This window comes from Salipaludibacillus daqingensis, from assembly GCF_029891575.1.
Lineage (GTDB): Bacteria > Bacillota > Bacilli > Bacillales > Salisediminibacteriaceae > Salipaludibacillus > Salipaludibacillus daqingensis.
Genome location: NZ_JARZHF010000002.1, coordinates 346030 through 403700 on the forward strand (window position 1 = coordinate 346030; position 57671 = coordinate 403700).

At 36.6% G+C, this 57671-nt stretch carries 59 protein-coding genes, 1 tRNA gene, 1 pseudogene and 1 riboswitch (2 of these 62 only partly in view); of the genes and pseudogenes, 23 read left to right on the top strand and 38 right to left on the bottom strand.

What is annotated here, in order from left to right; translation table 11 throughout:
• Window positions 1-546, top strand: the 3' portion of a protein-coding gene (locus tag QDN89_RS05780) for a DUF4349 domain-containing protein (RefSeq protein WP_280769146.1). It extends 384 nt beyond the left edge of the window; only the last 546 of its 930 coding nucleotides appear in the window; the start codon falls outside the window, past its left edge; it ends in the stop codon at window positions 544-546.
• Between the two features lie 375 nt (window positions 547-921).
• Here the strand turns inward: QDN89_RS05780 and QDN89_RS05785 are convergent, their stop codons facing one another.
• Window positions 922-1593, bottom strand: coding sequence for a potassium channel family protein (locus QDN89_RS05785; RefSeq protein ID WP_280769147.1), 672 nt, complete (start codon window positions 1591-1593; stop codon window positions 922-924).
• 231 nt (window positions 1594-1824) lie between these two features.
• Complete coding sequence (locus QDN89_RS05790) at window positions 1825-2376, bottom strand: peroxiredoxin (protein ID WP_280769148.1); 552 nt, start codon at window positions 2374-2376, stop codon at window positions 1825-1827.
• 213 nt (window positions 2377-2589) lie between these two features.
• Here QDN89_RS05790 and QDN89_RS05795 point away from each other — a divergent pair, with 213 nt between their 5' ends.
• A complete protein-coding gene (locus QDN89_RS05795; RefSeq protein ID WP_280769149.1) occupies window positions 2590-3426 on the top strand; it encodes a mechanosensitive ion channel family protein in 837 nt (278 codons plus the stop codon).
• A 41-nt stretch (window positions 3427-3467) separates the two neighbouring features.
• Here QDN89_RS05795 and QDN89_RS05800 read toward each other — a convergent pair whose 3' ends face one another.
• The 7 genes from QDN89_RS05800 to QDN89_RS05830 all read right to left on the bottom strand — a co-directional run bounded on the left by QDN89_RS05800 (window position 3468) and on the right by QDN89_RS05830 (window position 9668).
• Window positions 3468-3716 carry a YkuS family protein gene (locus tag QDN89_RS05800; protein ID WP_280769150.1) on the bottom strand — a complete coding sequence of 83 codons (249 nt, stop codon included), beginning with the start codon at window positions 3714-3716 and terminating at the stop codon, window positions 3468-3470.
• Window positions 3717-3966: 250 nt separating this feature from the next.
• Window positions 3967-5097, bottom strand: a complete 1131-nt coding sequence (locus tag QDN89_RS05805; protein ID WP_280769151.1) for an N-acetyldiaminopimelate deacetylase — start codon at window positions 5095-5097, stop codon at window positions 3967-3969.
• A complete protein-coding gene (gene dapD / locus QDN89_RS05810; protein ID WP_280769152.1) occupies window positions 5097-5813 on the bottom strand; it encodes a 2,3,4,5-tetrahydropyridine-2,6-dicarboxylate N-acetyltransferase in 717 nt (238 codons plus the stop codon). The genes QDN89_RS05805 and dapD overlap by 1 nt, the downstream gene beginning before the upstream one ends.
• Window positions 5814-6029: 216 nt before the next feature.
• On the bottom strand, window positions 6030-6623 hold the full coding sequence (locus QDN89_RS05815; protein WP_280769153.1) for a hypothetical protein: 594 nt from the start codon (window positions 6621-6623) through the stop codon (window positions 6030-6032).
• A gap of 309 nt (window positions 6624-6932) precedes the next feature.
• On the bottom strand, window positions 6933-7985 hold the full coding sequence (locus QDN89_RS05820; RefSeq protein WP_280769154.1) for an HD-GYP domain-containing protein: 1053 nt from the start codon (window positions 7983-7985) through the stop codon (window positions 6933-6935).
• A 27-nt stretch (window positions 7986-8012) separates the two neighbouring features.
• The gene (locus QDN89_RS05825) at window positions 8013-8258 is read right to left on the bottom strand and encodes a glutaredoxin family protein (protein WP_280769155.1); all 246 of its coding nucleotides are present in this window, start codon (window positions 8256-8258) and stop codon (window positions 8013-8015) included.
• A gap of 327 nt (window positions 8259-8585) precedes the next feature.
• Window positions 8586-9668, bottom strand: coding sequence for a mechanosensitive ion channel family protein (locus tag QDN89_RS05830; RefSeq protein ID WP_280769156.1), 1083 nt, complete (start codon window positions 9666-9668; stop codon window positions 8586-8588).
• A 267-nt stretch (window positions 9669-9935) separates the two neighbouring features.
• Between QDN89_RS05830 and QDN89_RS05835 the strand changes: the two genes are divergently transcribed.
• Both QDN89_RS05835 and QDN89_RS05840 read left to right on the top strand, forming a co-directional pair.
• Window positions 9936-10592, top strand: coding sequence for a potassium channel family protein (locus QDN89_RS05835; protein ID WP_280769157.1), 657 nt, complete (start codon window positions 9936-9938; stop codon window positions 10590-10592).
• Window positions 10593-10778: 186 nt separating this feature from the next.
• A complete protein-coding gene (locus QDN89_RS05840; RefSeq protein WP_280769158.1) occupies window positions 10779-11465 on the top strand; it encodes an ABC transporter ATP-binding protein in 687 nt (228 codons plus the stop codon).
• Between the two features lie 520 nt (window positions 11466-11985).
• Here QDN89_RS05840 and QDN89_RS05845 read toward each other — a convergent pair.
• Both QDN89_RS05845 and QDN89_RS05850 read right to left on the bottom strand, forming a co-directional pair.
• Window positions 11986-12246 (bottom strand): hypothetical protein, encoded by a 261-nt coding sequence (locus tag QDN89_RS05845; RefSeq protein WP_280769159.1) that lies wholly within the window; start codon window positions 12244-12246, stop codon window positions 11986-11988.
• Window positions 12243-12410 carry a hypothetical protein gene (locus QDN89_RS05850; RefSeq protein WP_280769160.1) on the bottom strand — a complete coding sequence of 56 codons (168 nt, stop codon included), beginning with the start codon at window positions 12408-12410 and terminating at the stop codon, window positions 12243-12245. Before QDN89_RS05850 ends, QDN89_RS05845 begins: the two co-directional genes overlap by 4 nt.
• A 103-nt stretch (window positions 12411-12513) precedes the next feature.
• Between QDN89_RS05850 and QDN89_RS05855 the strand changes: the two genes are divergently transcribed.
• Together QDN89_RS05855 and QDN89_RS05860 are read left to right on the top strand one after the other, a co-directional pair.
• A complete protein-coding gene (locus QDN89_RS05855; protein WP_280769161.1) occupies window positions 12514-12942 on the top strand; it encodes an Hsp20/alpha crystallin family protein in 429 nt (142 codons plus the stop codon).
• A 14-nt stretch (window positions 12943-12956) separates the two neighbouring features.
• Window positions 12957-13280, top strand: coding sequence for a YppG family protein (locus tag QDN89_RS05860; protein ID WP_280769162.1), 324 nt, complete (start codon window positions 12957-12959; stop codon window positions 13278-13280).
• A gap of 46 nt (window positions 13281-13326) precedes the next feature.
• Here QDN89_RS05860 and QDN89_RS05865 read toward each other — a convergent pair whose 3' ends face one another.
• The gene (locus QDN89_RS05865; RefSeq protein WP_280769163.1) at window positions 13327-13962 is read right to left on the bottom strand and encodes a hypothetical protein; all 636 of its coding nucleotides are present in this window, start codon (window positions 13960-13962) and stop codon (window positions 13327-13329) included.
• A 51-nt stretch (window positions 13963-14013) separates the two neighbouring features.
• Between QDN89_RS05865 and nfsA the strand changes: the two genes are divergently transcribed.
• The gene (gene nfsA, locus QDN89_RS05870; protein ID WP_280769164.1) at window positions 14014-14763 is read left to right on the top strand and encodes an oxygen-insensitive NADPH nitroreductase; all 750 of its coding nucleotides are present in this window, start codon (window positions 14014-14016) and stop codon (window positions 14761-14763) included.
• Between the two features lie 77 nt (window positions 14764-14840).
• Window positions 14841-15305: an S-ribosylhomocysteine lyase gene (locus QDN89_RS05875; protein WP_280769165.1), complete on the top strand. Its 465-nt coding sequence runs from the start codon at window positions 14841-14843 to the stop codon at window positions 15303-15305.
• A 218-nt stretch (window positions 15306-15523) separates the two neighbouring features.
• On the opposite strand, the gene QDN89_RS05880 is transcribed toward QDN89_RS05875, so the two are convergent.
• Window positions 15524-15946 carry a GNAT family N-acetyltransferase gene (locus tag QDN89_RS05880; protein WP_280769372.1) on the bottom strand — a complete coding sequence of 141 codons (423 nt, stop codon included), beginning with the start codon at window positions 15944-15946 and terminating at the stop codon, window positions 15524-15526.
• Entirely contained in the window at window positions 15946-16461 is a 516-nt protein-coding gene (locus tag QDN89_RS05885; RefSeq protein ID WP_280769166.1) for a YjcG family protein, read from the bottom strand. The genes QDN89_RS05880 and QDN89_RS05885 overlap by 1 nt, the downstream gene beginning before the upstream one ends.
• 232 nt (window positions 16462-16693) lie before the next feature.
• Here QDN89_RS05885 and QDN89_RS05890 point away from each other — a divergent pair, with 232 nt between their 5' ends.
• From QDN89_RS05890 to QDN89_RS05900, 3 genes are all read left to right on the top strand, one after another.
• The gene (locus QDN89_RS05890) at window positions 16694-17254 is read left to right on the top strand and encodes a phosphatidylglycerophosphatase A family protein (RefSeq protein ID WP_280769167.1); all 561 of its coding nucleotides are present in this window, start codon (window positions 16694-16696) and stop codon (window positions 17252-17254) included.
• Between the two features lie 129 nt (window positions 17255-17383).
• Window positions 17384-17566, top strand: a complete 183-nt coding sequence (locus tag QDN89_RS05895) for a hypothetical protein (RefSeq protein ID WP_280769168.1) — start codon at window positions 17384-17386, stop codon at window positions 17564-17566.
• Window positions 17567-17707: 141 nt separating this feature from the next.
• A tRNA-Val gene (locus QDN89_RS05900) sits at window positions 17708-17782 on the top strand.
• Between the two features lie 43 nt (window positions 17783-17825).
• Here QDN89_RS05900 and QDN89_RS05905 read toward each other — a convergent pair.
• From QDN89_RS05905 to QDN89_RS05930, 6 genes are all read right to left on the bottom strand, one after another.
• The gene (locus tag QDN89_RS05905) at window positions 17826-18254 is read right to left on the bottom strand and encodes a hypothetical protein (protein ID WP_280769169.1); all 429 of its coding nucleotides are present in this window, start codon (window positions 18252-18254) and stop codon (window positions 17826-17828) included.
• Window positions 18255-18409: 155 nt separating this feature from the next.
• On the bottom strand, window positions 18410-20083 hold the full coding sequence (locus QDN89_RS05910) for a ribonuclease J (RefSeq protein WP_280769170.1): 1674 nt from the start codon (window positions 20081-20083) through the stop codon (window positions 18410-18412).
• A 166-nt stretch (window positions 20084-20249) separates the two neighbouring features.
• Entirely contained in the window at window positions 20250-20636 is a 387-nt protein-coding gene (locus QDN89_RS05915) for a hypothetical protein (protein ID WP_280769171.1), read from the bottom strand.
• A 301-nt stretch (window positions 20637-20937) separates the two neighbouring features.
• Window positions 20938-21678: a DUF2161 domain-containing phosphodiesterase gene (locus tag QDN89_RS05920; protein WP_280769172.1), complete on the bottom strand. Its 741-nt coding sequence runs from the start codon at window positions 21676-21678 to the stop codon at window positions 20938-20940.
• A 168-nt stretch (window positions 21679-21846) separates the two neighbouring features.
• The gene (locus QDN89_RS05925; RefSeq protein ID WP_280769173.1) at window positions 21847-22488 is read right to left on the bottom strand and encodes a hypothetical protein; all 642 of its coding nucleotides are present in this window, start codon (window positions 22486-22488) and stop codon (window positions 21847-21849) included.
• 107 nt (window positions 22489-22595) lie between these two features.
• Window positions 22596-22730: a hypothetical protein gene (locus QDN89_RS05930; protein WP_280769174.1), complete on the bottom strand. Its 135-nt coding sequence runs from the start codon at window positions 22728-22730 to the stop codon at window positions 22596-22598.
• Window positions 22731-23390: 660 nt separating this feature from the next.
• Between QDN89_RS05930 and QDN89_RS05935 the strand changes: the two genes are divergently transcribed.
• Window positions 23391-25283 carry an LTA synthase family protein gene (locus tag QDN89_RS05935; protein ID WP_280769175.1) on the top strand — a complete coding sequence of 631 codons (1893 nt, stop codon included), beginning with the start codon at window positions 23391-23393 and terminating at the stop codon, window positions 25281-25283.
• A 53-nt stretch (window positions 25284-25336) separates the two neighbouring features.
• Here the strand turns inward: QDN89_RS05935 and QDN89_RS05940 are convergent, their stop codons facing one another.
• Window positions 25337-25999, bottom strand: coding sequence for a reverse transcriptase-like protein (locus QDN89_RS05940; RefSeq protein ID WP_280769176.1), 663 nt, complete (start codon window positions 25997-25999; stop codon window positions 25337-25339).
• Window positions 26000-26361: 362 nt separating this feature from the next.
• On the opposite strand from QDN89_RS05940, the gene QDN89_RS05945 reads away from it, so the two are divergent.
• The gene (locus QDN89_RS05945; RefSeq protein ID WP_280769177.1) at window positions 26362-27138 is read left to right on the top strand and encodes an acetoin reductase; all 777 of its coding nucleotides are present in this window, start codon (window positions 26362-26364) and stop codon (window positions 27136-27138) included.
• Between the two features lie 350 nt (window positions 27139-27488).
• Here QDN89_RS05945 and QDN89_RS05950 read toward each other — a convergent pair whose 3' ends face one another.
• From QDN89_RS05950 to QDN89_RS05970, 5 genes and pseudogenes are all read right to left on the bottom strand, one after another.
• A complete protein-coding gene (locus QDN89_RS05950) occupies window positions 27489-28082 on the bottom strand; it encodes a class I SAM-dependent methyltransferase (protein WP_280769178.1) in 594 nt (197 codons plus the stop codon).
• Between the two features lie 68 nt (window positions 28083-28150).
• Window positions 28151-28318: pseudogene (locus QDN89_RS22045) on the bottom strand (PC4/YdbC family ssDNA-binding protein); the annotation flags it as partial.
• Window positions 28319-28323: 5 nt separating this feature from the next.
• Entirely contained in the window at window positions 28324-29460 is a 1137-nt protein-coding gene (locus QDN89_RS05960) for a baeRF3 domain-containing protein (RefSeq protein ID WP_280769179.1), read from the bottom strand.
• Window positions 29461-29820: 360 nt separating this feature from the next.
• Window positions 29821-31422 carry an ABC transporter permease gene (locus tag QDN89_RS05965; RefSeq protein ID WP_280769180.1) on the bottom strand — a complete coding sequence of 534 codons (1602 nt, stop codon included), beginning with the start codon at window positions 31420-31422 and terminating at the stop codon, window positions 29821-29823.
• Entirely contained in the window at window positions 31422-32339 is a 918-nt protein-coding gene (locus QDN89_RS05970; RefSeq protein ID WP_280769181.1) for an ABC transporter ATP-binding protein, read from the bottom strand. Before QDN89_RS05970 ends, QDN89_RS05965 begins: the two co-directional genes overlap by 1 nt.
• Before the next feature lie 156 nt (window positions 32340-32495).
• Here QDN89_RS05970 and QDN89_RS05975 point away from each other — a divergent pair, with 156 nt between their 5' ends.
• Window positions 32496-33083 carry a TetR/AcrR family transcriptional regulator gene (locus QDN89_RS05975; RefSeq protein ID WP_280769182.1) on the top strand — a complete coding sequence of 196 codons (588 nt, stop codon included), beginning with the start codon at window positions 32496-32498 and terminating at the stop codon, window positions 33081-33083.
• 90 nt (window positions 33084-33173) lie between these two features.
• Here the strand turns inward: QDN89_RS05975 and QDN89_RS05980 are convergent, their stop codons facing one another.
• The 6 genes from QDN89_RS05980 to QDN89_RS06005 form a co-directional block, all read right to left on the bottom strand.
• A complete protein-coding gene (locus QDN89_RS05980; RefSeq protein ID WP_280769183.1) occupies window positions 33174-34313 on the bottom strand; it encodes a glycerate kinase in 1140 nt (379 codons plus the stop codon).
• Between the two features lie 524 nt (window positions 34314-34837).
• On the bottom strand, window positions 34838-35833 hold the full coding sequence (locus tag QDN89_RS05985) for an ABC transporter substrate-binding protein (RefSeq protein ID WP_280769184.1): 996 nt from the start codon (window positions 35831-35833) through the stop codon (window positions 34838-34840).
• Window positions 35833-36594, bottom strand: a complete 762-nt coding sequence (locus tag QDN89_RS05990) for an ABC transporter permease (RefSeq protein ID WP_280769185.1) — start codon at window positions 36592-36594, stop codon at window positions 35833-35835. Before QDN89_RS05990 ends, QDN89_RS05985 begins: the two co-directional genes overlap by 1 nt.
• A complete protein-coding gene (locus tag QDN89_RS05995) occupies window positions 36591-37388 on the bottom strand; it encodes an ABC transporter ATP-binding protein (protein WP_280769186.1) in 798 nt (265 codons plus the stop codon). Before QDN89_RS05995 ends, QDN89_RS05990 begins: the two co-directional genes overlap by 4 nt.
• A complete protein-coding gene (tenA, locus tag QDN89_RS06000; protein ID WP_280769187.1) occupies window positions 37388-38056 on the bottom strand; it encodes a thiaminase II in 669 nt (222 codons plus the stop codon). Before tenA ends, QDN89_RS05995 begins: the two co-directional genes overlap by 1 nt.
• Complete coding sequence (locus QDN89_RS06005; RefSeq protein WP_280769188.1) at window positions 38046-39344, bottom strand: acetylornithine deacetylase; 1299 nt, start codon at window positions 39342-39344, stop codon at window positions 38046-38048. Before QDN89_RS06005 ends, tenA begins: the two co-directional genes overlap by 11 nt.
• A gap of 180 nt (window positions 39345-39524) precedes the next feature.
• A riboswitch (TPP riboswitch) is annotated at window positions 39525-39625 on the bottom strand.
• Window positions 39626-39991: 366 nt separating this feature from the next.
• Here QDN89_RS06005 and QDN89_RS06010 point away from each other — a divergent pair.
• Both QDN89_RS06010 and QDN89_RS06015 read left to right on the top strand, forming a co-directional pair.
• Entirely contained in the window at window positions 39992-40759 is a 768-nt protein-coding gene (locus QDN89_RS06010; protein WP_280769189.1) for a hypothetical protein, read from the top strand.
• Between the two features lie 22 nt (window positions 40760-40781).
• Complete coding sequence (locus QDN89_RS06015) at window positions 40782-41237, top strand: hypothetical protein (protein ID WP_280769190.1); 456 nt, start codon at window positions 40782-40784, stop codon at window positions 41235-41237.
• 136 nt (window positions 41238-41373) lie between these two features.
• On the opposite strand, the gene QDN89_RS06020 is transcribed toward QDN89_RS06015, so the two are convergent.
• Entirely contained in the window at window positions 41374-41577 is a 204-nt protein-coding gene (locus tag QDN89_RS06020; RefSeq protein ID WP_280769191.1) for a methionine aminopeptidase, read from the bottom strand.
• A gap of 168 nt (window positions 41578-41745) precedes the next feature.
• Between QDN89_RS06020 and QDN89_RS06025 the strand changes: the two genes are divergently transcribed.
• On the top strand, window positions 41746-42198 hold the full coding sequence (locus QDN89_RS06025) for a hypothetical protein (RefSeq protein ID WP_280769192.1): 453 nt from the start codon (window positions 41746-41748) through the stop codon (window positions 42196-42198).
• A 49-nt stretch (window positions 42199-42247) separates the two neighbouring features.
• Here the strand turns inward: QDN89_RS06025 and QDN89_RS06030 are convergent, their stop codons facing one another.
• Window positions 42248-43243 carry a zinc-binding dehydrogenase gene (locus QDN89_RS06030; protein ID WP_280769193.1) on the bottom strand — a complete coding sequence of 332 codons (996 nt, stop codon included), beginning with the start codon at window positions 43241-43243 and terminating at the stop codon, window positions 42248-42250.
• A gap of 116 nt (window positions 43244-43359) precedes the next feature.
• On the opposite strand from QDN89_RS06030, the gene QDN89_RS06035 reads away from it, so the two are divergent.
• The 3 genes from QDN89_RS06035 (at window position 43360) to QDN89_RS06045 (ending at window position 44971) form a co-directional block, all read left to right on the top strand.
• Complete coding sequence (locus tag QDN89_RS06035) at window positions 43360-43647, top strand: hypothetical protein (protein ID WP_280769194.1); 288 nt, start codon at window positions 43360-43362, stop codon at window positions 43645-43647.
• Window positions 43648-43763: 116 nt separating this feature from the next.
• The gene (locus QDN89_RS06040) at window positions 43764-44063 is read left to right on the top strand and encodes an MTH1187 family thiamine-binding protein (RefSeq protein ID WP_280769195.1); all 300 of its coding nucleotides are present in this window, start codon (window positions 43764-43766) and stop codon (window positions 44061-44063) included.
• A gap of 161 nt (window positions 44064-44224) precedes the next feature.
• Entirely contained in the window at window positions 44225-44971 is a 747-nt protein-coding gene (locus tag QDN89_RS06045; RefSeq protein ID WP_342394366.1) for a sulfite exporter TauE/SafE family protein, read from the top strand.
• Window positions 44972-45172: 201 nt separating this feature from the next.
• On the opposite strand, the gene QDN89_RS06050 is transcribed toward QDN89_RS06045, so the two are convergent.
• Window positions 45173-46660, bottom strand: coding sequence for a glutamate synthase subunit beta (locus QDN89_RS06050; protein ID WP_280769197.1), 1488 nt, complete (start codon window positions 46658-46660; stop codon window positions 45173-45175).
• Between the two features lie 18 nt (window positions 46661-46678).
• Window positions 46679-51274 (bottom strand): glutamate synthase large subunit, encoded by a 4596-nt coding sequence (gene gltB / locus QDN89_RS06055; RefSeq protein ID WP_280769198.1) that lies wholly within the window; start codon window positions 51272-51274, stop codon window positions 46679-46681.
• A gap of 415 nt (window positions 51275-51689) precedes the next feature.
• Between gltB and QDN89_RS06060 the strand changes: the two genes are divergently transcribed.
• Together QDN89_RS06060 and QDN89_RS06065 are read left to right on the top strand one after the other, a co-directional pair.
• Complete coding sequence (locus QDN89_RS06060) at window positions 51690-52178, top strand: DUF456 domain-containing protein (RefSeq protein WP_280769199.1); 489 nt, start codon at window positions 51690-51692, stop codon at window positions 52176-52178.
• Window positions 52179-52455: 277 nt separating this feature from the next.
• Window positions 52456-52908, top strand: a complete 453-nt coding sequence (locus QDN89_RS06065) for a hypothetical protein (RefSeq protein WP_280769200.1) — start codon at window positions 52456-52458, stop codon at window positions 52906-52908.
• A gap of 84 nt (window positions 52909-52992) precedes the next feature.
• On the opposite strand, the gene QDN89_RS06070 is transcribed toward QDN89_RS06065, so the two are convergent.
• Complete coding sequence (locus tag QDN89_RS06070) at window positions 52993-55236, bottom strand: alpha/beta hydrolase (RefSeq protein WP_280769201.1); 2244 nt, start codon at window positions 55234-55236, stop codon at window positions 52993-52995.
• A 219-nt stretch (window positions 55237-55455) separates the two neighbouring features.
• Entirely contained in the window at window positions 55456-56745 is a 1290-nt protein-coding gene (locus QDN89_RS06075) for a glycosyl hydrolase family 18 protein (RefSeq protein WP_280769202.1), read from the bottom strand.
• Window positions 56746-57080: 335 nt separating this feature from the next.
• Here QDN89_RS06075 and QDN89_RS06080 point away from each other — a divergent pair, with 335 nt between their 5' ends.
• Window positions 57081-57671, top strand: the 5' portion of a protein-coding gene (locus QDN89_RS06080; protein WP_280769373.1) for a polysaccharide deacetylase family protein. Its footprint extends 498 nt past the window's final position; the window shows 591 of its 1089 coding nt (coding positions 1-591); it begins with the start codon at window positions 57081-57083; its stop codon lies beyond the right edge, outside the window.

Here is a 57671-nt window from a genome sequence, read left to right on the forward strand (position 1 = left end):
CTCACAGTGAGGGTGCCGAAAGAGTATTTTCAGTCGTTTTTGAACGATTTAGAAACAACAAGCTCGAAAGTATTAGAAAAATCAACCACTGGAAATGACGTCACAGAAGAATATGTGGACTTGGAGTCATCTCTTCGCTCTAAAGAAACCGTTGAAGAAAGATTACTAACTTTTTTAGAAGAAGCAGAAAGTACAGAAGACCTTTTATCCATTTCAAATGATTTATCAGATGTCCAAGAAGACATTGAACGAATAAAAGGTAGAATCGCATATTTAGAAAATCATGTTGCATTTTCAACCATAACAATAGATATTCAAGAACGAAAAGTAAATGTATCTAGTCTTCAAGATCGTGAAGCACTCAACACTTTTCAACATGCACAAAGTTTATTTATGGATACTGTAAACGTAATCATTTCTGTATTTTCTCATGGACTTGTGTTAATAATCGGCCTTTCCCCTGTGCTCGTTCCTCTAGCTATAATCGGAGTAGGGATCTATTTAATCCAAAAACGACGAAGAAAATCAGATACTAAACAAACGTAATGACAAGCTACTAGCAACCGCAGACCTGTCATTCGATTGCATATTTCCTATCTATCTTTTAAAGCTAAGCTATCCTTAAAATAGAAAGTTACCGATGACCTCCATTCGCTTTTCTGCGGACGATCCGTGAGCTTCCACGGGCTCACTTGGCTCGTTCTTTCGCAGGAAAGAGTGGGTTACTTCACGTGTAACCTTCGAATTACATTCGAAGGACAAGATGTCCATGTACTGGCTTATCTTAGTATGCGACGTTTTGACAATGGATACAGCTCGCAACAAAGAAAACTGACTGAGAAAAAAACAGTTACACTACGATAACAAAGACAAGAAAAAATGCCCTCAAAATCGAGGACAACTTTCTCTCATTCTCTTTCCTTAATCTTCATCGTCGAATAAGTCATTTTCCATTCGAGTAATATCTTTATCTGCACCTATGACAATGATAATGTCACCTCTCATAAGCTCTTCCGTTGCTGCTGGCGATACGTTAATATTTTCATCTCGTTTTATCGCCATAATATTACATCCATATTTTGCACGAACATCTAAATCAATAAGCGTTCGTTTGTGCACTGACTTCCCAGCAACAAGCTCCACAATACTGTATTCATCTGAGAGCTCCAAATAATCCAATACGTTTTTAGAGACAATATTATGAGCAATACGAATTCCCATATCCCTCTCAGGGTGAACGACTTTATGTGCTCCGATTTTATTTAAAACTTTTTCATGATAATCATTTTGTGCTTTAACCGTTATGTGCTTCACTCCTTGCTCTACAAGCATCAACGTTGTTAAAATACTAGATTGAATATTGTCCCCTATCGCCACAATAACATGATCAAAATTACGGATTCCTAAACTTTTAAGTGTGTTCTCATCTGTTGTATCTGCGACAACAGCATGTGTAGCAATCGAAGCAAATTTATTAACTTTATCTTCATCTGTATCGATGGCGAGTACTTCCATCCCTTGCTCACTTAATGCACTGCATATACTCCCACCAAATCTGCCTAAGCCGATGACTGCAAATTGTTTTTTCATCATGATCCCCCGGTCTTATCGATTTACCTTTTCTTCTATCATACATACAAAAACAGACATATTCAATTAGTATTAACCAGCAACGGAATAAATACAAAAATACCGAAATACTCATTTGCTAATTTCATGTGCTTTTCCAAGAATTTATCTCTCTTACTATTATCAAACATTACCGATGAAAAAAACGTTTAGCGGGCTAACCGCTAAACGTTTCCTTTTCATCCGTTGTAACTATTACACTTTAAGTGTTTCTTGTCCTGGCTTCCAGTTTGCTGGACAAAGTCCACCAGTTTGAAGAGCTTGAAGGACACGTAATGTTTCCTCAACATCACGACCAATGTTGTTATGATTCACTACAGAGTACATTAGTTCACCTTCTGGGCTAATAATAAATAGTCCACGAAGCGCAACACCCTCTTCTTCAATTAAAACACCATAATCACGTGATATTTGGTGATTTGTATCCGCTGCAAGAGGATACTCTAATTTTCCAAGACCATTGTCATCGCGGTCTGTATTAATCCATGCAAGGTGAGTATGAATTGTATCTGTAGATACTCCAATAACTTCAGCATCTAAATCTTCAAATTCATCATAACGGTCACTTAGTGACGTAATTTCCGTTGGACATACAAAAGTGAAATCCATAGGATAAAAGAAAAGAACGGTCCACTTTTCTTGCTTCATGTTCTCCTCTAAGCTTACTTTTCCAAATTCTTTATCTGCTAATACAGCATCCATTTCAAATCTTGGTGCTTGTTTTGCTACCATACGCTTATCTGACATGTCCGAATCCCTCCACAATTATTGTTACTTTTCTTACACAACAGTCATTATTATATGATACTCATTTCACTCGGTCAACTAATAATATCAACTCTTACCTTTTAGTCCTATGTTATCCATTTATCCCATTCGTAAACCGATTTGTTTAACCACTTGTCGAATTATGTTAAACTTTCACTAAACATAATTTCATATTTGGAAGGAGACATACATATGCAAACATGGATCGAAGCTATTAATTGGACAGAAATTGGTACAAAAGCATTGACCATCACTCTTCAATTAATCGCAATTTTAATTGTGTTTTTCATTATCCGAGCCATCGGCAGAAAATTTATCTCTAGCAGTTTTACTAAAATGAGCCAACAGAAAAATTTCTCAGAAAGCCGAGCCCGAACGTTGGAAAAGTTAGTTAATAACTTATTCTCATATGTTTTGTTGTTCGTTTTAATTACATTTATAGTTGGTATTTTTGAGTATGATGTCACTGCCCTTATAGCAGGTGCTGGTATTATAGGACTAGCGGTCGGTTTTGGGGCACAAGGTCTCGTAAGTGATATTGTTACTGGCTTTTTCATTTTATTAGAAAAACAAATTGAAGTAGATGAATACGTTACAGTTGCAGGATTAGATGGGATCGTAGAAGAGGTAGGTTTACGAACAACAAAAGTCAGAGGGTTTGATGGTACGGTTCATTTCATACCAAACCGAGAAATTGGTAGTCTCAGTAACCACTCTCGCTCCAATATGAGAGCGTTAGTTGATATGAGTATCAGTTATGGTGACAATATCGACGAAGCAATGCGTGTCCTTCAACTGGCATGTGATCAGGTTGCTCAAGATGATGAAATGATTAAAGATGGTCCTCACGTTGTAGGAGTGCAGAACCTTGGTGATAGTGACGTCGTTATTCGTGTTATCGCTCAAACAACGAATATGGAACAATGGGCTGTTGAGAGAAGATTACGTAAAGCAATGAAAGAAGCACTAGATGCTAATAATATTGAAATTCCATTTCCACATCAAGTTTACATTAATAAAGAAGCTTAATCATACACAAAGCCTGACAGAACTCTGTCAGGCTTTGTACATTATTGTGCCCCTACGGATTGATCCACCCTCTGACAAACTTCTTCAGCCGTTAACCCTTGAGCTGAAACGACGGCAGCATTTGTCGTTGTGTCTTCAATCCCCATTACATTTTCCTGTTGTCCAGATACTACGCAACAGTCACATCCGGATGCATCTTCCTCATTTTCTAATTGAATTACTTCATGGCCATGGGCTAATAATGCCTGTTCCACGTCAGTTAAGGTAGATTCAACACCGACTTTTGCCACTGAGATCGCCTCCTTTTATCATTCCATACTAGTATCACCAGATTGATAAAAGCTATGCAAAAGTAGTAAATATTCATAAAACATGAAAGGGTGCCAACCGTCCAAATAAATTGTCGCACTATCACCGACGAAAATGATATTCCTATTTGAAGAGAGTGGAAACATTGTCCCGATACTTCTTGAAAATGAATTCCTCTTTTGTTCGTGTGGTAAAAAACGCTAAGTCAATGGTCCAGTTCGTTTATTATCTTTATCGACTTTCAATAAAATCCGTCAAGTAATTTACTGCTACAGATAAAGCTTTTTCATCAGCATTTAGTTTATTAGAGTGAAGTCCATGTTCACTATCAACCCCTAACCAAAACATCACGCCTGGAATCTCTTCAAGGAAATAACCAAAGTCTTCTCCAGTCATAGCCTTATCACATCGTTTGAAATCGACGTGAGTGGATGATTCAGCAAACTGAATAAACGACTCTGTTAGCTGCTCATTATTATAAACTTGGCAATAATTTGATCCGTAATCAATGCCGCATTGGCATTGAAAACTTTCTTCTATACCGCGAACCATGCCTTCAATTCTTGCTTTGATCTTTTCCATGGAATCAATGGATAATGTGCGAATCGTCCCCTCTATACGGGCGTGATCAGCAATGATATTTTGTTTTGTACCCGCTTCAATTTTCCCAATCGTCACGACTGCTGAATCAAGCGGCGAGATGTTTCGGGCAACAATCGACTGTAGTTGCGTCACATAATGGCTAGCTGCCACAACCATATCTTCCGTCATATGGGGATACGCGGCATGACCGCCTTTCCCTACAAAATCAATGAAAAGCTCACTCGTATTAGCAAATAGAATACCCGGTTTGGTGGCAATTGTGCCGACCGGGTGCTCAGGAGCAATGTGCAAAGCATACATTTCATCTGGTTTCCAAGACTTAAATTCCTCCGATGCTAGGAGAGGTTCTGCTCCACCAGGTCCTTCTTCTGCTGGTTGAAAAACAAACACAATGTTTTGTTTCGGACGATTTGCTGCAAAATGTTCCACTAGGGCTAAACCAATTGTCATGTGGAAATCATGACCACACGCGTGCATCATTCCTTCATGAGTAGAAGAAAAAGGGAGTGACGTCGCCTCTTCTACAGGAAGACCATCCATATCAGCACGGTATCCAATCGTTCTCAAGGGAGCACTTCCATTCACTTTAACGAGGACACCTGTTTTCCAAGTCTTTACCTCTAAAAAATCTTCGGCACATTTATGAATAACATCAAGAATAAACTGCTGAGTCTTCTCCTCTTTGAAACCAAGCTCTGGAATTTGATGAAGCGCTCGGCGTCGTTCCACCAAGCGCTCCTGTAATTGATTCTTATTCATTAGTTATTTAACTTTCTAAGTTCTTGCTTGATTTCCGTCTTACCTCTTGTCTGATCATCAATTTCTTTAATGACTTTCGCAGGCGTTCCTGCAACAACCGTGTTTGGTGGTACATCTTCGGTAACGATAGCACCTGCCGCTACGACAGATCCTTTCCCAACTGTTACACCTTCTAATACAACAGCATTTGCCCCAACAACAACTCCGTCTTCTACAATAACTGGCTTTGCAGATGGTGGTTCAATCACACCAGCCAATACAGCACCCGCTCCGATATGACAGTTCTTACCTACAGTTGCTCGTCCTCCAAGAACTGCGTTCATATCAATCATTGTCCCTTCACCGACAACAGAGCCAATGTTGATAGAAGCTCCCATCATGATCACGGCAGAATCACCAATACTGACTTGTTCACGAATAAACGCACCTGGCTCAATACGAGCGTGAATATTTTTCATATCTAATAACGGAATTGCTGAATTTCGACGATCATTTTCGACAACAAAGTCTTCTATTTTTGATTCATTCACCTTGATTGCTTCTTGAATATCTTTCCACTCTCCAAAAAGCACACCTGTACTTCCTTGAATAAACGATTTCGTATTAGCACCGAAATCAATGCCCTCAACGTCACCTTTAATATGTACTTTTACTGGTGTTGATTTTTCTGCATTCGAGATAAAACTAATAATTTCATTTGCATCCATTTGTTTCATGAAAAATTCCTCCTTAAATTAGATCACAACTCCTATTTATCATAGTCATTTCAACAAAAAAATGCAATCGTTGTGTTTTCATTTGTTCAAAACCTTTTATGTTTCTGTTATTTTTATCTGACTATCTGATCATCTAGCACTAACCGTTTTACTTCCGCTTCACATCACTCACCTTCCATGACTTAAATTATCCAGTTTCGTATCAATATAATACAGTTATTCGGAAAACAACTGTTTCTCAGTCAGCCACACAAAACTCGGTTCAGCATTTTCTTCCTCTCTCTCAATCATCACTTCTACGTCATTTACAACATAGATCTCTACCCAATAATTGTCTATTTCATTTTCCCCTTTGAGAATGGCTTCATCATGATTGAATCCTTCCAAAGCTTTATCTTCATCACTTGTTAATTCCGCTCCTGAAAATGCCATTGCAACAATGGTATCAGACTCTGGTGCTGTAAAAAATGTCACGTCATCAAAATGATAATATGGGCCACCTCCATAATAGCCTGTTTCGAAAGGATCCCCTCTTTGTTCAATGATTTGAGTGATCGAATCACCTATATCCGCCTGCACCCGCTCCGTAAGTAAGTCAACAATAAGCGTTCTATCTAATGTTACCTCAGAAAAATTATCTTCGAAATCATTCGCAGCTAATGCCACTTCACTTTTATCCTCTAATTCTGTACCACTAAATTTATCCACTTCTAACCTTTCCTCTACAGAGACATTTATATATAAAAGAAAACCGATAAAAATCATAATTACAACAATAGACGGAACGAATAATCGCTTATGTATATTCATTGCGAATTCCTCCTTTGTCTTCATACATATTCCCGAAAAACAACGAAATCAATCTTAATATCAGTTAAACCTCGTTTTTCTTTCTAATATAGCCTCATTTTTTTTAGGTAGAACCAAAATTTGATCAAAGATCTACTTAGCACTCATTCAGATCATTTTGTTCATGAAAAATTTTTATCTAAAAATCCTGTTAAGATCAAAAAAAGAGTCAGGCTTAAAATCCTGACTCTTTTTTTTGATATTACTTTTACTAACGACCGAACTATTTATTTCTTTGAAAGATATTCTTACTCATAGTTGTATTTGTTTTTAAGCAAATACTTTTGTAATAAAAATGGTTGTCTCTTTCGCCAGATCGACTTCATTATAAATGAAATTATCCCCATCTGATTGAAACGTTCTTACGATTGGCCTTTGAGGTAAACCTTTGTGCTGACCCGTTACCACTCCTATAGAGCCATCACTAAGTTTCACTTGTACTCCTGACGGATAAAAAGCAATACAGCGGAGAAATTTCCAGACAACATTGTGGTCATATCGAAGGTTCGTCAAACCCATGATTCGTTCACATGCTTCATGAGGAAATAGTACGTTTTCACTCCCACCTTCAGTAACTAAATGATCATAATCGTTTGCTACCGCTACAATCTTAGCTAAATAATGAATATCATCCCCATACATCCCTCGAGGATTTCCTGTTCCATCAACATTTTCATGGTGAGCAAGAGCAATATGCGCTGATAACGTACTCACTTCTTGTGATTTTCTTAGTAGATTAAATCCTTTCCAAGAATGGTCTTTCATCAATTCATCATCGCGGTCATAACCTACAGGAATATCACTTTGACGAACTTCTCCAACCAGCTTTCCGATATCATGTAACAAAGCCCCTACTGCCAACTCTTGAATCTTAGTTTTAGCTAAACCGACTTGCACACCAACCATAACGGACATGATACAAACATTGACTGAATGAACAAACATTTCATTATCTTTAGTCCTTATATCTGTGAGATGAAACAAAACATCAGGGTTCGACAAAACTTCTTCAATCATTTGGTCAACAATGCCACTAATCGACTTTCCATCTACATATTTATCTTGCTGAATAAATTGAATGGAATTTGCTAATGTGGATATAGCTTTTCTTTTTGTTGTTTCGGAAACAACTTCTTCTATCTCCAGATCCTTAAATCGATCATCTTTCACAAAAATAGAGGAAACGCCCATTTGCCTTAACTTTGATAGAAGTCCAATCGTTAAGGTCACACCCTCATTTAATAAAATGCGACCATCACTAGCAAAAATATGTTTCCCCAATTGTTCACCTTGATCTACATTATCTATGGATACATACCTCATAGGCATCCCTCAATCTTTTCTATATATTTATGAACTGTGATACAGATCGACAATTGCTTGAAGGTTTTTTTTATGAAAACCGACGACAATATGATCTTTATAACAAGTGAGCGGTGTTCCTATTGGATTAATCTCTTTCCATTCTTTGAAACTTTCCTCACTTTCTGAAATATTACGTTGATCTACATTTATTCTTTCTTTTCGAAAAAAATCAACCACCTGTTCACAATAAGTGCAACCTTTGCTCGTATACACAATCACATTCGAATTCATTTTTATCCCCCATCTTTCTTTTTGATTCCAACACACATACTTCATCGAGTGTTCCCCTGCTGGAATGTTGAGTAGGAAGTTTTTACTCATCTCCCACTTTCCACTTTAATATATAACAACGGTGCAGATACTTAATTAACGAATAAACACTTCTTTACAGTACTTCTCTCTATTGTACTGAAAAAGTGATGTTAACATAATGAATATTACGATGAAATTTTATAAGTATAAATACCTAATAATAAACTGTTTCTAATTACATTTTACTACAAATGACTTTATTTCATCACCATTTCTTGAAAGTTTTAAATTAAAAAAAGATCCCAATCATTCGGGATCTTTTTTCTGCTCTATATCTTTACTTTTGTCTTCCAAATGAATACTCCTAGTAGGATAAGCAATAGAAACTCCTTCTTCTTCAAGTATATTCATTATTTGCAAATTAACATCTTGCTTCACTTCCATGTATTCCACCCAGATCGTGGACTTCGTGAAAAAATATAAGAAGATATCTAAACTACTATCATTAAATTCACTGAACCTAACAATAATAAGTTCTTGATCAATATCATCTCGTTTCCGAAGCATCTCATCGATACGTTCTACACACGTTTGAATTTTATTTCTGGGCGTAGAATATAACACACCTAAATTAAATGATATTTGTCGCTTCCCCATTTTTGTCCAATTTTCTACCGGTTCATTTGCTAATGTGGAGTTTGGTACCACCACTAACGAATCAGCAAAAGTACGTATTTTTGTACTACGAAACGAAATGTCTTCTACAAACCCTTCTACAGATGGTGTACTCACCCAGTCGCCTAGTGTAAACGGCTTTTCCGTAATGATAATGACACCGCCGAAGAAATTACTAATAGAGTCTTGTGCCGCTAACGCAAAGGCTAGTCCGCCTAAACCTAGTCCAGCAACAAAACCACTAACGTTATAATCCCACTCACTAGCAATAATACTAAGAACCATTGCAACTAATGCAAATCGAATCAATTTAGATAGAAATGGAACAACAATCTCATCAAACTGAATGTCTAATCTTTCACCCACTTTTGTAAAAATGACCGAAGAAGATGCTGATAAATGAAATAGCCCCCACCCAATATGAACAATGAGTAACGTACGGAAAATATGATATGCCGTATCATCAAATCGTTCTGGAAAAGGTAAATACAAAAATACGACATAGAATCCAATAACGACAAAAAACGAACGCAGAGGTTTTTCGAAAGCTAACAGAATATTGGTAACTAATTCTGTTGGCGCTTTTCTAGAAAAATATAAAATTGTTTTAAATACATATGTCGTGAAGATCTTTCGAAAAACTAAAAATAGGAAAAATATCCCTGTAGCAATCATAGCTTCTTGCCATGTTATTAGTGTAATCCAGCGATTCATTTTTTTCTCCTTCTATACCTAATTATTTATTTAAAAATATGCTGTTATCCTTCCAGGTTGATTTTGAAAAACAGCTCTATAGTTTAACATATCACATAAATCAAGCAGGAATATGTAACCAAGTGAACAAAACTTTCAATTTTAAGAATATCTAGATTCCGTCTTTTGATTAAATAGATATCGGATCTTTTTTCATATTAACTTGAAAACTAACAACTGTAAATGATATACTTTGTCATCATATTACATTAAAGAAGGTAGCCATTTATGAAAAAACAATTTGCCATCATCGGTCTTGGTCGTTTTGGGACAAGTATTTGCAAAGAACTATTTCACATGGGGCATGAAGTACTTGCCATTGATAAAAGTGAAAAAAGGATTGAAGAAGTAACTGAATTTGCGACACATACGCTTCTTGCTGATGCAACAGATGAGGCGTCCTTAACGAAAATTGGTATCCGAAATTTTGAACACGTGATTGTTGCCATTGGTGATGATATTCAAGCAAGTATTCTAGCTACCCTTCATTTAAAAGATTTAAATGTTCCTAGGGTTTGGGTAAAAGCACAAAATGATTATCATCATAAAGTACTTGAAAAAATCGGTGCAGATCGCATTTTCCACCCTGAAAAAGACATGGGTAATCGAATTGCAGAGTTTCTCACTTCAGAAAAAGTTATTGATTATATTGACTTGTCGGAAAGGTACAGCATTATTGAGGTTCTTGCTACAAAAAAAGTGAACGGAAAAACACTAATTGACATGGATGTCCGAGCTCGCTACGGCTGCACTATTTTAGCGATAAAACAACAAGGCAAGGTCGATGTTACACCTGATCCAAGTGATCAATTACATGCCGGTGACATTTTTATTATTATTGGAGATAAGCAAGACTTAAGACGTTTTCAACAAGAAGCTTTATAAAAATATTTAATCCTTTGACTTTTTACTATTAATACAGTAGAAAGTTTTTTTATTTTACAAAATTGTCAAACTTTTATGTATGATAGCGGTTTCATTTATTGTTTTTCCATGGTTTAATATATATAAGAGTTAATTAATTATTTCGATGAACACTGATGTTAATCATACTTTGGGGGTGCAAATCTTATGAATGCTATTGAATTAAGCAATGTTTTAAAACGTTTTTCTAACGGTTCTGAAATGACATTGTTATTTGAAGATATGAACTTTACTGTGCGCGAGGGGGAACTCGTTGTCATATCTGGAGAAGAAGGAACTGGCAAATCAACTTTATTACGAATGATTGCAGCAATGACGCCAGCAAATAGAGGAACCGTTGAAGTATTTGGAAAAGATTTAATCAGTATCCGAAAACGAACAGAGTGGCGCTTACAAAACATCGGTTATATTAATGATGAAGGATGTTTGATGCCTTATTTAACCGCAAAACAAAATCTATTACTAGGTATGACCGCAGAAGACCCTCAGTATGAAGAGACTGAGAAAAAAGCACTTCATATTCTAGAAGATTTAGGATTTTCAGCAGAGAAACTCGATGATTCTATTGAAGGACTTGATGATAAACATCAAATGCTAGCTACAATTGCCCGTATTCTCATGACGAACCCTAAAATAATTTTAGCTGATGAACCAACGAAAGAATTAGAAGGGGATGACGGTGCTGCTGTCTTAGACAAACTACTATCCTTTGCTAGAAAACAGCATTCAACAGTTATTATTGTTACAAATGATGAATGTATTCTTAATAAAGCTGATCGCCATTTCACTGTTGAAAACCATCAGTTAGTAGAAAAAGAAGAACAAGTTCACTAATCACTCTTTTAGCCCACATCATTCGATGTGGGCTTTTTAAAATTCAAAAGTGTACTCTACACCGAAAATAGAATGGAGAGTGTTAACTAATTATCTATGAACCATTTGACCCGCTGTATATGATAGCTAGTAATGTAAGAACGGTGTATATTACCACAACAGCACCAGAACCCACAAGCAAAAACAGAATCACAGCTTTTTGTAATTTCCCCATTAGAACCACACCTTCGCTATTCGCCTCATCTCCATATCATTTCTTAGAGTTAGCGATGAAATATTCTAGTAATACATACGATTAATTATGCCAATTAAATTAAGAAAAGAAAAGTATAGAGCAGCGGTGTGGAGAAATTAATATCCAGCCTTGGAATCTTACCCTTGTTGAGAAACCTAAACCTACTCTGGACTTCCTAATCTCTTCTTTTGAAGCAGTTAATGCTTCATTTAAATAACTTGCTTCTCCTTTTTTCTTAATGTGTAAATGAATCGTGTCATCCACCAGCCCTGCTTCATTAAAAAACTAAGATAAACCTACCTTCAACTTAATTTTTTCATTCGTATCTAGTAATAAATAGTTGTAGACATCCGTATTATTATCATCATCTTCTTTCAAAAATGGTATGTCATTATATTTTAAATGATACTCTAATATTTTTTCTACTTCTCTTCTTGACCGATTATATATAATGATATACTCGCGATTTTTTCCAACAAACATCATAATAGGAACGAGAGCTAACAAGTAAATCCAAAAACTCGAAAGAATATATTCTAAAATCATACGATCCCATATAAAATAATAGCAAATCCAATCATCGTTAACAGTGATCTTTCCCAACTATTATTATAAAAAACACCTTTTTTTCTTTTCAACCGAAACCAATCGATAACACCTGTGAAGTACAGAATGAATAATGGAATAATCACGCTTATGTAATTTTGCAAATTGGTCACCTACTTTTTTTATTTTTAGTTCAATCGCCCACTCATGTTCTCCTTATGAATCATATGGTAATACAGAAACAATGGTAAAAAGAGGTGAGAAATTATGGGTGAACAAAAAAAACGAGAAATGAAACCGATACACGAGCAACCCTTTGGTGATATTTTACAATCTATGGATGGTTTTTTCAATCAAGCTATGAAACACCTTCAAACCCCAAAACCCATTCCAGTCTACCAATTTGAAACAAAAAATGAATACATTATTGAAGCAGAATTACCCGGAGTAAAGAAAGACCAAGTCACGTTAGATATTTTTCAAAACTACATTAAGATCGGCATTCAAGAAGAATCAATGACAGAAAAAAAAGATGATCTTCAACAATCATTTGAACGATCCTTTCGTTATCAACGATCCGATCGAGTTATTACTTTGCCGTTTGCCGTTAATCAATCGGACGTCAAGGCGTCGCTATCTCAAGGTTTGTTAAAAATTCGGATTCCAAATAAACGAAAAAGAATTCCGATCGATTAAAGGAGGTATTAGAAGTGTTTTTCAATGAACCGCCAAGGCAACAGCATCACCCTTACTATTATCCTTATCCACCGCAAGCTCATAGACCAGCTCATCTTTATCATCAACAAGTCCCGTATCAAGGGTACGCTCCACCTCAACCTCCTAATGGACCCTATCAACAACAGCATTACCCACCACAGCAGAAACCTAGCCCGAAATTTATGAGCGCTTTTCAAACCAGTGATGGGAAATTTGACTTCCAGAAAACGATGACAACGATGGATCAAGTAGTGAAAACCGCTAACCAAGTGAGTCCCATCGTGAAGCAAATGGGCAGTTATTTTTTGAAGAAATAAAGAAGGAAGAGCAAATGCTCTTCCTTCTTTATGGAATAAAACTAAATCAGAGTAACAAACCAAAAATAACATACAAAAAAGCTAAGTGGACTCCAATAAACACACTGCCACTCCAGAATAAACGCTTTTTATGGCTTTTTTGTTGGCCAATTTCTCTTAGTTTTTCCTTCAAATCAATCCATAGCTCATCCATTTCAGATGGGGGATTTGTCTTAATAGACAAGTTGACCGTGTGATTAAAATCATCGTTTAGTGGAGAAACATCCCAATGTAGTTCTATTTTTTCGTTCGTATCTTTAACTAATAGCCGAATTTTTTTATTATAACTATCTTCTCTTTTTTCTACCATGATTTCTCTATTTTCAATTATTTCGTCTACGACTTCTTCCACTTCTAATATTGACGTATTGTAAACAGATAGTTTCCTAATGCGAGAAAATAAAGAGAAGACTAACAAAAGGAAAATGATTGCTATAACGATAATGGCAAAGAATAGAGCACTCGTCTCAAAATAATACGGATATGTAAACAATACTGCGGACAAAAAAGCAGCTAGGTTAACCATTCTTTCTAATCCCATATGTCTAGAAAACACGCCACTTTTTTTAACTTGAAAGAAATGTTCAAAACTCACAACATAAACAGCTGTCATCGGAATGAAAATCGACAGAAGTATATACACTAAAATCACCTCTTCAGTTATGATAGAATGAAAACAAAGGAGTTGATGGCTTTGAACGAAACGATAGAAACATTACTTAATCATCGATCCATTCGAAAGTTTAAAGAACAAGCATTATCAGAACAGCAAGTAACTCTAATAGTCCAAGCCGCTCAAATGGCTTCAACCTCTAGTTTTATTCAAGCTTATTCGATTATCGGTGTAGAAAACAAAGAAACGAAAGTAACACTTGCTAGGTTGGCAGGAAATCAACCTTACGTGGAAAAAAACGGACATTTCTTTGTTTTTTGTGCCGATCTTCATCGTCACACTGTCGCTGCAAAGATGGAAAAAGCAGACATCACACCTGCAATCGAAACGACAGAAAAATTTATGGTAGCTGTCATTGATGCATCACTTGCTGCACAAAATGCAGCGATCGCCGCTGAATCAATGGGTCTTGGAATGTGCTACATAGGTGGATTACGAAATGAAAGCGAAGAAGTTTCAGCCCTTCTTCAACTTCCAGACAACGTTATCCCTCTTTTCGGGATGGCCGTTGGTGTTCCTGATTCGGTTACGGACCAAAAACCAAGATTACCGGTGAATCAGATTTATTATAAGGAAACATACCCTTCTGAACAAAAAACGATTGAAAAAGGACTCGAAAGTTACAATCAAATCATTTCTTCTTATTATTCCGATCGAACTAAAGGCGAGCGAAATGACCGGTGGACCGACCAGATGACGCAAATGCTTGGCACTCCTCGTCGTATTCACATGAAAGACTTCGTTCAACAAAAAGGATTTATGAAATCGTAGAATCAAAGGAAGTCACCTGATATACTACGACTATGAACCCTTCCAATCGAATCACTAATCTAAAGGAGGAATTACTCATGACGAAAAAAATGAACGTAGAGAGCTTTAATTTAGACCACACGAAAGTCAAGGCGCCATATATTCGCTTAGCGGGTAAAACAGAAGGAGCGAAAGGTGATACGATATATAAATATGACCTTCGTTTTTGCCAGCCAAATCAAGATCATATGAATATGCCTGGTCTTCATTCATTAGAACATATGATGGCAGAGTTCAGTCGTGACCACCACGCTCAAATTGTCGATATCAGTCCAATGGGATGTCAAACAGGTTTTTACCTTTCCATTATTAATGATGAAAGTTACGATAATGTCGTAGATTTAGTTGATAAGACATTACATGACGTTTTAAAAGCAACGGAAGTTCCTGCTTGTAACGAATTTCAGTGTGGTTGGGCTGCTTCCCACTCTTTAGAAGGAGCAAAAGAAATTGCGCAAGGTATGCTCGATAAAAAAGATGAATGGACAGAAGTGTTTGCGTGAAGCTAAATATGAAATCAACTTATGATTCAAACGCCATCAGGTTCAAAGGACCGAGATGGCGTTTTGTTTTCAATGACACTATACCCTTGGTGGTCTCTTCTTATATTATCTTATATCTACGATGATTATACTTCCAGTCAGTTTACTGTAGAAGTTTAAAAAAGCTTTAGAAGGAGTACTTTTTCCCTCTAAAGCTTCCACTATTTTTGACATTCCTTTTAAAAATTTTTATTCATCGTAACATGAAGAATATTGGCATCATAAAATGTGTCAGACACTGTTTCATAACCTAGTCGTTTGTAAAACTCCTCTGCTTGGATTTGAGCATTCAGCTTCAAAGAAAGTAACCGATTTTCTCGTGAATAATGTTCCATCGCTACCATAATTTTAGCACCAATGCCTTTCCCACGTTTATCGGCTAAAACACAAACTCTTTCTGCCTTAGCAGAAGAACCGTCGATGCGAATTCTTCCAGCACCTACTGGAGTTTTTTCTTCATATGCAATAAAATGTATAGATTGTTCTTCTTTATCATCGACTTCTATATCTTCCGGAACTCGTTGTTCGATAATAAACACTTGCCTTCGAACACTGTAAACATCTTTTTTTTCTTGATTTGTCCCGGCCACCTTAACTTCGATCATTTTCCATTACCTAACAAGAATGTTTCGTATACTGTCCATGTCCCATTATCAAGCTTGTAAAGCAATGAAAACCTGTCAACTGTTTCCTCATGATTCATCGTTTCAAGTTTTAACCGGCCAAAAACATCGGATAATTCATCGTAATTCATTTCTTGGCCAATTGTTATGTGTGGAACAAACGCATGCTCCGATTTATTTTCCAACAATCCTGAATTTAATTTATCATGCAATGAAAGTAATTCTTCATTTTCGCGAACTTTCATGTAAATCGTATTTGTTACAGGATAAAAAGAACTATATTTGTATACATTTAATGTAAAAGGGTTAGCAACTTGAGCTACTTCTCTAAGATGGTTTACTAATTTATCTACTCGATCTTCATCCATTTCAAAAGGGTCTTTCAATGTTAAATGAGGTGGAACTTTTGCATACTTCGTGTCATACCTTTTCCGATATGAATTGGCAACATCTTGTAACTGTTTTGATGGAAAAACGGCAACTCCGTATCTCATGTCAATTCCTCCTTCTATACTCATAACTCATTTTTTATTATATTTTTTATAAGAATATTATTTCTTCTAAAACATATGTCTTCATCATAATATATTTCTACACGCAATACAAAAATCCTTTATTTTTTTGAGACGCTTTCATGGTCATCAAACCAGATAGACGGATTTTTTCCACAAATATGCTAGAATAGTAGGATAGTAGTATTAACACAAGTCAGAGGAGTGTTGTCATATGTCTAACAAACAGCCAATTAAAAGCCATGTAGTAGAAAAAGCTGTGCGTGACTTACTAAAAGAACGAGGTGTCGAAATCGAGGCTATTGCACAAATTGTCTACGATATGCAAATCCAATATAATGATTCACTCTCCATGGAAGATTGCACTGAGAGTGTCAATGCTGTATTAGAAAAGCGAGAAATTCAGCACGCCATTCTAGTTGGCGTCGAGCTAGATAAATTAGCGGAACAAAAGAAACTTTCTGAACCACTTCAATCCATTGTTGAAATGGACGAAGGGCTCTTTGGAGTAGATGAGACAATTGCCATAGGATCTGTTTTTGGTTATGGAAGTATCGCTGTCACCACGTTCGGATATTTGGACAAAGAAAAAGTTGGCATTATCAAAGAGCTTGATACAAAACCAGGCAATAAAGTTCACACATTTTTAGATGATCTCGTTTGTAGCGTAGCTGCAAATGCCTCAAGTCGACTTGCCCATCGTATTCGCGATAGACAGGAAGCATTAAATGAAGAAGAAATCGATCGTCGTGATAAAGAAGAACGAATCGGTTAAAAAGATGAAGAGGTTAACTTCTTAATGTTAACTTCTTCTTTCTCTTTACCGTCGGTCACACAACTTGATTCTTTCTTACGTCAGTGGTATTCTTTCTAGCAATGAAAGAAATTATTTGAGGTGAAGAGGATGAGTTATCATAAACCACGATGGATATATTGGAAACAAGTCTTCACATCTAAATTCCAAGCTAGTTGTCTTAAAGCTAAATTAGAAGATAACTGGATGAACGGGTATGAAGTTGGTCCATTAGTAGAAGTACGGAAACTAAAAAACGATCGTTACGTCGTTCGTTATACATACGACGAATAAAATTAATTTTCTACCTTTTTTCTTTATAGCTATTGACATGATTTCACTTTTCTTATATATTAATACTTGTCGCAACGAATTGAAGCTGGTTAACCAACAAGAATGCAACACCTTGACAGCTTGGAAGTCATTATCATATAAGGGCTGTTAGCTCAGCGGGAGAGCACTTGGTCGACAACCAAGGGGTCACTGGTTCGATCCCAGTACAGCCCACCATACATAACTTTCTAAGCCTTTGATAATTTCAAAGGCTTTCTTTTTAATATAAATCTTCATTTAAATGTTGGGGTGTATTTTTGTAAGAATCTACAGTAGCTTGGGCTTGTTGTAGGTTTTTTTGCGCTTGTTGAACATCTTGTTGCTCTTGTCTAACTTTTTGCTGCGCTTGTTTTAACTGTTGATTCTCCGTTTCTACTTGTTGTTGTGCTTGAAACAATTGTTGGTTTTCTAATTGCAACTGTTGATATGCCTTTTGAACTTCCTGTTGTGCTTGTTCCAATTGGTGTTGCTCTTGGTCTGTCTCTGTTTGGATACTTTGTAATTGTTGTTGAGCTTGTTGAACATCTTGAAGTGACTGTTGCATCTGTTGTTCCGTCGTGTTTGATTGAACTTGTTCTAAAGCCTTGTGAACTTGTTGAATAGACTGAGCAACTTCAGGTAATTGAAACTGTTCGTTTTGTTGTGTCATAAAACAGAACCCTCCAGTGGTTATTTATGAAAAAATGCCTTATCCTTATCGTGCTCATTATGCTTTTTTATATACTATTCTGATTTTAACTTGAATGCATGAAAAACGAGAAGCTGGTGAACTAACCCTATAACGTTTGACTGCAGAAAACATTATTATACTTCAATGATAACAGGAACAATCATTGGTTTTTTCTTCGTATGAGTCAGTAAGTATTTTCCTAATGACCTTTTTATTTGTTGTTTAATAATCCTCCATTCTCTTCGGTCAGATTCATTTAATTCATTCACCGATTTTGTAACAATTTTATTCACCTCGTGCAGTAACTCTTCTGAGTTTTTTGCATACACAAAGCCACGAGAAATCGTGTCTGGTTCTGTAATAAGTGTTTTTTCCATTTTATTCATCGTCAAAACAATGACGAGCATACCATCCTCAGATAATTGTTTTCGATCTCTTAACACAATATCCCCGACATCACCGATACCAATACCGTCCACAAACGAATTTCCAGCTGGTATTTTCCGTGTCTGCCTTGCAACTTGGTTTTTTATATCTACTACATCCCCATTTTTTAATATTAACGAATTTCCCATTTCAACTCCTACTCGTTCAGCTAATTGACAGTGATGATGAAGCATTCTATATTCCCCATGAATCGGAATAAAGTATTTTGGTTTCATTAATGTTAACATCAGTTTCAAGTCTTCTTGATAACCATGTCCTGATACATGCATTCCTGATGAACTTCCAGTCCCATAAATGACGTTGGCACCAAGTGCAAATAAATTATCTACGATTGCGGTGACACTTTTTTCATTTCCTGGAATAGGACCTGCTGCAAAAATAACTGTATCTTCTGGTAATACTTCAACATTTCGAAAATTCCCCGTTGATAAACGAGAAAGGGCTGCCATCTGTTCTCCTTGACTACCAGTGCATACGATAGCAACCTTTTCTGGCGACATTTCATTAATTTCATTTGGTTCGATTAACATATCATCTGGGACATCAATATATCCTCTTTCCATCGCTACAGCTACAACATTCATCATACTGCGACCGAGTAATGCTAACTTCCTATTTGTTTTCCTTGCTGCATCTACTACTTGTTGCACCCGACTAATATTCGAAGCGAACGTAGAGAGAATCACTTTTTGTTTTGCTTTCAAGAAAGCCTCTTCCACATGAGCCCCCACCATTTCCTCTGATGGTGTAGATCCTTGCTTTTCAGCATTCGTACTTTCTGATAAAAGAACCAAAACTCCCCCTTTTCCGATTTCAGCCATTTTATGAATGTCCGAATGTTCATTACCAGCAGGAGTTAAATCAAATTTAAAGTCCCCAGTATGCACGATATTTCCTTCAGGTGTATGAAGGACAATTCCTAAACAATCAGGAATACTATGGTTCACTTTGAAAAATTCTAATTTCACCTGCCCAAATGACACGTTTGAATTTTCATCAATTTCCTTTAGTTCTGCCTCCCTAAGAAGTTTATGCTCTTTTAATTTTAATTCAATAAGGCCGAGGGTGAACCTCGTTGCGTAGATAGGTACATTTAATTTTTTCAATAGAAATGGGATTCCTCCAATATGATCTTCATGTCCATGTGTGAGAATTAACGCTTTGACTTTATTTTTGTTCTCTACTAAATATGTGATATCCGGAACAATTAAATCCACACCTAATAAGCTTTCATCTGGAAATTTCACTCCACAATCGATTATCAAGATTTGATTTGCTGATTCGATAACATACATATTTTTCCCTATTTCATTTAAACCACCTAGAGCGAATATAGATAATCCATTTTCATTATCACTCAATATTACTCCCTCCAACATTTCATATTGTTGGTAGTATACCCGTTTCCATTTTCTTTATAAGAAGTAGTAGCGAATTGATTTTTTGATGAAATTCAATGCTTAATCGAAAAAAAGAGGCATCGTCAAAAGTTAGTCTTTTGCGATTGCCTCTAATTTAATGAACTTGTTAGATTTTTTTTGTAACCGTCCCATCATGAAACGTAATATCAATATGTTTAGCTTCTACTTTCAGTTCTTCTGAGAAAAATCCTTCAACCACCCATTTAATCCAGAACTCCATGAAAGAATCGACAATCTCTCCGTTCGGAAGTTTTGCATGTTCGCCCATCGCACCGTCTTCTAACTCAAGAAGATATTTCAGTTCCAAATTATTATAATCATAAATGACAAGGATTTGGTTATTTGATCTTTGAAAATAGATATTAGAAATTTCTATCGGCGTGCATTCAATATATGTCCTAGCGACTGAACGAAAAGCGCTTTCGAATCTATCATAAAGATTTTCTGAGTTCTCCAGTACCTTTAAGCTGACGAATCTTTTATCCGTATTCAAAGAATTCCTCCAATAAAAAATTTTATATTACTTGTTATACTTAATGTAACAGTTTTTGCATTCATATTCTAGAATGTTAATTTCAATTTGAAAATACATAACGAAATCATCACCCAATATTCCATCGGTCTTAAATCGATAATGTCAACGAGTTTTCGACAATAGAACGCTTGGATAATCCGCACGAACATTATGATCCCGGTCATACATCCTCTCCAAAGATAGATTTTCCTCCTATATATTTCATGCAAAAAAGATGAAGCAAATTACGCGATCCTTTTGATTCTTATATCCTTCTAATTTAAGCTTTATTTTTTTCATTTTCTGGAATTTTCTCTTTATAATGCATCAATAACTCAGGATAATTTTTCGTTTCTTTCTTACCTTTCTCACTAAGAACATAAACCCCTCTTCTCACCCTCTCAAACCAACCGTAATAATTTTTTGTTAATATAGATGATGTTTTTTCACCTGTGCCCATCTCCACTAATGTTTTTGGAGATAATTCTCCAATTTTTTCAAGATAACAAGCAATTTGAATACAATTTTCCCTATATGCAGTTAAAATTTGTGTTCGATTAGATCCGCCAATATTGAAATCAGCACTTCGTCCGTCGATTTCTTTTAGAACTTGTTGTCTCTTTCGTTTATTTTGACCGATATTTTTTTGACGGTTAAACGGTGTAGGATGAAAGGCGACCTCCATATTTTTACTTTTATTAGAAAATGAAACGAGGATTAATCCTAGTTCTAACCTACGAACTAACTGACATATGTCCGTCCACCGTTTAGACTTCTTTTTATTTTTCGGTTTTGGTATAGCAACATAAACATGCTCCGACAATCTTTGTCTCTTCGTAGCTTGAATGAGTAGATCAACACTTAAATTAAGCTTTAATTCCACAATCAATAACTCATCATCTTTCACTATTGCCATGTCACAGTCTTTCACTTCACCATAAACCTCATAACCTTCTCGCACGAAATGGGCTTGAATTGGCTTATATAAGTCTGCTTCTTGTGGCTTGTTGACTGAGTTCATATATGTATACACCATCCATATTAAATATTCTAACTATAAATATTTTATCATGGTTTATCGCTAGCTGGGCAGCCCTTTTTAATGATTAAATTGAGTAAGGAAGTAAAATGAACAAATTATTTAAAAAGTGTTCTTTCAGTATGAAAACTGAAAGAACACGCTCTCCTACTAATCATTTCGTTGTTGTTTTTCACGATTCATGCCATAAGGCATCGTATACAAAAAATGATCATCTCTTTGATAGTTTCTTTGAAACCCCTTTATTTTCGCAGCTTTCAGTTGTTTAACCGTATAACGTTTACCTAGCAATTCCTCCATTTGTTCGATAGTGCCTAGTGGCGTAGAAGACTTGGACATGAGCACATCACAAACAATCCCAAGGGATAATTTCTCCTCTAACTGTAGATCGACCTGTCTAATCGATAGAAAAGGATATCCTTTTCTTCCAGAATAAATATTCATGAGAAAAGACAATTCATAGTCCAGACACATAAGAGTGCGATAAAGATGAATACGATCTTTACCTTTATCTTGTTTCAACATGGACTCGCAAATATGATGAGCACTATCAAATCTTTGCATCATTTTTTTTTCAAGCACTTTAAATGTTTTTTCAATATAAACTTTCTTTCCAGTAGATGGTGCACTATGAGGGTTCGATTCTACTTCATAGATAAAATACCCATTACCATCTTTTAAAATAGATTCATCACGGAACATTCTTCGCAAATCGATATCATCGTAGCGACGTTTTCGAAACAGTTCATCAAGGTGAGGTCGTCCTTTTTTTAACGCAAACGGAAATTCCATTAGAATCATCCTTTACCAATCTGGTTGCTTATAGTTTATCCTTTCACATCTGCAACCCCCAACAAAAATGCTTAAGAATAACTTCGTAGATATGAATTTATAAACATTTAAACCCTATCCCTGACTACAATTTTTCTTTTCACGGTAGAATTCCTTATTCTCTCACCTTGAGGTCTCCACCGATCCTCTTCATCTTCATCATCTGGATCAACCAAAGCCATATCTGTTTTAATTTCTTTCATTATTCATCACTCCCCTCATCTATTTTCCTTTTAACAAACTTGGGTTGTTTCATTTATCCTACTACTGTTCCTATTCTAAGCATGATGCACGCCTTCTTCTTCAGGAAATAATAACACAAGAACTAAAGATGAGGAAAACATATCATATCAGTATGATCCGGTCTAATTAAACAACAGGCGGCGACATGTTCAGGATAAACAAATACTGAAGACCCCGAGCTCTTTTGTCCGAGGATATTCTATGTCGAACCTATGATAGAAATAGCACTATTTTTTCAAAATAAGTGGGACTGTTAAATATTTCTACAAAGAATGCTTGCATATTTTAATTTGCATGAGATAATTATTTAACCGATAGCAGTATGAACAAAAAGTTACTTTTAATTGATGATGAAGATCAACTGATTCTAATTTATTTCTTACTGATAAAAACTATTAAATAAGCTTTCCGCGCTCATCGACCGTTTAAAAACCTGTGTGTTTATTTACCCACTCGCTGTCAGCCTTCTGTTTTATTAACACTCTTCACTGATTGTTAGAATTCTTCATTTCACCTGATCTTTTTTTAATGAGATCAGTTTTAAGCATAAGGTAATTGGCCATCATACAACTACATTGGTTCATTTTATTTATTTATTTAGAAACATGGAGGAAACAACTATGAAAGATACTAAACCATCTGCTTTTTGGCTTGTCTTATTGTTATTATGGATAAAGACAATAATAGTCGGATTGACTGAATTTCAAATTTCTATTCATAACATAAATCAATTCTTTATTTTAATCATTAACCCGATTCCAATTCTCTTGCTCATTATTACATTCATTCTTACACGAAAAAGCAATAGACAATCAACATATTTACTGCTATTCATGCTTGTCACGACATTCATTATGTATGCCAATGTTGTCTATTATCGAGAATTTACGGATTTCATAACAATACCTTTACTTTTCATGGGAAATAATATTGCCGATTTAAGCAACAGTATTCATACACTAATAAAACCATATGATATCATATATTTTATTGATATTCTTGTGGTTGGAACTCTTATTATCAAGTGGCATAAAACAGGAAAATTTCCAGAGAAAAAACACCGTTTCTCCGAACTTCGCCCTTACTATGTGGTGATTATTATTCTAACAATGATTAATATTGGTTTGGCGAACATTGAAAGACCTCAATTATTAACACGAACTTTTGACAGAGAACTTTTAGTTAAAAACCTAGGGATTTATAATTTTCACGCCTACGATGTATATTTACACACGATGTCTAGAGCTCCACGAGTTTTTGCAAATGAAGGTGGCCTTGAAGAGGTTAACGAATACATTGGTGATGAAGAAACATCTAAGGAAGAAGATTTATTCGGCATTGCAGAGGGAAGAAATGTGATTTTTGTAGCAGCAGAATCGATTCAAAGTTTCGTCATTAACGAAACAATAAACGGTGAAGAAATTACACCTTTTTTAAATGAGTTGATTAATGAAAGTCTTTATTTTGAAGAATTCTATCATCAAACAGCTCAAGGCAAATCATCTGATTCAGAATTTCTTATTAACAATTCCCTTTACCCATCAGCAAGAGGCGCGGTGTTTTTCTCTCACGTAAGTAATGAGTATTATGCCTTACCAGAAATCATGGGTGAGAATGGATATTATACGAGTTCCATGCATGGTAACAACGGTAGCTTTTGGAATAGAAACGTCATGTACAATCAGCTTGGCTATGATCGTTTTTATACAAAAGATGATTATCAAATAACGGAAAAAAATAGTATTGGCTGGGGATTGAAAGATATACCTTTCATGGAACAATCCGTTGACCATATGCTTGAAATGCCACAGCCCTTTTATACCAAACTTATTACATTAACAAATCATTTCCCATTTGAACTAGAAGAAGACGACATGTATATCGATCGCTATGAATCCAATAGTAATACGCTGAATAAATACTTTCCAACTGTTCGCTATATGGATGAATCCATTAAAGTACTATTTGAACGATTAAAAGAAGATGGACTTTATGAAGATTCGATTATTATTATTTATGGAGATCATGATGGTATTTCTTCTAACCATAACCAAGCTATGTCTCAATTCTTAGAAAAAGATATTAACGAGTTCGAAGAAATTAAACTACAGCAAGTTCCACTAATCATTCATATACCTGGAGTTGACAGTAAAACAATTTCAACTGTATCAGGTCAAATTGATATTCGCCCGACTCTCCTTCATTTAATGGGAGTTGAAGTAGAAAATCAAACTATTTTTGGAAACAACTTATTCTCTGAAGAGCGTGAAGAGCTCGTGATCTTAAGAAACGGCAGCTTTATTACTGAAGAAGCAATATTTGTAAACAATACGTGTTATGTAAAAGCAACAGGTGAACCAACAGAAGAACCACTTCTATGTGATCCATTTATAGAAAGAGTGCAAGAAGAATTAGAGTACTCTGATAGCATTATTTATGGAGATTTACTTCGGTTTCATGAAAAACAAATGAAGCAGCCATCTAAACTAGACAAAAACGAAAAACTAGAATAATTTAACAAAAAACACCTTCATAGGTGTTTTTTGTATTATAAGCTTTCATATCTTTATTCTTGTTTTAGCTCTGCATCACTAGTAATTTCTATATTTTTTAATGCTTGAGATGCTAATTGGTCCGCTTCTCGATTCTTTTTCCTTGAAATGAGATGATAAGAGGGAGTTACTCCTAATGTTGCTAATCTGCTTTCTACTCGATTCGCCCATTCATTTAATACCTCTTCTACACAAGGCCATTCGCCAATTAACTGATTAATAACTACTTGCGAATCCCCTACAAAATCTACCGGAAGGTGATGAACACCTAGTATTTCTAATTCTTTTAGAGCAAGATGAAGAGCTGCATATTCGGCTTCATTGTTAGTATCTAACTCTTTGACTTGAGCATTTTTTCTAATACGAAATGTCTTCCCATTTTTTTCATAATAAATCACACACCCCAATCCTGACACTCTCGTCTCGATATCAAATCCACCGTCAAAATAAACGACTACATTGTGAGGTTCTGTGTCTATTTCCTTTATGTATTTTTTGATGTCCTTAACGCTCCAAGAACTTTCATTGTTATCTACAAACAAAATGTTTTTTAAGCGTCCTGTTTTTTCTAAGTCTTGAGCAATTAATATCGCTTTTTCAACACTCATATCTTCTGAACTGAACATTGTTTCTGTACCTTTTTTTGTTTTATAAGTTATTTCTAATCTACCTTTCATAAAATCCACCCCTTATAATTATAAACTTCTTAGTTATCCTCCATTGGTATCATTGAAAATGCATATTGTTCGAGGAAGTGCATTATAGTTCCTCGGATATGCATTATAGTTCCTCGCATGTGCATTATAGTTCCCCGGATGTGCATTATAGAATCGAGTAAGTTTATTATAAACGTTCCAATGTGCATTATGACAATTTTCGACAAAGTTTAAGTTAAAGCACGAAAATTTAACAGAATATTCAGATTTAATAGTGGCATTTTTGTGTCGAGGTGATAAACTAAAATTATCTCGTATGAGAAGGGAGGAATATTCATTTTGCAGTTCAGCAGCAGCTTATCGTCAACCTATAAGGAGGGAATATGACATCGGAAAAAATTGCAGTAATAACTGGATCCGGTCAAGGTATAGGTAAAGGAATTGCGTTTAGGCTTGCAAAAGACGGTTTCACCGTTGTGATTAACGACATCGATGGGAATCTAGCAGAAGAAACAGCAAAGGAACTGCAAAATCACGGGTATGGGGCGCTCGCTATTCAAGGTGATGTAAGCAAAAAGAGTGATGTGTTTAACTTAGCAAAAGAGACAGTGGAGGCATACGGAAAAATCGACGTATTCATCAATAATGCTGGGATAGAACAAGTAAAACCGTTAGAAGAAGTAACGGAAGAGGAATTAAAAAAAATATTTGATATTAATGTTTTTGGAGTGATTTACGGAATACAAGCAGCTACAGAACAAATGAAAAAACAAGAAGGCATTGGAAAAATAATTAACGCTTGTAGTATCGCAGGTCATAAAGGATTTGATATGCTTAGCGTTTATTCTGCAACCAAATTTTCTGTACGGGCGTTGACGCAAGCAGCAGCTCAAGAACTTGCACCGCACCAGATAACAGTTAACTCCTATTGTCCAGGCATTGTTGGAACGGAAATGTGGGTTCGGATTGATAAAGAGATGGGGAAATATAGCGGAGCTGCAGAAGGAGAATCCTTTGCTGCATTTTCAAAAGCCATTGCTCTTGGAAGAACACAAGAGCCGGAAGATGTCGCTAATTTTGTCTCGTATTTGGCATCGTCGGACTCAGATTATATGACAGGTCAATCAGTTATGATTGACGGTGGTGTTCTATTTTCATAAAATATTTTATGAGGAGAATCCCTTTATGATATTTGGGATTCTTTTTTATAAGTCGTACCTTAAGGAAAAAAGTTTCGGAAGACCTCCACTCGCTTTCCTGCGGACGACCTATGAGCTTCCTCGGTCTCACTCCCTGTGTGATCTAACATGACTCGTTTTCCGCAGGACACAGCGTTTTGCAACTAGACATAATTCGCAACAGAGCAAAACCAACAGAGAAAAATCAGTCTCGTGGGCTCTTCCTCTTTCTTCGCAATATAAGGGCGCCTCTGCAAAGCCATAATCATCGATCATATTACGAAAATAGTCTCGCAAAGGAATTAAGCTAATCTACCTCATTTTCATCATCACTAATCTTCATTTTTTGCTTCTATAGTTATAATAAATCCACTGTTATACTCTTTCACTTGAACAATTGTGAATCCCGCTTTTTTGATCGTACTTAGCGAATCTCTGTTTAAATGGCAGCCATCACACATTCTTTTCCAAAGGGGAGTGATCCAATTCTGTAACTTAGCGAAGATTGAATGTGGCATTTGTACATGCTCTAAAAAGAGAATGTTACCGTTTGGCTTACATACTCTTTTTATTTCATATAACGCTTTATCCGGATCAGGTATTGTGCAGAGGACAAGAGTACCAACAACTGTATCAAAACTGTTATCTGCAAAAGGGAGTTCTTGTGCATCTGCATCCTTTACTTCAATAGAGACATGAGACTCTTTTGCTCGACTAATGGACTGGTCCCTCATAACAGCTTTCGGTTCAATTGCGATTACTTTATCTGCATTTTTATACAAAGGGAAATTAAAGCCAGTCCCAGAACCAATTTCCAGAACTTCCCCAGTTGCTTTTTGGATGATTCCTTTTCTTAGCGCTCGAAACTTCAATCTTTCTAACGGTTTCATTAACGTATCATACATATGTGGTAACCAATTCGGCATCTTTTTCCCTACTTCCTAAACGTTATTTATTCGTATTTTCTACTGTATCATATCTCATTTTTTTGGTCTTACAAAAAGCACAATCCAAAATTATGGATTGTGCTTACTAATACATTTTCACATTTCATCAAGAAGGACTTTTGCTTGTATACTTCTTCCTTGCTTAACGTCATTCCTTTTCCCATTTTTTCGTGATCAGGTGACCAGTCTCTGATGTCATATTTAGGTTCTCTTCCAATATTTATCTAAAAACTGCAGCTACACCTGTTTCACTGGGCATTCTGTTTTTAGGGAGCACGACTAGATTCGCTTTTTTCTTGAAAGCTATCTCTGTTAAATCTCCAAGAACGTCACTATAATCATCGTCATTACTAGTTCCATTTTTAATTTCACCTGAAGTGTCATCAATTGTTCCAGGTATGATTCTATCATCCTCGATTAAAATAGACACTAACCGGTTTTCGATAGCTGCTTGTACAACTTCTTCTAAATGGTATGAACCGGACCCTTTTGCTTTTGCAGTTTCAAAAGCATCAATCAACTTTTTTGTCTTATCCAAATAAATCGGTTCAATAATCTCCCAAACTTTTTCAGTTAACTTATCTTTTTCCATTGAATCATATGCACCTTTTATACCTTCATTCATTAAAAAGGAATTATTACTTACTTTTTTGAACGGTCCATGATACTCCTTTAATGCAACTAAAATAAGCGGGAGTTGAGATGATTTAGAATAATTTTCTAACACAAAGCGATCCACAAATCGGAAAAATTTCTCGGTGTCTTTATCCAGTTCATCTTTTTTCCCACCATGACCGAAGTATTTTCCTCCCGGATCTCCAAAAGACCCTTTTGCTAAGTAAGGTTCCGTTCGTTGATCACCTAAAACATCCTCTTTTGTTCTTGGTATATCATTCGGAAGAGGAATTTCCCTAAATCCATATCTATTTCCTTCGAAAAGAGAGAAAGTGTTTCTGTTTATCCCTAACAACTGATACTGATCTGCTGATTGGAAAACTCTAATAAGAGGGCTAATATGAAGTCGGTCTGCTACTATAGCCAGTTCTTTAACAGGTCTTTCAATTTTATAAACAACACAGGTCGATTCCGTAGCATAAATAGCTAACCCTTCAGAAATCGTGCGCCAAAATTCTTTATCTTTTGCTATTTGATTAAAAGGTTTCATTAAACTTTTAAAATTACTATTTGGATAGGAATCCTTTAAAGAAGATTCAATCTTGCGAGTTAATCGTTTGAACACAATTGGATCTTGTTTATTCCCAGGAGAAAACTTATGAGTCGGTTGGTAAAGTGAGATAAACGGAGCTGCCTTTTCAAACATAATTTCATGTGGAAACTCTTTTACGATTTCATACATATCATAACGCCTCCATTCAAATTATCGACATGCTTTGTCCTACTTTCCTACCGCTACCAGTCTCCTTTCTGAAAAAATTCTATCTTTGTTTCATGGAGCCTCAAAGGAATAAAAGTAAAGGTAGACCCTCTTTACTTTTATTCCTAGTATTCAAACCCTATATCATTCAATTATACAATATATTCCTAGATATGCGCTTTATTTTTCAGTTAATTTCCTTTAACTAGTTTTTTATCATTTGATAACTTATCTAAAGTACGTTAAATATTTCTTTGTTCTTCATCATATATCAACCATTCCTGAGAAAATTGATTAATCCCCTTGTTCAATGAAAGAACAAGGGGTTGAAACGTATTATCATTATCCTTCAATATCTCGTTTATTAAATCCAATAAAACCAATGATCATTAATCCTACTGCCAAGATAGTTAAAACGAATAGTGGCATAAACGTTACAGTTTCAATCGGAGCATTGGCAATGTGACCGAATGGAGAAAGTTTGCCTACCCAATCATCAAATTGAAACAAACCACCTAAATATAAAACAAGGAATGAGTATAACACGTATATCCAATTAAAGTTAGTCATCCTTGGTAAAAATCCAATAAGAACAACTGAAATCCCAATCATCACTAACATTGCTGGAAAATATGCCATCGTTGCGCCATAAACCATTCCGAAAGATAGCCCTTCTTCCATAACTGTGTTTCCTGAAGACCATAGACCAATTGCTGAAAGGGACAGCATCACCAATCCATTAAAGACCGCTATCATCAAGTATGCTCCCATAAGTTGTGTACGCGATACAGATCTTCCAAGTAATTGTTCGAGCCGTCCTTTTTTTTCTTCTCCACGTAATTTATTTATTGCCATGAGAGCTGGAATCGTTGATGCGAGAGACATCACGATGATCAACATGGGAATGAATTGGTCTACAATTGAAAAACCTTCCACTTGCACTAACATTTGTTCATACATGTCATTTCCATCAAAAAATGATTCTAAATCACCGAAAATCGAGCCGTAAGAAGCTCCTAATACAAACAAACCTATTGCCCATGCAATAATTCCGGTTCTCTGAAGCCTTGATGCAAGACCTAATGGACTTTGTAAATATCGAGACGCATAACTTCTACCTGGTTTCGAAGGTAAAAACCCTCTTTCCAAGTCACGTACCGCGTTTAAATAGTTTGCAGCAATAAATAAGACGAAAGTAACGAGGACCATTAATAAAATAGGTCCCCAGTTGTTTGACGTATATGCTTCTGTTTTTGTCACCCAACCTAAAGGAGAAAGCCAAGATAGCGTTTCATTACTAACATCTGTAATCGCACGAAACAGATAAGCGATAAGTAATACAGCGATAGACATTCCAATTGTTCCACGAGCATTTTCCGAAAGTTGAGCAAAGACAGCAGTCACTCCGGCAAAAACAAGCCCAGTTCCTCCTAAAGCAGCGCCATAAAGTAATGATCCACCTAAGTCCATACTTTCAATCCCAAGAGCATACAAACCAAAACCTATGATTAACGCTAAAGCAATACTCGTGCCACTTATGACGATTAACGAAGCATTTAAGTAAGACAGACGTCCTGCTGGTAAGGATCGAACCATTTCAATGCGGCCATCTTCTTCATCTGCTCTTGTATGCCTAGTCACAAGTAAAATACTCATTAACCCAACAATCGCTGCTGTCATCAGTAACATTTGATGAGTTGTCATGGCACCTACCGTATAATTCGTCAAGTCACCCGGTCCCACCATCGCTGTCATAGCAGGGTTTGCCATCGTTTCAGCCATCGCATCTCTTTCTTGCTGAGATCCATATAAATCCCTAAACGCTATAGGAACAATAATTGTGAAAAAGCTTAGTCCAAATAACCATAATGGAATCCGGATACGATCCAACCGAAGAATAAAACGCGAAAGATGTCCTGTTTTGGCCATTAAATTCTTTGCCATTAGTTTGCACCTCCCACTCCTGAATCTACAGATGTCGCTTTTCCTTCATAATGTCGCATAAATAACGTTTCCAATGTTGGAGGGGCGCTTTCTAGTTTTAAAATTCCGAAAGAACTAATATGTTTCATCACATTATCTAATTCATTTGTGTCTACTTGGAATAATAGCCCTTGATCAGTGCCTTCTACTTCATGAACCCCTTTTACTTTTTCTAATGAAGTAATTTTCTGTTTCGTCTCCACAAGAATCTGCGTACGAGTCAAGTGACGAAGCTCATTCAACGTTCCAGTTTCAATGATACTCCCTTCACGAATAATCGCCACTTTATCACATAATTTCTCTACTTCTGATAAGATATGGCTCGATAAAAGGACACTTTTCCCTTGCTTTTTTATGTCCATCACACATTCTTGGAATACTTGTTCCATCAATGGATCCAATCCTGATGTCGGTTCATCTAATATATAGAGATCTGCATCAGAGGAAAAAGCAGCAATTAATGCAACCTTTTGGCGATTTCCTTTAGAATATGTGCGACATTTTTTCGTTGGATCTAAATCAAATCTATTAATTAACTCTTCTCTTCTACTTTTATTGTTCGTTCCTCGTAATTTCACAAAGAGATCTATTACTTCTCCACCAGTTAAATTTGGCCATAAATTAACGTCTCCAGGCACATATGCCACTCGTTTATGAATTTCCACAGCATCATCCCATGCATCTTTTTCGAAAATCTTTACCGAGCCATCCGTCGCCTTCAATATCCCAAGCAAAACTCGTATTGTCGTTGATTTACCAGCACCATTTGGACCAATAAATCCAAAAATTTCGCCACTATTAACTTCTAAGTTCACACGATCTAAAGCTGTGAATTTACCAAATTTTTTCGTTAAATTGGTTATTTTCACCATACTCATATCTATTTCCTCCTCCGTTTACATACTAAGATATGAAATTTATATATCTATATATTTCATATTATACAATAAATCGATCTATTGCAATATGTTTTGAAACAATGTATTTGTTTTATTTCATATTTTTTATTACACTTAACGTGAGGTGAAAGAAAAATGGATGGATTCGAACGACGTCGAGAACTTAAAAAAGCAGAAATCTTACAAGCATCATTAGATCTATTCATGGTACATGGGGTACAAAAGGTATCTATTTCAGAAATCGCTGCAAAAGCAAATGTATCCCAGGTAACGATTTATAATTATTTTCAAAGCAAACAAAATTTAATTGATGAGACGATTGTATATTATGTTGATAAATCTTGGGACGAGGGTGTCGAAATTCTTGAAAGTAACTTGCCTTTTCCAGAAAAGATTAAGCAACTAATTTTTAATAAAAAAGAAGCCGCAGATAATATTCATGAAGATTTTTATTTTTATTTTATGAAGGAATACAATTCTGGGTTGAGTTATATTGAAGAAGTTTATCAGAAAGATGCCATTCCTAGACTAATTAATTTCTTTAATGAAGGAAAAGAAGAAGGATATATTGATCCAAACTTATCAAACGAGGCCATTTTGCTGTATTTTCAAATCTTAAAGGATTCCATGCAACGAGAAGATATTTATGAAAAAATCTTACCGTTTACAGAAGATATTACGAAAATTTTGTTTTATGGTATTGCAGGAAACCGTGAGAAATAATGAAGGTGAACGAAGAGCGATACAGCTTGCTTGGTTTGCAAAGCTTTTCGTTCTTTTACGTTATTCGTAGGGATTAATAATCCTTTTCTGTCATGAATTCCTTGCTATTTTCCACAATCGAGCGATATTTTTCGATAGGACAAACGTATTCTCATAAGCATCTTCAAGTGCTTCATCCAAACTCATGGCAGAAGGAGTGATTGAAAATAAAGCATCCATCCCTTCGTCATATAAATCATCCCCATCCATTTGCAAACTTCCTGCTATAGCAATAACGGGTTTTTTATATTTTTTAGCTAATCTAGCTACGCCAACTGGCGTTTTGCCAAAAGCAGTTTGGCCGTCAATTTTACCTTCCCCAGTAATCACAAGGTCAGCTAGCATAATCTTCTCCTCTAACTTTGTAGCTTTTATTATCATCTCAATGCCAGGTATAAGCTTCGCTGAACAAAAGGCTAGAAGTCCCGCACCTAAACCACCTGCCGCTCCAGCACCGGCAACATCCATTACTGAGATGTTCAAATGCGATTCAATCAAATCACCAAAATGAGTTAAATTACGATCGAGAGAAGAAACCATCTCTTCATCCGCTCCTTTTTGAGGTCCATAAATGGCTGAAGCACCTGTTGGTCCAGTTAAAGGATTAGTCACATCACATGCAATTTCCATGTCTACCTTTAGTAAAGATGGGTGGAGGTTAGAGAAATCAATGGATCGAATGAGGTGAAGTTGTCCTCCTCCCCACTTTATTTGTCGCTGCTTTTCATTTAATAGTTTAACTCCTAAAGCTTGAGCCATTCCAGCTCCTCCATCATTTGTAGCACTTCCTCCAATGCCGAGAATGACCTTGTCAACGTTGTGTTGGAGTGCAGCTAAAATTAATTCCCCCGTTCCATAAGTCGTTGTCACAAGTGGGTTTCGCTTATCTAATGGTACTAGATGCAACCCTGATGCTTCAGCCATTTCAATTACAGCTGTTTTTCCATCTCCAAGAATTCCGTAAGTCGCTTTTACTCTTTCACCTAGGGGACCTGTTACTTCTTTTTGATAAATCTTCCCGTTTGTTGCATGAACTAACGATGAGACAGTACCTTCCCCCCCATCAGCCAAGGGGACTTTTACAAACGTACACTGTGAATCTTCTTCTTTCCATCCCTTTTCAATGGCTTCTGCAACTTCGATGGACGTTAAGCTTTCTTTAAATGAATCTGGTGCAATGACTATATTCATCTATGCCGCCTCCCTAGACTTTTATCTGATGGATCCAAATTGAAATACTAAAAAAAGCTATAATTAAATATAATGAAAAAGCAACCGACCTTAAAGAACGACCGATTGCTTTATATATCTATTGAATCATAACAGTTAAACGATATCTACCTTTTGATTTAGAGACATACATTTATGTCTGATTTACGAAAAGAATTCATTCCACTAACAAAGTGACCAACAACCTTAACATTGCTAGCAATTTGAGAATCGATCACTTCCATCAAATCTTCTGCATATCCTTGAAGACTATTGTATCGACCTTTATCGTAAAATGATTTACCTTATTTTCGTGCTCTTACATAATCAAATAAAATCAAATTTTAGACTTTTTGAAAAGAAGGGCTCCTATTTTTCAAAACTTTTTGATCACATCCAAAACCATTGGCAAATACAATAGTATCTTTTCCATGACCAATTACATTCACGTGGTTTTTTTACTATAAATTCTTTGTTCACCTAAGTATTCTGTAGTCTATTTCATATTATTCTTCAACGAAATTAATAAATATATCACTTGTATCTGGTTTTTCATCAATATAACCCGCTTCGTACAACCAATTGATTGTCTCTTCCCAAGAAGATTCGAATTGACTTCCAAAGGGCTCGTCTTCCCTTTCCATTTTCGATAGTAAAATATCGAGACTATCCTCTTCTACTTCACGTATGAGTGGAAAATTCTCTTGATCCTCATGCCTGAACAAGATGTCCAAACTATCATCAGGATTTTCTTTCATGTACTTATATCCCTTTTCTGCAGCATTCCAAAAGGATTCAATCCTCGGTTTGTTATCTTCAAGCTGACTTTCATTCGTAACCATCACTAACTCGTAAAAACTCGGCACTCCATAATCAACAGGATTAAAATAGTGAACATCATGATCTTGGTATTCAAGTACTGGTACCTCGTGATTAATATATGCACCAATGACGGCATCAACTCTTTCACTAACAATAGAAGAACCTAATTCAAACCCTACGTCAATGAGTTCCACTTGTCCAAAGTCACCACCATCTTCTGTTACCATTGTTTCTAGCAACGGTTCATTAACAGGAATTCCAGGATATCCAACTTTTTTTCCTTCCAAATCTTTCGGCGATTGAATCTCTTCATCATTTAAATAAACGATATGATTTAAAGGAGAGCGTACAATTGAAGCAACGGATACGACAGGAATATCCTCGTTTCTTGCTGTGATTACATCTGGCTGATAAGTAATGCCTAATGTCACTTCCCCTGTTGCAGCTAGATTTATGGGATCTGTCGGGTTGGTCGGAAAAATAATTTCTACATCTAACCCTTCCTCTTCAAAGTAACCCATCTCCTCTGCTACGTATAAATAACTATGCACGGCATTTGGGTACCAATCGAGCATAATTTGTACTTCCTTTAATTCCTCTCCGTTTTCCCCTTGAACCTTTTCATTATTACTATTGCACCCTACTAACAGAATAAGCATGATTATAAATGCTATTTTCATTATTTGTTCCTCCACTTTATTGAAATATTTTCAAACACCTTCACTAGTAAAAACAAACAAATACCCATCATCGATAACAAAACGATTGGCGCAAATACACCTGCACCATCCATTTGAGTCATCATTCTTCTACTAAAGTATCCAAGTCCTTTGCTTGCTCCAAGCCATTCTCCAATCGCTGCCCCAATAACACTTAGCGTCACCGCTACTTTCAATCCTGAATAAAAATATGGAAGCGCGGATGGGACTTGAACTTTGAAAAAAAGCTGTCTTTTGCTTGCTCCCATCGTTAGCAGCAAATCTTGCAGTTCTTTACTCGTCGATCGTAATCCATCAAACGTACTAACCGTAATGGGAAAGAAAGTAATCAAAACTGTCACAGCAACTTTGCTCCAAATCGAATATCCAAACCAAAGCACAAAAATAGGTGCTAAAGCAATAATCGGAATCGTTTGAGAGGCGATGACTAATGGAAAAAAAGTCCTTTCAGTAAACGAACTGCGATTCATAAAAATCGCCAACCCACCACCGACAATCATAGAGATTCCTAAACCGATTACCACGATTTGAAGAGTTGCAGGTAAATGAACATAAAACAGCACCTGTCTTAATTCCCAAAGTTTCACTAGAATCCCAGAAGGGGAAGGCAAAATATACGCTTTGTCATAGATTCGCGCACCTACTTCCCAGACAATCAGCAAAAGAGATACTAACACGAGCGAACTTCCATAATAAAAAATGTTGGTCATTAATTTTTTCATAGAGAACGTTCCTTCGATCTCATTTTTTTCAAGAGATCTTGTTTTAATTTCATAAATGCAGCATCACTTCGATGTTCCTCATTTCGCGGTCGACTTATTGGTACGTTAACTTCATCTATTTCCCCTTTAATTGGAGGGTGAGTTAACATCAATACTCGGTCAGAAAGAAAAATCGCTTCCTCCACATCATGAGTAATAAAAATGATCGTCTTATCCCATTCATGCCATTGTTCCAACAGCCATTCTTGCATCATATATCGAGTCATTGAATCTAGTGCACTAAATGGTTCATCAAGGAGTAAAATTTCATTTCCTCCAAGAATCGCCCTTAAAAAAGATACCCGCTGTCTCATTCCTCCTGAAAGTTGGTGAGGGTAATGATCTTCTGTTCCCAGCAGGCCAAATTTCTTCATATGATGCAACACTTTTTCTCTTGCTTCTTTTTTATTCATCCCTTTAATCTCTAACGGAAGCAGTCCATTTTCTAACACAGTTCTCCATGGAAGAAGCAAATCTTGTTGTGGCATATAACCAATTTTTCCAAGGCGATGACGCTCTTCCTTGTCTCGAAGTCTAATGTGACCAGACTCTGGTTGTTCAAGCCCGGATGCTAATCGAAAAAATGTTGATTTTCCCGCTCCACTTGGACCAAGAATCGTTACGAATTCTTTTTCATGGATAGTAAGATTGATGTTGTCAAACACAGAAGTAAATTTATCACTATGCTTATAAGAAAACGAAACATGATCAAAAGCTAAATGTGAATGACTATGGCTCTTATCTTTTTTCTTCATTAGTCCATTGGCCACATTTCTTTGTTATAGGACATATCCCAAAACATGTATTCAAACCGAGTCGTATTTAAGAAAATTTCTTCTATATCTTTTAGTTCATGCTCCGGTTTGCCTTCTGCCAACTTATCTAATAAGGAAATCGTCCATTCTGTTAAGTCATGAAATTCTTTACTAGAATACATCTTTATCCACTCCCCATATTTCCCATTACGAGCTCCTGGCACCTCATCAAGCGTTTTACCAATCTCCGCATAACTCCACATGCACGGAAGTAAACTTGCAACTAATTCTGCTAAGCCGCCATTATTTCCAACGTGGAGCATGTAGTGACTGTAGGCTAACGTTGTTGGTGCTGGTGAAGCCGTTTCAAGCTCATGTTCAGATATGTTGAATTCTTTCGCGTATTGTCGGTGAAGTGCCATTTCTGTGTTCATTGTTGAGTCTAATAGCTCGGCGAATTTCCCCATCGTTTTAACATCATTCGCCTTCACAGCTCCTATAGCAAAAAGTTTCGCATACTCGATTAAATACAAATAATCTTGGATCATAAAAAATCGGAATTTATCTTCGTCTAATGTTCCATCACCAATGCCTTGAACAAATGGATGATCATGATTTTTTCTCCAAATTGGTTTCACATTTTCATATAAACGTTGACTAAACGTCATTTCTATCATCCTCTCTTTTTTGATGACTCCACTCATAAATAAATGTCATTATTACTTTTGTAAAATCAATAAGCTGAGCAATCGAGACTGATTCATTTATTCCATGAGCATTTTGTAAATCTCCAGGACCATAAATCATCGTCGGAATTCCTGCATTACCAAGCCAACCTCCATCTGTTACCGTTTGCGACATACTAATTTCAGGACTTTTTTGACAGACGGTTGAATGGGCAATCTTTAATGTTTGCACTTCGTCTCCATTTTCATCAAGAGAAAGAGAAGGAAATATTTCTCCTCTATCCTCAATCATGGATTTACCTCCCCAAGTAAAAATTGGCGGATTGTCTCTCAACCAAAGGTCCCCTTCCGCTACTTTGAGGAGATGATCTTCCACTTCTTTTACAATATCCTTATGGTTTTCATCTGGATAAAAATGAACAGTAATCCAAAGCCTACATTCATCGGCTACGAATGCTGCATGTCGTCCTCCCTCAATAACAGCAGGGTTAATCGTATTCATCCCAGGAGAGAATCCTGGATATGATTTTGTAACTGCCCAATGTTTCTCTAAATCTTTCAGTCCTTCGATGATTTTAACCATTTTTTCAATTGCACTTGCTGCGTGTATACCGCCACCAGCGTGAACCATGTTTCGACGCATGGCATCATGATACGTCTTCGGACTTTTCACCGTCACCCAACCAGTAATCACACCACCTTGCCCTTGAATGTGTAAATCGCTCGTATCTACCACTACTGCTGCGTCCGCTGTATATCCTCTGTCGCAACATTCCAACGTTCCCGCTTCTCCAACCTCCTCGCCAATCACTGATTGAAAAATCAAGTCCCCTGGCAGTTCTATCTCTCTCTCTCGTAAAAGCTTGATCGCAAATAACGCTCCAGCAAGACCCGCTTTCATGTCAGCGGTTCCCCGTCCGTAAAGTCGGTTGTTTTTAACAAATGGTGTAAATGGATCTGTTTCCCATCCTTTTTCATGTTCATCAACTTCGGCTACATCGATATGTCCATTAATGATTAAACTTTTGAATTGATTAGATTGAGAACCTTTAAATGTACCAACAACGTTTGGATCTCCAGGATACACATCCCATTGATCTACTTCTGCTCCTAGCTTCTTTAATTCATCTGCTACGAATTCTTGGGCCTCTTGGGTATTTCGAGCAGGAGGGCTCGGTGTTTTGTATCGCACAAGTTGATTTACCAGTTCGATTAATTCTTCTTTTCTACCATCGATTTCTTGGAATATAGTGTTTAGCTCTTCGTTCATATCATTTCTCCTTTACCTTTGACATTTCCTGTTGATTGTCTAATAGGTGATTTTCTCTAGCATTTCATTTAGAAACATGATGAACTAGAGAACGACAAAAAACCACTCTAGCAAGAGTGGTTGTGTATGTAGAACAAATCAAAAATGAGAGAAATATAAGAAAGAAATCTTATACAACTGAGTTTGCTCACACCACTTCCCTCCGCTAGTATTATCTAGTTCAGGTAATAGGGTTAAGACAAACGTCTCTCTCAGCAAATCAAGCACCCCTAGTGGTCGTTCATAAAATTGTCAATACACAAAAGATACCACACATTTCTGAATTTGCAAACAATCATGTTTAAAAATTCATAATGTTCTTTCCATTTGTAACATCCAATAAAAAAGTTGTTCAATGTGAAATCTAAGGCTTTAGGCTATTAATTTTAAAAATTTCTTTTTCCAATCTACATCATATATCCTCTTATCATGATAACGAACACGAATAGTCGTGAAATTAAAGATTTATGACCTTTAACCTCCTATTTTTTAAAATAATTAGCAGAAATTTCTTTTAATCAACCTAACTGTTCAATTGTAGTTATTAATTTTTTTGTATAGATAACCAATTAATGTAAATCATATGAAAGGAAGGGTTGTGTGGACAAATGGACAATTTTCATCCAACGAATAAAGAACGACGATTTAAGGCCTATTTAGGACCTCTTGGAACAACCCAATTACATTTACGAAATCCATATGTTGTCGCATGGTGGTCCGCTGCATTCCCTGGTTTTGGTCATCTGTTACTATCCAAATATATTAGAGGCTTTTCTCTCTTCATATGGGAAGTTTTTGTTAATAGTATGTCGAACCTTAATCATGCTATCGTGTTCTCTTTTATTGGAAATTTTGAAATGGCTAAAGAAGTGCTTGATCCAAGATGGTTACTTTTATATCTACCTGTCTATATGTTTGCTATATGGGATAGTTATCGAACAACGATGGATATCAATAAGGAATTTATCTTAGCAGAACGTGAAAATGCTGAAATAAATACATATAGTATTACCTCAATGGAAATCAACTACCTCGATAAGAGAAGACCAATCATGGCTGTTTTATGGTCGTTAATGACTCCTGGACTAGGACAACTTTATATCCATCGTATTTTCACAGCTATTTTTACGATGGGGTTCATGATCGTTTTTGTTTACTTTTCAAATGCTCTCGTAGCAGTCCATTGGATTTTTCTAGGTGATTTAAACGAAGCAAAAGAGGTGATAGATCCTCAATGGTTTCTGTTCATACCTTCGAATATAGGTTTTGCCGTTTATGATTCTTATACGAATACAGTTGAAAATAATAAATTATATGAAAGTGAACAACGAAAGTTTCTTCGAAAGAACTATCAACATTACCATGTTAAATTATAATAAAAATTTGAGGTGAACCACGGTGCAGATTTTCTCCTCGTTTGAACATTCATCATATATTGAGTTAGCCATCACTGCCTTAGAACAAATAGGGATCGAGAAAGAAAACATTCTTGCGGTCCCTTTATATAATCGCATCGAAGAAAGAAAGCTCTTCGATACTTTGCATCGAGCTGATGGGGTTAGTTTATTTGATACTGGTGCCGCTTTAGGGACAGCTTTTTCTGTTATCGGAACTTGTTTCGGATTTGCCTTAGCTTGGGGACCTATTATATGGGGACTAATTGGAGCAATTATTGGATTCTTATTAGGTTTTATCATTAACTACACTTTTTATAAAATAACTCGAAATAAACAAAGAGCTTTAAAAGGTAAAAAATCTGAAGTATTTTTAGTTATCAATTGTCCTCAAGAGATAGTTGAACAGGTCGAAAAAATATTATGGGAAAACTTTGCTTTAGGCGTTTCAAAAGTGTAAGATCCTCATTAAATTGACAAGAGTTTATGACATTTTCGGTGATAATTTAAGCTGTTCTAAAGCTCATTATCCTATCTTTTTCCTATTAAACAAAAAAGGGAGCTCTCATTCACTCTAAGAGATCCTCTTCGTATCGTTACAGTTGTGACCAATCCTGATAGCTTCCACTCCCGTTACATCCAGGACAATTATAATGACTCGGAGAGATGTAAAATTCACTTACTGGTATATTAAAACCTTTCCCCTGACAGTCTGGACACAATCCTTGCTCTTTCATATTTTGTAAATGTTTTTCTTGTCTTTCCTCTTGCCATTGAGCAATAGCTTGAAAAAGTCTCATTCCCTTCACCTCTTTAACTCTTTTTTTATAGTATTAGGCAAAAGGAAACCTTTTATACTTTGAACATCTTAAACATATTTTCCACTATAAAAATATTTTCACTGTATTTTTGAACACATCTCTAGGCACTTGCATATAGTGAATCTTGTAAAGGAGGAGTGATTAATTATGATGCATCAACCTTATCAAGGGATGCCAGCACAAGGACATCACCAAAACGAACAACATGCTAAAGACATGCACAACATGTGTACTCAGTATCATTTACACTTTATCCAGATCCAGTTAATGGATGGAAGTTCTCATGATGGAATAATTGAGGAAGTGGATAATGAAGGGGTCACGCTATTAATGCCTGAAGCAGAAGAAGGAGCCCAGCAGCCTTACTACGGTCAGCACGGGCATGAGAGTCACCACGAATTACACGCACAACAAGGGACTCAAATGCAAGACAGTCCTCAACATTTCGGATACGGGTATCCAGGATATGGTTACCCAGGATTTGGACCAGGTCCTGGGTATGGGTATGGATACGGAATTCCTAGAAGGTTTCGGCGTTTTAGAAGAAGACGATACCCATTTTTCGGAATTCGTCGGTTGTTCTTCCCATTCTTTTTTTAGAATTTTAAAAGGCTGATCAGTAGTTATCTGATCAGCCTTCCACTTTTTTTTACTCTTCTACAACTAATGCAATTTTTCCTAATTGTTTTGCATCAGCGAGTCTTTCTAACGCTTGTTTTGTATCTTTTAACGGGAAAGTAGTATCAATAACTGGTTTAATCTCGTGTTTACTAATGAATGACAACATCTTTTGATATTCTTCTTGGCTTCCCATCGTAGTTCCGAGCAAATTATATTGGCCATAGAAAAAACTTCTTAAGTCTAAACTAACAGTGTCTCCTGCTGATGCACCAAACGTAACCATTGTTCCACCTTTTCGAAGTTGATCCAATGATTTTTGAAACGTTGCTGCACCCACTGTTTCAACAACTACATCAACTTTTTCACCGTCTAATGCTTCATTCCAATCACTTTCACTATCAATTGCTATATCAGCGCCTAATTCCAATGCTTTTTGACGTTTCTTTTCTGATCTTGATGTTACAATTACTCTCGCTCCCGCAGCTTTAGCAAACAGTAACAAGAAAGTTACCGCCCCACTCCCGACACCCGGCAGTAAAACCGTATCTTCAGAAGAAATCTTAGCTCTTGTAAACAATGCACGGTATGCCGTTAAAGCAGCAAGAGAAAAAACACCTGATTCTTCCCATGTCAGATGAGTTGGTTTTTTCTCTAGATTTTTTTCAGAAATGATCACTTTTTCTGCAAATGTTCCATGTCCAGGAAGTCCAACAATTTGAAAGTTTTCTGGTGGAGCATCGCTCTGATTGATCCATCCTAAACTAGGATTAATGACGACTTCATCGCCAACGGCTACTCTTGTTACACCTTTTCCAATACTCTCAACAATACCTGCTCCATCTGACCCAATTATAAGAGCCGAGTCCGTTTCATCATGTTTTTGTAAAACGAATAAGTCGCGGTGATTCAAACCTGCGACTTTCATTTTGACGCTTACTTCCCCTTTATTTGGCTTTTGTTCATCCATATCCTGATAAAAAGTTCCCACCATACCTTTTGTTCCCTTATGTACAAATGCCTTCATTAAATGACCTCCTTAAAAAATTTGATACTTATAACGTAATATAAGTGATTTTCTCCTCTTTTTTCTATTATACTTGAAATGATAGCCATCTTTCAAAAATCCAGAGGTGACAATTAGTGAAACTTACCGTTGACGATCTACCAATAAAAGAACGAAAAACGTATCTTATGATTCAGGACCTACCTATACATGAAAAACGCGTTCTTTGGAAGTTGATTCGTTTATCAAATAAAGATCATATTTGTGTCATCGATTCACTAACACCAACCGTGCACGTTTTAATCGAAAAACAATTAATAACGTTAAATAAAAGTTTCAAACAGCCTAACAAAATAAGTTTGTTTGTTCTTCGCAAGACACCTTTTTTGATGAAAAAATTACAAGTGATAGGACAAAATAGTTAACCTCCCCCACAGAAGCCCAAATGTTTAATTCTTATTTCATATGGTAATAGTGTGGATGTAACCTTTTAAAACTAACCAAACATGTTACTCACATGTTTATGAGGAGGCTTTACTTTATGCCATTATTGGAAATAAGTGTTGTGCCTGTTGGAACAGATTCAGAAAGTTTCAGCAGTGATGTGGAAAAAGCAGTATCATTAATAGAGCAAAACGGTTTAAATTATCAGGTGACTGCCACATCAACGATCATTGAAGGCGATTTAGACAAATTGATGAATGTCGCCCAAGTCATTCATATGAACGAAATTGAGAACAAAGCAAAGCGAGTCGTAACAACGATTAAAATTGACGACCGTGTGGACAAGCCTATTCATTTAGAAGAACAAGCGAAAAAAGTTTCACAACCGAAAAACTAACAAATCTCCAAAAAACAAATCATATACTGTCTATCAGAGCTGGACTTTCGTGCCCACTGATAGACAGTTCTTTTTGTTTGTATTCTTATTTTCTCTCCAATGATAAAATATTCACATGTCATTCAAGGAAATTTATCGTTCCTAGGGGAGGAATCATTTTGTTGGAACTAGATTGGACTCAAATCGTCCTTGTTATCGTATCTGCATTATTCATAGGTATTTCGAAAACAGGCTTACCAACGCTTGGTATTTTAGTTGTTGCTACAATGGCCTCTATTTTTCCGGCACGAGAGTCTATTGGACTTGTTTTACCAATGTTGATCATCGCTGATCTGATTGCTGTCGTCTACTATCGAAGAAGTGTTCATTGGAAAACACTATTTTCTCTCGTTCCTTGGGTTCTCGGTGGTTTAGCAATCGGATTTACACTATTGTTTTTCATGACATCTAGCCGACCTGTTGAAATGATTTTAGGTGGAATCATTGTCACGATGATTATTCTTCAAGTCGTTCGCGAGAAATTGGGTTCTTCATGGGTCGATGCTATTCCACAATCCAAATGGTTTGTAGTTGTCATGGGTACTCTCGCCGGTTTTACTACGATGGTAGGGAATGCAGCTGGTCCCATCATGGCGATTTTTTTATTGGCGATTGCGATGCCAAAAAAACATTTTATCGGAACCGGTGCATGGTTTTTTCTGTTTGTTAATCTACTAAAAGTGCCTATGTACGGAAGTTTGGGTTTGATCACACTAGAAACACTCACATTCAATGCGTGGCTTACTCCAGCTATTTTAATCGGGACTTATATTGGTATTAAATTCTTACCGTTGATTCCACAGCGGAAATTCAGTTTCATTGTTTTACTTTTTGCTTTCGCTGGTGGTTTGAAACTGTTAATTGGATAGTGGTGGTGGGGTGCGCTTTCTCGATTTCAGTGCGCTCTCACATGCCCTAGGTGCGCTTTCAACTCAGGTTGGCGCGCTTTCAACTTACTCTCTCGCGCTCTCATGATACCTAGCTGCGCTTTCTCGATCTATCATCACGATAGATTCTATTTCTCCAAACCAAAAGGCAACTGCATAAGCAGTTGCCTAACAATTCAATCTTCAAGGTAATTTCGTTGTTCCCATCAAGAAGCGGTCACATTCTCTTGCTGCTCCTCTACCTTCATTAATCGCCCAAACAATTAAACTTTGACCACGTCTCATATCTCCAGCAGCGAATACACCTTCAACATTCGTTTTGTATTTTTCAAACTCTGCTTTCACCGTAGACTTTTCTTCCGTTTCCACTCCTAAATCTTTGATCAACTTTTGTTCTGGACCAGCGAATCCAATCGCTAATAATACGAGATCAGCCGGCCACACTTTTTCTGTACCTGGAACTTCTTTGCGGATTCGCTGACCATCCGCTGCAAGAGTTGTTTCCACATCAATCGTATGAACTTCTTTTACATGACCTTGATCATCGCCAACAAACTTTGTTGTCATAACAGCATAAGCTCGCGGATCTTGTCCAAATACTGCCGCAGCTTCTTTGTGACCATATTCCACACGGTGGATAATCGGCCACTGTGGCCATGGGTTGTTATTCTCATCTCGGTCCGTTCCTTTTTTCGTATAAATATCAAACTGTGTCAAGCTTTTGCATCCATGTCGTACTGATGTTGATAAACAATCTGTTCCTGTATCACCGCCACCAATAACAACAACATTTTTACCTTTAGCTGTTAAGTAATTTCCATCCTCATGACCAGAGTCTAATAAACTTTTTGTATTCGCATGAAGAAAATCCATTGCGTAATGAATACCTTCTAGTTCTCTGCCATCCGCTGGAATGTTGCGATGGACTGTTGCACCACCACAAAGAATCGTCGCATCAAAATTTTCGTCTAGTTCAGATGCAGAAATATCTTTCCCTACTTCTGTATTCGTTACAAACTCAATACCTTCTTCTTCCAGTATCTTAACACGTCGCTCTACAACATAATATGGTAGTTTCATTTCTGGAATACCGTAAGTGAGCAAGCCTCCGATTCGATCATGTCGTTCAAAAACTGTCACAGAGTGACCTGCTTTGTTCAATTGAGCTGCTGCTGCTAGCCCTGCTGGACCTGAACCAACGACGGCAACCTTTTTTCCTGTCCTAGTTTTAGGCGGTTCAGGTACTACCCATCCTTCTTCAAAACCTTTTTCGATAATCGATCTCTCTACCGTTCGAATAGCGACGGGCGGTTCATTTATTCCTAGAACACAAGCTCCTTCACATGGAGCTGGACAAGCCATACCTGTAAATTCTGGAAAATTATTCATTTCATGCTCTTTTTTCAACGCTTCTTTCCATTGACCACGATAAACCATGTCATTCCACTCAGGAATCAAATGATAAACAGGACAACCTGTTGTGACACCATCAATTTCCATTCCTGTGTGGCAAGTAGGCACGCCACAATCCATGCAGCGAGCCCCTTGCTTTTTCAATTCATCTTCAGACATTGGTTTCGTATAATCTTCCCAATCCTTCGTTCTTTCAGAAGGGTCACGTTCTAGCTGGGACTGACGTTCATATTCTATAAAACCAGTCGATTTCCCCATAGTTGACACCCTCCTCATCTATTTTTTCAAAGCTTCTACATTAAGTTTACTTTCTTCAAATGCTTTCATATCAGCATCATATTTGGATAAACCTTCGTCTCTATACTGTTTAATCCGATTTTGAATCGTTCGGTAATCCTTAGGAATAACTTTGATAAATTTAGGTACTAACTCTTCCCAATTCTTCAAAATTCGTTTTCCATTATCACTGTACGTATGTTCAATGTGTGTTTTAATTGTTTGGTATAATTCATCGATTTCTTCATGATCTTTTAATGACTCTATATGAACGAGTTCTTTGTTACATTTTGCTTCAAAGGAGTCATTTGATTCATGAAGGACATAAGCAACGCCACCTGACATCCCAGCTGCAAAGTTTCGACCTGTATCACCAAGGATAATCACTTTACCACCTGTCATATATTCACAAGCGTGATCACCTACTCCTTCTACAAGTACATTAGCTCCGCTGTTTCGAACACAAAATCGTTCTCCGGCTATCCCATTAATAAATGCTTCTCCACCGGATGCACCATAAAAACAGACGTTACCAACAACAATATTATCTTCTGGTTTAAACGTTCGTTGTCGTGAAGGTCGAACGATGATTTTACCGCCAGACAACCCTTTTCCTACATAATCATTTGCGTCTCCAACTAGTTTTAGTGACATCCCTTTCGGAATAAATGCCCCAAAACTCTGACCGGCTGATCCTTTAAACGTAAGACGAATCGTATCTTCTTGAAGACCTTCCAACCCATACCGTCTCGTTACTTCACTACCGAGAATTGTTCCCGCCACCCGGTTTATATTACGAATCGAGAATGTTCCCTTTACAGGAATTTGGTTTTCTAAGGCATCTTCACAGAATGGAATTAATTCTTCCATATCCAATGAACTTTCTAAGCCATGATCTTGATCGGTCGTTTTGACAAGAGAAACATTTTCATCCATTTCGGGCTTATGAAGCAATGGCGATAGATCGATATTTTTCCCTTTCCAATGATCAATAGCGTCATTAGGTTCTAAAACGTCCGTTCGACCTACCATTTCATTTAACGTTTTGAAGCCAAGTTCAGCCATGAGTTCTCTTGCTTCTTGTGCAATAAATAACATAAAGTTTTCGACATGGTCTGCTTTACCTGGAAATTTCTTTCTTAGTTCAGGGTTTTGTGTGGCTACGCCAACTGGACACGTATCTAAATGACAAACCCTCATCATGACACAGCCTAAAACAACTAATGGAGCCGTTGAAAAGCCATATTCTTCAGCACCTAGTAAAGTTGCAACAATCACATCTCGACCAGTCATCATTTTTCCATCCGTCTCTACTACGATACGATCTCGTAATTTATTTAATAAAAGCGTTTGATGGGTTTCAGCTAGACCGATTTCCCAAGGAAGTCCTGTATGCTTTAAACTCGTTCTTGGTGCAGCTCCTGTCCCACCATCATAACCACTGATTAATACGAGATCTGCGCGACCTTTAGCCACACCAGCAGCAATTGTGCCTACTCCTCCAGCTGAAACTAACTTCACGCTGATTCTCGCTCTTGGATTGGCATTTTTCAAATTGTGAATCAATTCTGCTAAATCTTCAATTGAATAAATATCGTGATGTGGAGGTGGTGATATTAATTCTACTCCCGGAGTCGATCCGCGTACTTCTGCTATCCATGGATACACTTTCTTTCCAGGCAGATGTCCACCTTCTCCTGGTTTCGCACCTTGGGCAATTTTAATCTGAATTTCATCAGCGTTGACGAGATAATGGCTATTTACGCCGAAACGTCCAGATGCTACTTGTTTAATGGCGCTTCTTCTAGAATCACCATTTTCTTCAGGACTAAAGCGGTCAATGTCTTCTCCACCCTCGCCACTATTACTTCTAGCACCAATTCGATTCATTGCAACTGCTAACGCTTCATGAGCTTCTTGACTTATCGCTCCATACGACATGGCACCTGTTTTAAACCTTTTACAGATTTCTTCAACGGACTCCACTTCTTCAATAGGAATGGACTTCCTCTTTTTGAATTTCAATAATCCCTTGAGTGACTGCAAGTTATTTTTCTCATCAGTAAGCAATGTCGAATATTTCTTGAATTTTTCATAGTCATTTGTGCGGCACGCCGCTTGAAGAAGATGGATTGTTTCCGGATTATATTGATGATCTTCTCCATTTTGTCTGTATTGGAATTCATCGCCACTTTCTAGTGTTTTCTGAGCACCTCGCTCATCTCCGAAGGCAATCTCATGTCTTAATAACGCTTCTTTTTCAATCATGTCTAACTTGATCCCACTAAGTTTTGAAGATGTTCTTGTAAAGTATTTATCGATCACATCTTGATGAATACCGACTGCTTCAAAGATTTGTGCCCCTCGATAACTTTGGATCGTTGAAATCCCCATCTTAGAAAGTATTTTAATTACACCATCCGTCGCTGATTTAACATAGCTATCAGCACAATCATTGAAAGAGTCACTCTCTATTTCATCAATAGAAATTAAATGGCGAATCGTATCAAAAGCTAAGTACGGGTTAATCGCTTCTACTCCGTATCCTAACAATGCTGCAAAATGATGGACTTCTCTCGCTTCACCTGATTCAAGTAATATACTTACCTGTGTCCTCGTTCCTTGACGGATAAGATGGTGATGTAACCCTGAAACAGCTAAAAGAGAAGGAATTGCCGCTTTATTCTCATTGATACCTCGATCTGAGAGTACCAATAAAGTCGCACCATCTGCCATTTTCCGATCAGCCTCAGCAAAAAGTTCTTCTAACGCTGTTTCCATCCCTTCAGAAACGTTCGAATGAAACAATATCGATAAATTAGCTGTTTGGAAACCATCCATATCCTGATTTCGTAATGTTTCTAACTGTTCATTTCTTAAAATAGGTGTATCTAGCCATATATGTTTGCAACTTTCAGGTTTTGGATTAACAAGGCTACCTTCTGCACCAATCGTTGTACCGACTTGGGTAATTAACTCTTCTCGAATCGCATCGATTGGAGGATTCGTTACTTGCGCGAACAGCTGCTTAAAATAATTGTATAAAAGCTGTGGCTTTTTAGACAACACAGCAAGTGGTGAGTCATATCCCATCGAACCAACAGGGTCCTTGCCACCAGAAACTAACGGCTTTATTATTTTCGTTAATTCTTCAGAAGTATAACCAAAGGCCAATTGATGATCCAAAAGTTCTTCGTCCTTTATAATCGTATCTTGTTTCTCTTTTGACTCTGGTAACTCATCTAATTTGATCAGATTCTCCGCTAACCATTCTCCATAAGGCTGTTCGTTTGCAATTTGCAATTTGATTTCCTCATCTGGAATAATTTTCCCTTGTTCTAAATCCACAAGGAGCATCTTACCTGGTTTCAATCGATCTTTATACAACACATCTTCAGAGAAAATGTCTAATGCTCCAACTTCTGAACCAAGAACAATCATGCCATCCTTTGTCACATAATATCTAGCAGGTCTTAAACCATTACGGTCTAAGCATGCTCCAATTTGTTTTCCATCTGTAAATGCAATTGCAGCAGGTCCATCCCAAGGTTCCATAAGTGTACTGTGATACTCATAGAAATCTCGTTTATCTGGATGAATCGTATCATCATTTGCCCATGGTTCTGGCACCATCATCATCGCTGTATGAGCCAATGAACGACCCGATAGGTGCAAAAATTCAAATGCATTGTCAAACATTGAAGAATCGCTTCCGTTCTTATCAATTACCGGTAATATTTTTTGTAAGTCTTCATCAGTAAAATGACTAGATTGGCAAAGTTGCTCACGAGCCTTCATCCAATTTACGTTCCCACGAATCGTATTGAATTCGCCATTATGAATGGTGTATCGATTTGGATGAGACCTCTTCCAGCTTGGAAATGTATTTGTACTGAAACGAGAGTGAACAAAGGCTAGTGCCGACTTGAAATCTCTGTGATTCAAATCAATATAAAAAGAGTCCAATTGTTCAGGGATTAACATCCCCTTATAAACGACCGTCCTTGTAGACAGACTGCTTATATAAAAATCGTTTGCTTCTGTTGTTTTTGAAACTTCAATTTCCGTTCTTTTTCGGATGATATATAATCTTCTCTCAAAATCGTCTTGGTCTTTTATGTTGTCAGAAGGGAGAATAACGACTTGCCTAATATTAGGCTTCGTCTTTCTAGCATCCTTACCTACAAAGGATGGATTCACAGGAACTCTTCGCCATCCAAGAATTTTCTGTCCTTCTTCCTCGATGATTCTCTCAAATATTTTCCGGCTACTTTTACGCTCTTTTTGATCTTGCGGAAAAAAAATCATCCCTAATCCATATTGACCTTCATCAGGGAGGACTAAATCTTCCTTATGAAACTGCTTCTCAAAAAAGCGATGTGGAATTTGTGTTAATATTCCAGCGCCGTCTCCTGTACTCACATCAGCGGATTGACCTCCGCGGTGCTCTAAATTACATAAAATCGTAATCGCGTTTTGAACGATATCATGAGATTTTGTCCCATCTATATGTGCAATCATACCAATTCCACATGCTTCATGTTCATTCTCTGGATGATATAATCCTTGTGGCAGCGGTGTACTAAGCTGTGTCATGACAACGTTCCTCCTTTTAATATAAATTAGGCTAATTAAATTGGATTATCTCTACCAATATATAGTTACCTAAAATTAAAAATATTTCGATTAGTGTAACATGAAAAAGTTAATAATTCTAACATCAGGTGACCGAATTACTGTGCAAGTGACATATGAATCTTTATATCAGAAAATAATAGAAGAATAGAGCAAAATTTATTTATTCAAACGCTAATACTACTAATTACTGCTTAATACTCGGGATTAATAACTATAATGACATTCGCCCACATCCGTTGTGGTCTTGTGCGTGAAAATCACACGTTTGTGCGTGGGAATCATCATTAATTGCGTAATTTAAAATAATGATAATCCGTTATAAGTTTATTATTATTAAGAAATTGAGTAAACTACAAAGAGAGGTGAAAATAACTTGGAAATCTTCCTTTGGATAATCATTATTTTATTATTTATACTTAGTTTTGTAGGGCTATTATATCCGATTATTCCTTCCGTATTATTATTGTGGGCAGGAATCTTCCTTTATCATTTTTTTATTGATGGTACCCCCTTAACTTTATGGACATGGGGATCGTTTCTCATTTTAACCATGATGATCTTTATAGCTGATTATTTAGCAAGCATGTATTTCGTCAAAAAATACGGCGCATCAAAGCGGGGAATGACAGCTGCAACAATAGGACTAATTATTGGAAGTTTTATCATTCCGCCAATTGGTATTTTTGTGGTTCCTTTTGTCCTCGTCTTACTCACTGAGTTAACTCAAAAACAACCGTTTGAAAAAGCAGTTAAAATTGCAGTAGGTACTCTTTTTGGATTTCTTACAAGTACTTTTGCAAAAGGAACGATCCAATTCATTTTAATTATTATTTTCTTACTAGATATTGCATTTTTTGTGTGATAAATGACCAGTTTTTAGTTACAGAAAAGAATGCTACCTGAAGGAAAACATAGGCTTCTACAATGAAGGATACAATGGAAGATGGAGCTTGACCGCTCCCTCCCTCGAAAAGTTTAGCACTGAAAGGTAGCATCCCCAGTCTACTATGAAACAGCAACGTCTCTTTCAGTAAATTAGAGTTGTTAAGCAGATCTTTTTTCACCTGCGAGCTTTGTTACTTTCTTTTTTCTTGTGATATAATAAGGACGCTCATTAATAAACAATTATTGGAGGCATCATGTTAACATTTGAAGAAAAGCTCAGCATTATTGAATCCTATCCAGAACTAGAGAGAAAAGATGTATCTTTAGGAAGAGTTAACTTCCACTATAACAATAGCTCTGTGGATAAAAAAAATGTCGTATATCATCTCCATCCAAATGGCAATGGTTTTGTTTATGCTGGTGAATTAACTGGTTATGAGACGAATGAAAAAGGAATGGTGAACATCCGAAATTTCACTGAAAAAGCCCTTCGCAATGTGCTTCAAAATGCGATTACGTCTCTTACTCCTAATGAAGAGGAAGAGATCGGTGAAGAATCTTGGATGAACGATAATACACAAGTTCTAACTTTAGTGAAAGAAGGCGAGATGTGGAATGTCTATGCCGACGATTCGTTAGATGGTACGTTTACCACTTATAAAGAAGCGGCACAATTTTTAGATGAAGAAGGCTTCTCTAAAATTTAACTTCTTATAACGTAACATGCCCCTTTTATCTTCATCGATAAAAGGAGCATGTTTTATTTTTTATCATGAAAGTAGTAGTTATGATCATTCGTTTTTACTTTTCATAAAACCAATCTCATCAACCATGACTTTTCCTTTATCACTTGAGAAATATAATGTAATCCTTTCGAGGTTTTCTAGCTCTATGTTAGGATTTACCTCTTGGAAGGAAGCAAATGGAATTTCATGTGATTGGAAAACTGGCTCCGTTGCTTCACTATATTTACCATCTCTCATGAGATCTTCAAAATAACGGTTAATAGTAAACTGTGTATGAATTGCCGGGGCAATCTCTTTGAATGTTTCCAAAGATACTCTAGCTGATTCACCATCAGTCGTTTCCAGTTTCACATCCAATAATGGGTTCGTTGGAACATCCACTTCTTTTTCTTCTTCGTCAAACTGCCCTTCCATATTCGCTATAGAAAGAAACACGCTTTCCACGTCATCTGTCAGCTGACTCTCACCATATCCATCAGGAATAAATAACGAATACGTACCTGAATTTTCCCACTCAAAAACCATCCCTTTTTTTCGTTTCGTATTCCCAGAGCGATTTATCGATGACTCTATTTCCCAAACATCAAAACCAATTCCCTCAGCCAAAATACCTTGAGATAATTCTGTTTTACTTTTAGCACTATTAAAGTTAACTAAAGGATGGAACTGATTGTTTTCAAAACGAGTCACATACTGAGTGTTAGGTAACCACTCACTACCATAACGGACGTCTCGAAAAAGTGGAATATATTGATCGTTTCCTCCAAGAGTACTTTCAATAAAAGCAGAAATGTACACTTTTGCTACTTCTCTTTGCTCCTCAGGATCCATCATTTGGTCTCTGTTAAGAAACATTCCACCAGGGAGACGCATATCCATCCTGCCCCAGTCTTTATTAAATTGACTATGATTCGCATCAGCTATATAAACTCCTGCTTTAAAGTGGTCCGAGTCATTAGCAACGGTAACCCTAGAATATTGTCGATCCCCATGATAATTATGAACGTCACCATCTCTTGCACCATGGATTGTCAAATAAGAAGCACCATCAAACTCAGGTCTCATATCATCAACTTGACGATCTGTCGGAGCAACACCAATAGCAGCTTGAACATTTATGGCTTCCATTCCTTTAACTGAATCATCATCTGCAAACCATCGCTCATAATCGGCAACCATTGCAGCTGCCTGTCCTCCACGAGAATGGCCCATTACTGCAACACGTTGCAAATCTACTTTAGAGTAAAAAGGGGTAGTTGGATCATTGTTAAAATCATCAATCTTTAAAAGATGCTGTAACATCATCCATGCACGAAATCTATAATCATCATTGGGAATCCCTGTCCAATTAGAATAATTTAAGAAATTCTGATCAACCGAAATAGCAATATAACCTCTGCTTGCCAAAAGTTCTCCTAAATAATCATATCCCGCATCCGAAAAGTTTTCCATTCGATGATTTCCATGAACCATCAGTACGAGTGGAAATACTTCATTACCTTCTGGCATCCATACACGCCCATTTAAAGGTAGTTCGGTTTCATCAAATCCCCAGAAAAATTTTCTGAACCACTCCCATTCATTCATGACGTCAGATGCATCGACAGAACCAGACAACACGTCCACATGGTTTCTAAATTCATCTCTGTGATTATCTGTTCCATTTCCATAGGTAAATGTTTCAACTAAATAATCACCCTTTTCAGCAGGGTTGTCCACAGATAATGGTGTGATATACTCTTCTTCACTAAAAGAATTTTCTACTTCAACATTATCAATTTCAGGAGACCAAAAAATCACAAATAATATAATCAAAAGAGGGAAAGCTGACCATCCAATTTTTTTGCTGCTGCTCCAATGCTTTGATTTCATGATTGTAAATAGCATACCAATACATATAGCAAGAAGAATAGCAACACTTGTGATAATCCACGTAAACGTTGTTCCTAAATTCGCTTCTGATAAAATATAATAATGAAGATAAATCGTATATGATAAGCTTCCCACAAATAATCTAGGGATGGGAAGATACATCAATGATAAAAGGAACCCAACTAAGCCCGTTACACTAAAAAAGAGTAACGTATTGACTAATGTATAAATAAGTAAATCAATAAGTACACCGAAACCTGTTGGTGTAGCTACCCCTGCATTAAAAACAGCAAAAAGGGTCATCAGCCATAGTGCGAGGACCATCATTTTAACTTTCGAATCATAGGCCGATGTTTTAAGCGCTCTTCTTTTCACCCAACTTTGTATTTTTTGTAATTTAGTTAACCGTATTTGCATGATTCAGTAGATACTCCTCACTATATAGTAAAAGTTTTCCGAACATATTTGTTGGGAACTTTAATTATATCAGACCTCACCTTATTCTAGCAGATGAATATAGGATCATTTTCAATAAATAGGAATTTATATAATTAAACACATTAAAAAGAAAAACCACTTTAGAAGTGGTTGGCGACGTAAACGAATACGTTTGAATATCTTTATATCTTTAAATACCTATATGCGTTTGTTAATATTAAAGTTATCTTCAAGGAGAGCCCAGTTTTGTGGGAAATCCCACCCTAAAACCCAATAATATACTCCCTTAACCCCCAACTCTATCACTAGGTCAAATTTCGCTTGAATGCTTCGAGCATCTTCAAACCAGACTTCATGTTGGAGTCCTTCTTCATCATAATACGTAAAAAAAGGAGATTGACTTTCTTCATCAAATTCAATTGCAGCGTTGTAATTTCGAGCTAACTCTAAAGCCTCTTGATGGTCAATCGCTCTTGCCCTCGTTTCCCCTGCTACAAAGGGAAGCGTCCAATCATAACCATACAACGGAACACCCATCATAATTTTTTCAGTAGGCATAACAGTAGACGCATATTCGATTACTCTTCTTACTTCATTGATTGGTGCTACAGCTCTTGGAGGACCACCTGTCCATCCCCATTCATACGTCATTAAAAATACAAAGTCTGCCACTTCACCATGAAAAGCATAATCATGTCCTTCATAAAGAAGTCCGGTCATTCCCGGTTCTACTTTTGGTGCTAACGCACTGGAAAGAAGATACCCTCTTTCATCTAACCGAGTTCTCGCTCTTTGCATCAACTGATTATAATTTTCTCTTAACTCAGCTCCAAGATACTCTAAGTCTAAATCCAAACCTAGATATCCTTTTTCATCCATTATGGCTAAGGCTTCATCTAACATGACATTTTGTAATTCTTCGCTTTGAAGAACAGTTCTGGCTAACTCTGTACTGAACGCCCCATCCTCAATATTAGTAATGACCATCAAAGGAACAACTTGATTGTCATATGCCGTATTAATAACCTCTTGGTCATTTATTGGTGTGAGCGAACCATCTTCATTTAACTCATAGCTGAAAATTTGTACATATGTTAAATACTCTCCTACTCGAGCTACTTCTTCGGCAGACTCAGCACCTGTTATTTGTAAATCAACATAGGCCCCCACATCAATAGATGGTTTTTGTCTAACCACATCAGGAATAAACAATCGACTTCCTACAGGCATAAATGAAGGATTATTCATATAGTTCATTCTAAGTAGCGAGTCAACGGAAACTTTATTTTTTTCACTTACCTTCCAAATATCATCCCCTCGTTGTAATTCATGGACTCTTCCTTGCACAGGTATAAGTAACGACTGACCTAAAACAAGTTGAGTGTCTTCAGCTAATTGATTAACCGCAGCGATATCTTGATATGGCACTCCATAATTTTGCTGCAACAACCATAAGTTATCACCTTGAGCAACAACGTGTATTTGCAAAAAATCCCCTCCCTCGTTCTGACCATAGTTCTCTTCTAGGACTATATTCTGCCATTTCATATTTATGAATCTTAATAATCTAACAGATTCCTATTGAAAACCCATACTTATCTTCAAGATTAGATATTCTCAGTGATAAATAATCTATATTTGTTTTGCTAATTATTTAGATATTGGACACAGTAAGAATAAAGACAATTTAAAAGGACCGTTAACTTTTAGAAATGAAAGCCATACAACAAAGTGTGATAACAGAGTCGATTCAAAAAATAGAATGAGAATCTAATCGGACTAATTAAAGTACAATATTCTAAGGAGGATAAATCACGGTGAGTATGTTCATATTTATTAAAAAGCATAAAAATTATTTAGGAAAAATGTTGTTATTGCTTTTCATCTTTAGCGTTATGACTATTGGAACAGATGTAATTGAAGCAAAAGAATCTTCCGTATCGGAAGCTCATGTATATGTCGATGAGACCCCAATCCAAACAAACTATGCATTACGAGACGGTCATTTATTAGTTCCCGCTATATTTTTCAAAGAGACTGGCTCACTCGTTGATTGGAACGAAAAATATGACTCCATTGTATTTCGGTTAGGTGATATTTCTTTTGCACACCCAACGGGATCAAACGTCATTGATATTAAAAAAAATAATAATTGGGAACGTGAACAACTTTCTGTTGCTTCTATTCATATCGATGGCCAAACCTTCGTTCCACTCAATGATATTGCAAAGTATTTAGATCTTAATGTCAGCTATCATGAAGACATCAAAAAAACATTCATTCAAAATCCCGAACCTCGAACGGTATCAAGCATCGGTTCTGGTGATGGGGAACAAAAACAAGTAGCTTTAACCTTTGATGATGGCCCGGACATTTTGTATACGACTCAAATATTAGAGATTCTTAAAGAAAAA

Coding starts and splice junctions, on each gene's coding strand:
- QDN89_RS06030 (WP_280769193.1), bottom strand. CDS start 43,243: ATGAAGGCATTTGTACATAAGGGAACAAAAGGTATGGTGGGAACTTTT.
- QDN89_RS05945 (WP_280769177.1), top strand. CDS start 26,362: ATGACATCGGAAAAAATTGCAGTAATAACTGGATCCGGTCAAGGTATA.
- QDN89_RS05835 (WP_280769157.1), top strand. CDS start 9,936: ATGAAAAAACAATTTGCCATCATCGGTCTTGGTCGTTTTGGGACAAGT.
- tenA (WP_280769187.1), bottom strand. CDS start 38,056: ATGACGTTTAGTCAACGTTTATATGAAAATGTGAAACCAATTTGGAGA.
- QDN89_RS05985 (WP_280769184.1), bottom strand. CDS start 35,833: ATGAAAATAGCATTTATAATCATGCTTATTCTGTTAGTAGGGTGCAAT.
- QDN89_RS05840 (WP_280769158.1), top strand. CDS start 10,779: ATGAATGCTATTGAATTAAGCAATGTTTTAAAACGTTTTTCTAACGGT.
- QDN89_RS06070 (WP_280769201.1), bottom strand. CDS start 55,236: ATGCAAATACGGTTAACTAAATTACAAAAAATACAAAGTTGGGTGAAA.
- QDN89_RS05920 (WP_280769172.1), bottom strand. CDS start 21,678: ATGAACTCAGTCAACAAGCCACAAGAAGCAGACTTATATAAGCCAATT.
- QDN89_RS05935 (WP_280769175.1), top strand. CDS start 23,391: ATGAAAGATACTAAACCATCTGCTTTTTGGCTTGTCTTATTGTTATTA.
- QDN89_RS06065 (WP_280769200.1), top strand. CDS start 52,456: ATGTTAACATTTGAAGAAAAGCTCAGCATTATTGAATCCTATCCAGAA.
- QDN89_RS05995 (WP_280769186.1), bottom strand. CDS start 37,388: ATGAAGAAAAAAGATAAGAGCCATAGTCATTCACATTTAGCTTTTGAT.
- QDN89_RS06025 (WP_280769192.1), top strand. CDS start 41,746: ATGATGCATCAACCTTATCAAGGGATGCCAGCACAAGGACATCACCAA.
- QDN89_RS05965 (WP_280769180.1), bottom strand. CDS start 31,422: ATGGCAAAGAATTTAATGGCCAAAACAGGACATCTTTCGCGTTTTATT.
- QDN89_RS05895 (WP_280769168.1), top strand. CDS start 17,384: ATGAGTTATCATAAACCACGATGGATATATTGGAAACAAGTCTTCACA.
- QDN89_RS05930 (WP_280769174.1), bottom strand. CDS start 22,730: ATGAAAGAAATTAAAACAGATATGGCTTTGGTTGATCCAGATGATGAA.
- QDN89_RS06010 (WP_280769189.1), top strand. CDS start 39,992: ATGGACAATTTTCATCCAACGAATAAAGAACGACGATTTAAGGCCTAT.
- QDN89_RS06005 (WP_280769188.1), bottom strand. CDS start 39,344: ATGAACGAAGAGCTAAACACTATATTCCAAGAAATCGATGGTAGAAAA.
- QDN89_RS05795 (WP_280769149.1), top strand. CDS start 2,590: ATGCAAACATGGATCGAAGCTATTAATTGGACAGAAATTGGTACAAAA.
- QDN89_RS05925 (WP_280769173.1), bottom strand. CDS start 22,488: ATGGAATTTCCGTTTGCGTTAAAAAAAGGACGACCTCACCTTGATGAA.
- QDN89_RS05960 (WP_280769179.1), bottom strand. CDS start 29,460: ATGTATGAAATCGTAAAAGAGTTTCCACATGAAATTATGTTTGAAAAG.
- QDN89_RS05975 (WP_280769182.1), top strand. CDS start 32,496: ATGGATGGATTCGAACGACGTCGAGAACTTAAAAAAGCAGAAATCTTA.
- QDN89_RS05820 (WP_280769154.1), bottom strand. CDS start 7,985: ATGAGGTATGTATCCATAGATAATGTAGATCAAGGTGAACAATTGGGG.
- QDN89_RS05825 (WP_280769155.1), bottom strand. CDS start 8,258: ATGAATTCGAATGTGATTGTGTATACGAGCAAAGGTTGCACTTATTGT.
- QDN89_RS05855 (WP_280769161.1), top strand. CDS start 12,514: ATGGGTGAACAAAAAAAACGAGAAATGAAACCGATACACGAGCAACCC.
- QDN89_RS05980 (WP_280769183.1), bottom strand. CDS start 34,313: ATGAATATAGTCATTGCACCAGATTCATTTAAAGAAAGCTTAACGTCC.
- gltB (WP_280769198.1), bottom strand. CDS start 51,274: ATGACACAGCTTAGTACACCGCTGCCACAAGGATTATATCATCCAGAG.
- QDN89_RS05830 (WP_280769156.1), bottom strand. CDS start 9,668: ATGAATCGCTGGATTACACTAATAACATGGCAAGAAGCTATGATTGCT.
- QDN89_RS06050 (WP_280769197.1), bottom strand. CDS start 46,660: ATGGGGAAATCGACTGGTTTTATAGAATATGAACGTCAGTCCCAGCTA.
- QDN89_RS05970 (WP_280769181.1), bottom strand. CDS start 32,339: ATGAGTATGGTGAAAATAACCAATTTAACGAAAAAATTTGGTAAATTC.
- QDN89_RS05790 (WP_280769148.1), bottom strand. CDS start 2,376: ATGTCAGATAAGCGTATGGTAGCAAAACAAGCACCAAGATTTGAAATG.
- QDN89_RS05950 (WP_280769178.1), bottom strand. CDS start 28,082: ATGCCGAATTGGTTACCACATATGTATGATACGTTAATGAAACCGTTA.
- QDN89_RS06040 (WP_280769195.1), top strand. CDS start 43,764: ATGCCATTATTGGAAATAAGTGTTGTGCCTGTTGGAACAGATTCAGAA.
- QDN89_RS05875 (WP_280769165.1), top strand. CDS start 14,841: ATGACGAAAAAAATGAACGTAGAGAGCTTTAATTTAGACCACACGAAA.
- QDN89_RS05785 (WP_280769147.1), bottom strand. CDS start 1,593: ATGATGAAAAAACAATTTGCAGTCATCGGCTTAGGCAGATTTGGTGGG.
- QDN89_RS05940 (WP_280769176.1), bottom strand. CDS start 25,999: ATGAAAGGTAGATTAGAAATAACTTATAAAACAAAAAAAGGTACAGAA.
- QDN89_RS05905 (WP_280769169.1), bottom strand. CDS start 18,254: ATGACACAACAAAACGAACAGTTTCAATTACCTGAAGTTGCTCAGTCT.
- QDN89_RS05885 (WP_280769166.1), bottom strand. CDS start 16,461: ATGAGATACGGAGTTGCCGTTTTTCCATCAAAACAGTTACAAGATGTT.
- QDN89_RS05815 (WP_280769153.1), bottom strand. CDS start 6,623: ATGAATATACATAAGCGATTATTCGTTCCGTCTATTGTTGTAATTATG.
- dapD (WP_280769152.1), bottom strand. CDS start 5,813: ATGAAACAAATGGATGCAAATGAAATTATTAGTTTTATCTCGAATGCA.
- QDN89_RS05845 (WP_280769159.1), bottom strand. CDS start 12,246: ATGATTTTAGAATATATTCTTTCGAGTTTTTGGATTTACTTGTTAGCT.
- QDN89_RS05990 (WP_280769185.1), bottom strand. CDS start 36,594: ATGAAAAAATTAATGACCAACATTTTTTATTATGGAAGTTCGCTCGTG.
- QDN89_RS05805 (WP_280769151.1), bottom strand. CDS start 5,097: ATGAATAAGAATCAATTACAGGAGCGCTTGGTGGAACGACGCCGAGCG.
- QDN89_RS06020 (WP_280769191.1), bottom strand. CDS start 41,577: ATGAGACTTTTTCAAGCTATTGCTCAATGGCAAGAGGAAAGACAAGAA.
- QDN89_RS05890 (WP_280769167.1), top strand. CDS start 16,694: ATGTCTAACAAACAGCCAATTAAAAGCCATGTAGTAGAAAAAGCTGTG.